The following is a 55,862-nucleotide window of genomic DNA, read 5'->3' as shown; positions in this document are numbered from 1 at the left end:
GTCGAACCACGAGGTCGGCGACGACGCGAGCGAGGAACCGTTCGCCGTCCCCGTCGTCGACGGCCTGACCTACGATCCCGGTGCGCGCGGCGGTACCACCACGATCCTCGTCTCGCCGAACAGTCAGCGCGAAGGCCAGTACGTCAGCCTCGCCGGCACCGTCGACAACTGCGCGGGCGGAGTCACGCCGTGGGGCACGTGGTTGACGTGCGAGGAGACCGACGACCGCGCCGGCGACAACGGCCTCACCGTCGACCACGGCTACGTCTTCGAAGTCGATCCCGCGAGTCAGGAGGCGAACATCGGCACCAGCCCGATACCGCTGACGTTCCTCGGGCGATTCGAACACGAGGCCGTCGCCGTCGATCCCGGAACGAGCGCGATCTACCTCACCGAGGACGCCGACGAACCCAACGGCCTGTTCTACCGGTGGGTGCCGCCGCAAGGCTTCGTCGGGAGGAACGGTGCCCTGCGCGAGCTGGCGTCCGATGGCGGCGATGCAGCCGGTGCGCTCCAGGCGATGCGTTGCTTCCAGGACGGCGCCTTCGTCGCCGACCTGTCGCAGGCGACCGAGCCGGGAACGCGTTACGCCGTGCAGTGGGTAGATGTCCCCGACCGGAACGCGAACGACGAGCCTATCCGCGAGCAGTTCGGGAACGGCGAGGTCACGCGCAGCCGCAAGCTCGAAGGTGCGTGGTGGGGCGACGGCGGCGCGTACTTCGTCGCGAGCTACGCGCGCCACGACGACGGCAGTGTCGCCGAACACGACGGGCAGGTGTGGTTCTACGATCCCGCATCCGAGACCGCCGAGCTGAAGGTTCTCTTCGGGGTCAACCCGGATCCGTCTGTCGACACCGGAAACTACGACGGCCCCGACAACATCACGGTGTCCCCGCACGGCGGACTCGTGCTCGCCGAGGACGGTGACGGAGTCAGCCACCTGATCGGCGTCACCCCCAGCGGCGAACCGTTCTCGCTGGCGCGAAACGAGCTGAACGACAGCGAGTTCTGCGGTCCCGCATTCAGCGCCGACGGGCGGACGCTGTTCGTCAACATTCAGACGCCGGGACTGACCTTGGCGATCAACGGCCCCTGGATCCGCCCGATCGGGTAGCACCTTCGCCGCAACGAGGCCGCGGAGAGGTGGAGCCGCGCACTCGAGTGAGTGCGCGGCTCCATTGTCGTTCGAATCGACGTCAGAGATCGAACTCTGCGGGGTTGATCCCGACCGCATGTGCAGCGCCGCGCACAGCGGCCTTCTCGTGGTCGTCGAAGTGCCCGTCGGCGCCCCCGATGATGATGCCGATCTGGATGACCGCGCGGGCCTGATCCTGCTTCGACTTCAACTTGGCGATCGTGGCGGTGGCTTCGACCTTGCCGAAGTCGAAATCGGACTCGAGCTTGCTGCAGTACCAATCGAACTTCTCGCGGAGCTCGTCCTTCGGGAACACCGACAGAAGGTCGTTGCTCATGATCAGCGCCGCAGTCTTCTGTCGTTCGGAGGGGTCGATGCTGCCGTCGGCGGCCGCAATCAGCGCGCACATCGCCATGCTGGCGTTCGCAAACTCCTTGTTCTTGAACTGATCCGTCTTTGTCTTGAGCTGCGCGCTCAGTTCGGTGGTCTTCGCCTTGAGCTGATCCCAGAACGCCATGGTGGCCCTTCGTGTCGGTGTCCGTGCACCAACCACTCTGCCATCGGATGCGAAAAGTGTGCTTTGTGAGGTCTACTGCATCCTCACTGTTCGCCGAGTCACTGTTCGCCGAGTCGTGGCGGTGTGGTCCGGTATGTCGCGGGTGTGGCGCTGAGACGGATCGGGTTGGCGATCTGTCGCAGCGGCCTCTCGCGCCGTTCGTCGTCGATCTCGACGACCGGTGTGAGCCCGAGCCGTTCGGCCAGCGCGATCGCATCGGCTAGGTCGTTGAGCGGCCCGCAAGGGACCCGCTCCGCGGTCAGCGCATCGAACCACGTGTCGGCGGTCTCGGAGGACAGGGCCTCGTTGATCGTCTTCACGAGCACGTCGCGGTTGGCCACGCGCGCCGCGTTCGTGGCGTACCGCTCGTCGGATGCGAGTTCGTCGAGACCGAGCACGCTGCACAGTGAGGCGAACTGACGGTCGTTGCCCACGGCGAGCACCAGCGGACGGTCGGCGGTGGTGAACAGTTCGTACGGCGCGATGCTGGGGTGCCGGTTGCCCATGGCGGTGGGAACGACTCCCGCAGCCACGTACCCGGAGGACTGGTTCGCCAGGGCCGACAGGAGCGATGACAGGAGGTTGACCTCGACGCGCTGCCCCTGGCCGGTGCGGTCGCGGTGTCGCAGCGCCGCAAGGATGCCCAGTGCCGCATGCATTCCGGTGATGACGTCGACGACCGCGACACCGACCTTGGTGGGGGTGTCGGCGTCGGGGCCCGTGATGCTCATCAGGCCGCCGACCGCTTGGATCAGCAGATCGTAACCGGGTAGGTTGTTGTGCCCGCCGAATCCGGTGATCGAGCAATACACGACATCCGGATTGATCTCGCGCACCTGCTCATAGCCGAGGCCGAGGCGGTCCATGGTGCCCGGCAGGAAATTCTCGACCATGACGTCGGCGCGTTCGACGAGTCGGCGGGCCTCGTCGAGTCCCTCCCGCGAGGACAGATCGAGAGCCACCGATCTCTTGTTCCGATTGACTCCGAGGAAGTACGAGGATTCCTCGCCGACCCACGGCGGGCCCCAGCTGCGGGTGTCGTCCCCGGTACCCGGGCGTTCGACCTTGATCACTTCGGCGCCGAGGTCGGCGAGCATCATCGTGGCGTAAGGGCCGGCGAGGACGCGGCCGAAGTCGGCGATCACCAGGTCGTCCAGGGCGCCACCCGTCTGCGTGGTCACCTGAATGCGGCCTCTCCCGTCAGTGCTTTGCCGATCGTCAGCTGGTGCATCTCGGAGGTGCCCTCGTAGGTCAGCACCGATTCGAGGTTGTTGGCATGCCGGATGACCGGGTATTCGAGGGTGATGCCGTTGGCGCCGAGGATCGTGCGGCACTCACGCGCGATCGCGATGGCCTCACGGACGCTGTTGAGCTTGCCGGTGCTGATCTGCTCGGGGGTGACTTCGCCGCGGTCCTTGATGCGGCCGAGGTTGTAGGCGAGAAGATGTCCCTTGCCCACCTCGAGCGCCATATCGGCGATCTTGGCCTGAGTCAGCTGGAATGAGGCGAGCGGCTTGTCGAACACGATCCGTGACTGTGCGTAGTCGATGGCAGTCTCGAGGCAATCGCGCGCAGCGCCGATCGCGCCGAAGGCGATGCCGAATCGGGCTTCGCCGAGCGCGGTCAGTGGGCCGCGCAGGCCCTTCGCGAGCGGCATCATCGCCGAGGACGGCAGCCGCACTCCGTCGAGGACGAGCTCGGAGGTCACCGAGGCGCGGAGCGACATCTTGGCGTGGATTTCAGGGGCGGAGAAGCCCGGGGTGTCTGTGGGAACGACGAAGCCGCGGATGCCCTTGGGCCCCTCGTCGAGGTCGGTCTGCGCCCACACCACGGCGACGTCGGCGATCGATCCGTTGGTGATCCACATCTTGGTGCCGCTGAGGATCCAGTCGTCGCCGTCACGCTTGGCGTTGGTGCGCATCCCGGCCGGGTTGGAGCCGAAGTCGGGTTCGGTGAGGCCGAAGCAGCCGATCGCCTCGCCGGCGGCCATGCGAGGCAACCATTCCTGCTTCTGTTCCTCGCTGCCCCAATGGTGGATGGAGAACATTGCGAGGGAGCCCTGCACGGAGACGAGGCTGCGGATGCCGGAGTCGACCGCCTCGAGTTCCAGACAGGCCAGACCGTACGCGGTCGCGCTCATTCCGGCGCACCCGTAGCCGTCGAGGTGCATGCCGAGGACGCCCAGGCCGCCCAATTCCTTCGCGAGGTCTCGGGCCGGGAGCTTCGCGTCTTCGAACCACTGCGCGATGTGTGGACGGATGCGGTCGTCCGAGAACTTGCGGACGGTATCGCGGATTGCGATCTCTTCCGGTTCCAGCAGTGAGTCGAGGGCGAAGAGCTGTGTCAGGGACTGGGGGTTCGACATGTGGTTCTCCGGGGTCGTGGCTGGTGGGTTCGAGGTGAGGAAAATCGTTTGTGCAATCGTATGCAAGAACGATTGCGAGAACGTTTGCATCACCTAGGCTAGGGCGAGTCATGTGGGTCGTCAACCCGGCGCCGGCATCGATGCGACAGAGCAGGAGAGCCCGAATGGCCCGATCCGACCGCGCGCCGACTCTCAAGGAGATCGCCGAGCGCGCCGGTGTGCACGTCTCGACGGCATCGCGGGTGCTGCGTCAACCCGAACCCGTCGACGGATGGTCGGACTCCGCCCTACGTGTGCGGGAGGTGGCAGAGGAGTTGGGTTACCGCCCCAACCTGTGGGCAGCGAGCCTGCGCACCCGCAAGACCACGACGCTCGGGGTCGTGATGCCCAGACTCACCGACGGCGTCGTCGCCACGACCTACCAGGGCATCGAGGAAGCGGCCGAGCGTGCCGGGTACTCGGTGCTGCTGTCGAGTCCTCCCGACGACCTCGAGGCGCAACGCCGCGCCATCTCGCTACTTGTCGGTCGGCAGGTCGACGGCCTGCTGCTCAGCAGCCTGCACATCCCCGGCGGCCCGTTCGTCGAGTCGCTCGCACTCGGGCCGCTTCCGCTGTTGTGCGTGACCAGGCACGCCGACGCGGGACTGCCCTTCGTCGTAGGCGACGACTACCGCGGCGGGTGCCTCGCCGCGCAGCACCTTCTGGACCGCGGATACTCGGATATCGCAATCATCGCCGGCCCCGACCACGCGAGCACGGCCCGCGACCGCCGCGCCGGCTTCGTCGACACGCTCGCGCGTGCAGCGCTCCCGCCGCGTCCCGACCGGATGGTGCGGTCGGGCTTCGACGTGGCCGGGGGCGTGACGGCCGCGCGCGCACTGCTGGATCGCCCGGATCGCCCCCGTGCGATCTTCGCGGTCAGCGACACGATCGCGATCGGTGTCCTCGGAGTCGCGCGCGATCTCGGGCTGACCATCCCCGACGACCTCGCACTCGTGGGATACAACGACATTCCCATCGTCGAGCAGCTACCCGTCCCGCTGACGACGGTCCGCTCGCCCGCCCACGAGATCGGGGCGTCCGCGGTGCGCAGCCTGCTCGAACTCGTGCAGGGACGCGCGGTGGAGTCCACGCGGCTCCCGGTCGAGCTCATCGAGCGGAAATCGAGTTGACCCGGCTCCGGGGTGTTCGGCTCAGTGTGTTCGGTCACCGCTGGACAACGACACGGTGACCGAGGACGATCGCGCACGTGGCGAATAGCGATGCGCAGCGTCTCCGAGACCTCACGCTGTTGCGCCGTGTCCGCGACCGTATGGATCGCGAGTACGCGCAGCCGCTCGACGTGGACGCGCTCGCGCGCGGGGTGGGTATGTCGGCGGGGCATCTGAGTCGCCAGTTCAAGAAGGCCTACGGCGAATCGCCCTATTCGTACCTGATGACCCGCCGGATCGAACGTGCGATGACGCTCCTTCGTCGAGGCGACCTCAGCGTCACCGATGTGTGCTTCGAAGTGGGCTGCTCGTCGCTGGGGACATTCAGCACGCGGTTCACCGAGTTGGTCGGTATGCCGCCGAGCGTCTACAAGGACAAGGCCGAATACGGGACGGAAGGTATTCCGGCGTGCGTCGCGAAACAGATCACGAGACCGGTCAGGAATCGAGAAGCGCAGGTGTCCGGCCGTCGCTAGCGTTACGGCCATGGACATCACCATTCATTACACCTTCCTCCCGCACACCGATCCGGAAGCGTCCCTGGCGTTCTACCGCGACACCCTCGGATTCGAGGTCCGCAAGGACGTCGGCTACGAGAACATGCGGTGGATCACCGTCGGACCCCCCAACCATCCCGAAACCTCGATCGTCCTGAACCCGCCTGCGGCGGACCCCACCATCAGCGACGACGAGCGGAACACGATCCTCGAACTGATGGCGAAAGGCAATTACGGTGCGGTCACCCTCGCCACCGACGACCTCGACGGGCTGTTCACGCGTCTCGAGGCCAGCGGCGCGGAGGTCCTTCAGGAACCGATGGATCAGGACTACGGCGTGCGCGACTGCGCCTTCCGCGACCCCGCGGGCAATCTGATTCGGATCAACCAAACCAGTTGAGCTGCAAGGTATTCAAACTTCGAGTGGAGGTCGAGATGGAGCAGGGCGACGGAACAGGTACCGACCGGACGCGACCACCCGGCACGCCGGGGGCGCTCTCACGCTGGTTCCAGCGCACAGCCAACGCACGAACGATGCGGAAGATCCGACGGGGCAAGGGCCGGACGATGGGCATGGACATGCTGATCCTGCACACGATCGGTCGACGGAGCGGACAACGGCGTGAAACACCCCTGATGCGGTTGGCGGACGGCGACGACGCCGTCCTCGTCATCGCGTCGGGCGGTGGCAGTGTGAACCCCGACTGGCACGCCAACCTGATGGCGCACCCGGACGGCGTGTCGGTGGAGCTTCCGGGTCGCGAACCGGTCTCCGCGAGAGCACACGAACTTCGCGGTGCCGAGCGTGAACAGGCCTGGCAGCGTCTGGCGGCCGAACAGCCGCGAATCGCCAAGTATCAGAGCAAGTCCGATCGTGAATACCCGTTGATCCGGCTGACGCTGCAGTAACCGCGTGGCACAGTCGAACAGGTCGATTATCGCGGGCCTCCGGAGCGAGGTTCCGGACAGAGAGAAACGGAGACACCGATGACGCCGTCCGCCAGGGCGAACACCCGGTCGCGTGAACTGAGCGCTGCCGACAGTCACGACAGGATCCTCGTCCACGGGGCGCGGGTGAACAACCTCCGCGATGTCAGCATCGAGATCCCGAAGCGGCGGCTGACGGTGTTCACCGGAGTCTCCGGATCCGGCAAGAGTTCGCTGGTGTTCGGCACGATCGCCGCGGAGTCGCAGCGGCTGATCAACGAGACCTACAGTGCATTCGTGCAGGGGTTCATGCCGAGCATGGCCCGACCCGACGTGGACGTGCTCGACGGGCTGACGACGGCGATCCTCGTCGACCAGGAACGCATGGGCGCGAACCCGCGCTCCACCGTGGGTACCGCAACCGACGCGAACGCCATGCTGCGTATCCTCTTCAGCCGGATGGGTAAGCCGCACATCGGTTCTCCCCAAGCGTTCTCTTTCAATGTCGCCTCGGTCAGCGGTGCCGGCGCGGTGTCGATGGAGCGCGGGGGCCGGACGGTGAAGGAACGCCGCTCCTTCACGATCACCGGCGGGATGTGCCTGCGCTGCGAAGGTCGGGGATCGGTGTCCGATTTCGACCTGACCGCGCTGTACGACGAGACAAAGTCGCTCAACGAAGGGGCGCTGACCATTCCCGGCTACAGCATGGACGGCTGGTACGGACGAATCTACCGCGGTTGCGGTTTCTTCGATCCCGACAAGCCGATCGCCAAGTTCACGAAGAAGCAACTGAACGACCTGCTCTACAAGGAACCGACCAGGATCAAGGTCGAGGGTGTCAACGTGACCTTCGAGGGATTGATCCCGAAGATCCAGAAGTCGTTCCTGTCCAAGGATCGCGAAGCGATGCAGCCGCACATTCGTGCGTTCGTGGATCGCGCGATCACATTCTCGACCTGTCCCGAGTGCGACGGCACGCGCCTCACCGAGGCCGCGCGGTCGTCGAAGATCAAGGGACTGAGCATCGCCGACGTGTGCTCGATGCAGATCAGCGACCTCGCCGAGTGGGTTCGAGATCTCGACGAACCATCGTTGGGGCCTCTGCTCGACAACCTGCGGCAGAACCTCGAGTCTTTCGTCGACATAGGTCTGGGATACCTGTCACTCGAACGCCCGGCCGGCACGCTCTCCGGTGGTGAGGCACAGCGGACCAAGCTGATCCGCCATCTCGGGTCGTCGCTCACCGACGTCACCTACGTCTTCGACGAACCGACGATCGGCCTGCACCCGCACGACATCGCGCGGATGAACGACCTCCTGCTGCAACTACGCGACAAGGGCAACACCGTGCTCGTCGTCGAACACAAGCCCGAGGTCATGGCGATCGCCGACCATGTCGTCGATCTCGGTCCACGTGCAGGTACCGACGGCGGCAAGGTGATGTTCGAGGGCACCTTCGACGGCCTGCGAAAGAGCGACACCCTCACCGGTAAACACCTCGACGACCGTGCCTCGCTGAAATCGTCGGTACGCCGAGCGGCCGGCGCACTCGAAGTGCGCGGCGCCGACACCAACAATCTCCGCAACGTCGACGTCGACATCCCCCTCGGCGTGCTGGTGGTGCTGACCGGTGTCGCGGGGTCGGGGAAGAGCTCGCTCATCGGGGGGTCGGTGGCCGGCCGCGACGGCGTGGTCACCATCGACCAAGGGGCGATCAAGGGATCGCGGCGCAGCAATCCTGCGACGTACACAGGCATGCTCGACCCGATCCGCAAGGCCTTCGCGAAGGCCAACGGAGTCAAGCCGGCGCTGTTCAGCGCGAACTCGGAAGGTGCGTGTCCCAACTGCAACGGCGCGGGCGTCGTCTACTCCGACCTCGCGATGATGGCCGGAGTCGCGACCCCCTGCGAGGTGTGCGACGGAAAGCGTTTCCTGGCCGAGGTGCTCGAGTACAAATTCGGTGGCAGGGACATCAGCGAGATCCTGCGGATGTCTGTGGCCGAAGCCGAGGAGTTCTTCGGATCTGCGGACTCGAAGATTCCGGCGGCGCACAAGATCCTGGATCGCCTGGTGGACGTCGGGCTCGGCTACATCAAGGTCGGGCAGCCGCTGACCACGCTCTCCGGTGGCGAACGGCAGAGGCTGAAGCTCGCCACCCACATGGGAGAAAAGGGTGAGATCTACATCCTCGACGAGCCCACCACCGGCCTCCACCTCGCCGACGTCGAAAACCTGCTCGGCCTGCTCGACCGTCTCGTCGATTCCGGCAAGTCCGTGATCGTCATCGAGCACCATCAGGCGGTCATGGCGCACGCCGACTGGATCATCGATCTCGGTCCCGGTGCGGGCCATGATGGCGGCAGCATCGTCTTCGAGGGGACGCCGTCGGATCTCGTCGCCGCGCGGTCGACACTCACCGGTGAGCATCTCGCGGAATACGTGGGGGCGTGACGGGAGAACGTCCGTGAACGCGATCAGGGCGCATTCTCCGGTTGGAGAATGCGCCCTGATCGACTGTTCCACGAGTCGGGGTGGCGGGATTCGAACCCACGACCTCTTCGTCCCGAACGAAGCGCGCTACCAAGCTGCGCCACACCCCGTGATGAACCTCGGTCAGCTTACAACACGACTCGTATGAAGGTTAAATCGCCTGGTCAGTGACGAGAAGCTCAGGGATGAGATTCCGAAAGTCAGCGACGAGACCCCGCGCTTTCCGCGGCGCTGCCCGCGGACCTCCGAGACTCGTCGCGCGGAGCCGGAACCAAGGTCAGAAGAGTGGCTTCCGGGCGGCAGCAGAAGCGTGCGGGGGCGAACGGGGAGGTACCCATTCCTGCCGACACGTGCAGCTGCATATGGGCACCCCACCGGGACGGGCCCTTCACCCGCGACCGGTCGATGCCGCAATTGGTCACCAGAGCACCGAAGAACGGCAGGCACAGCTGTCCGCCGTGGGTATGGCCGGCGAGTACGAGGTCGTACCCGTCGTCGGCGAAACGGTCGAGTACTCGCGGCTCGGGGGAGTGTGTCAGTCCCAGGCGAAGGTCTGCGGACTTGTCGGCAGCTCCGGCGATGGTCTCGTAGCGATCGCGTTCGAGATGCGGATCGTCGACACCGGCCACCGAGATACGCACGCCGCCGACCTCGATGTCGCGCCGGACGTGCGTCATGTCCTGCCAGCCGCGTTCGTTGAACGCTGCGCGCAGGTCGCCCCAGGGGAGCGGTGGCCCGTACACGCGGTCGTGGTCCTTGTCGAAGTAGGCGAGTGGATTCTTCAGGACAGGCGCGAAGTAGTCGTTGCTGCCGAACACGAAGAGGCCCGGCCGGGCCAGGAGGCCGCTGAGCGCCTGGACGACGGCGGGAACCGACTTCGGGTGCGACAGGTTGTCGCCCGTGTTGATCACCAGATCGGGTTCGAGGCGATCGAGTTCCCTGAGCCAGTTCTGCTTGCGTTTCTGCCCCGGCATCATGTGCAGGTCGCTGATGTGCAGCACGCGGAGGGTCGCTGCACCCGGTGCGAGGACCGGGACGGTGACCTCCCGGAGGGTGAAGGCGTTGCGTTCGATCAGCGTTGCATAACCGAGACCGAGGACGGCAGCTCCTGCGGTACCCGCGGCGACACGTGTGAGGGGAGAAAGGTCAGGCACTTCTCCAGCGTACCGCCGCTGCACGTCTGCGCACGTGCTTCGACGGTCCCGGCGTAGGTTCTGGGGTATGACGGATACAGCTTCCTCAATCAAATCCACATTGCGTGCAGACATGACTGCCGCGATGAAGGCCAAGGACCAACTGCGCTTGGCGACGCTGCGGATGTTGCTCGCCGCGATCCAGACCGAGGAAGTCTCGGGGAAGGAAGCGCGCGAACTCTCCGACGACGAGGTCATCAAGGTTCTGTCGCGGGAATCCAAGAAGCGCGGCGAGGCCGCTGAGGTCTACACCGAGAACGGTCGTGGCGAACTCGCAGCCAAGGAGCATGCCGAGGCTCGCATCATCGATGAGTATCTGCCGACTCCGCTGACCGACGCGGAACTCGTCGACGTGGTCGACACCGCGATCGGCAGGGTCGCCGATGAGCTCGGTGCGCGTCCCGGTCCGAAGAACATGGGCCAGGTCATGAAGGTCGCGACCGCGATCGCCGCGGGCAAGGCGGATGGAAAGCGCCTGTCAGCGGCGGTGCGGTCGCGACTCTGACCGTCCGTCAGTTAGTTGTCCGGATCCGGCGCCGACGGTGTCGTCGTGGCCGCCGGGCTCTCCGACTCGCTCTCGTCGGGCGGCGCCGACTCGGTCTGAGCCGGTTCTTGTCGGCCGGGGACCGGGGCTGGGGCCGACGGCACCGTGGTGTCCGGAACCTCGCTACCGCTCGGCCGTGCGGGCGTTGCGCTCGTCGTCGGTGCCGCACGCACCGATCCGTCACTGATGAAGATCGTCACCGTGGACCCGGGTACCGCCGAGCCGGACGGTGAGCTTCCGGTGACCGTGCCTGCCCTCTCCTCGGCCTTCGTCGTCGATTCCGACACCGAGAATCCCGCGTCCTGCAAGCGCTGCACGGCCCGATCGCGCGACAGGCCCGTGACGTCGGGAACCTGGGCGTTACCTGCGCCGCGGACGTAACGCGGGTCGGTCGGCGGAAGCTCGACGGAACCGAACTTGGTGGCGACCGGAGTCATGGCAGTGAACCAGGTGTGTGCGGGGGCGGTGCCGCCGAACAGGTTGCCGTCGTAGCAGGGGCGGACGGGGTTGGCGCAGATCTGGCCGGGCGTGGGGGAGTCGCCGTAGGTGTAGACGGACCCGGCGTACCGGTTGGTGAAGCCCATGAACGCGGACGACATGTGCGACTCGGTCGTACCGGTCTTGGCTGCCACCGGCAGGTTCCATCCGGTGCTGCCCGCAGCTCCGGAAGCGGTACCTCCGCCTGCGGTGTCCTTGCTCATCGCGTTGGCAAGGGTGTCGGCCAGGCCCGGTTCGACGGCCTGCTCGCACGCCTGCTGCGTGATCGGTACAGGCTTGCCCTCACGATCGAACACGCCGTCGATCGGGGTCGGGGGGCACCACCTGCCGTGTGAGGCGAGGGTGGCAGCCACGTTCGACAACTCGAGGTTGTTGATCCAGGTAGGGCCGAGTGTGTACGAGCCGAGGTGCTGATCTTTCTGCATGTCGGCCATCGACTGCTCGCCGAAGCCCGAGGTGTTGGGCTGTGAGTAGGAACGCATGCCCAGGCGGACGGACATGTCGACGACGGAGTCGACGCCGGTCGCCTCGATCAGTTTCACGAACGCAGTGTTCGGGGACTGCGCGAGTGCATCGGTTACCGACAGCGCAGGCGGGTACGGCGCGGCGTTCTCGACGCAGTAGTAGCCGGCGGGGCAGCCACGCGCACCGCCGTCACCGAGGCCCTGTGCGTTGTAGCGGCCGGGCACGTCGAGGACTGCGCTGGTGCCGAGGCCCTTCTCCATCGCCGCGGCGACGGTGAAGATCTTGAAAATCGATCCCGCGCCGTGACCGGCGAGCGAGTAGGGCTGGGGCTGGACCGTTTCGTAGGCGTCGCCGTCGAGACCGTAGGTGCGGCTCGATCCCATGGCGAGGACACGATGGGAGTCCTGGCCAGGCTCGATCACGTTCATCACTGTTGCGACGTCGTCGACGGTCGGGCTCGTGTATTGATCGAGCGCGGCCTTGGTCGAACTCTGCACTTCGGGATCGAGCGTAGTGCGGATCATGTATCCGCCCTTGTCGATCTGCTCTCGTGACAGACCTGAGTTCGCGAGGTACTGGAGTGCGTACTCGCAGAAGAATCCGCGATCGCCCGCTGCGATGCAGCCGCGAGGCAGGGTGTTCGGCTCGGGGAGGACACCGAGTGGTTCGGCCTTCGCCGCCCGGATCTCTTCGGCCCGCTCGGGGATGTTGTCGATCATCGTGTCGAGCACGATGTTTCGGCGGTTGGTCACGCCCTCTTCGTTCGTGTACGGGTTGAGCGCGGAGCTGGACTGCACCATGCCCGCGAGCATGGCTGATTGCGTGACGTTCAGGTCTTTGGCGTCGATCCCGAAATAGGTCTGGGCGGCGTCCTGGATGCCGAACGAGCCGTTTCCGAACGGCACCAGGTTCAGGTAGCGGGTGAGAATCTCGTCCTTCGACAACTCTTCGTCGAGAGTGAGTGCCATCCGGATTTCGCGGATCTTGCGGGCCGGTGTGGTCTCGATCGCCGCGCGGCGTTCCGCGTCGGTCTTCGCCACGACGTGCAGCAGGTAGTTCTTCACGTACTGCTGGTCGATCGTGGACGCTCCCTGCTCGACCTGTCCGCTACTGGTGTTGGTGAGGAAGGCGCGGATGGTGCCCTGCCAGTCCACGCCTTGGTGTTCGGGGAAGCGCTTGTCCTCGATCGAGACGATCGCGAGCTTCATCTCGTTGGAGATCTGGTCGCTGGGTACCTCGAAGCGCCGCTGGTCGTACAGCCACGCGATCGGGTTGCCGGCGGAGTCGACCATCGTCGTGACGGCGGGAACGATCCCCTCGACGAGTTCGGCGGAACTGTTGTCCACGGTGTCCGCGGCGCGATTCGACACGTACCCGAATCCGCCCGCGGCCGGGAAGAGCATTCCGGCCACGAGGACACCGCCGAGGGCCGTGCAACCGGCAAGTTTCGCCACAGTACTTCGGATCGACACGGGTACACCCTACGTGCCGATCGGAGCAGGCGACGATTCCAGGGAGGCGAAACGCCGTCCGACGTGCAGCTATGCACGGGCGTACCAGAAAAGGTTTCGTTCGCCTTGCGCGCGGGCATCAGTTTACCTAGATTGAGACAGCAGTGTGATGCAGGTAACACCTCGACAGTGAAGACGTACAAGTTTTTTCATGCTAAGTGCAAAATTGTGCGTCCTCGGGAACTCCGTGCACCGGAGTTCGGGAAGCAAAGGGGAACTGAATGCACCTGACCACTCCTATGACCAGGCTCGACGTCGACGAAGAAGAAGCACGCATCGCCTGGGTTTCGAAGGCTCGATGCCGCGAGGTAGACCCCGATCAGTTGTTCGTCCGAGGTGCGGCACAGCGGAAGGCGGCGGTGATCTGCCGACACTGCCCCGTGATGCTGCAGTGCGGCGCGGACGCACTCGACAACCGCGTCGAGTTCGGAGTGTGGGGAGGGATGACCGAACGTCAGCGTCGTGCACTCCTCAAGCAGCACCCGGAGGTCGAGTCCTGGTCGGACTTCTTCGAGGCGCAGCGGCAGCACCAGAACGCGGTATGACCGCGAGTCTGTGAGAGCCGCGAGCCGGTGAGAGAACTGCCTGTGTGACGACGCCGGAGCACGCACGACGGGGAAGGTCGTGCGTGCCGCCCGGAACACTCAGGCCTGACGGGTCAACTGGTCGCCCACCGCCCGCAGCGCTTCGAGGTCCGACACCTCGAAAGGCAACGACGGCACGCCGACGACCGGCACACGTGGATTCGCCGAGGTGAATCCACGCAGGAGGCGGACTTCTCGCTTCGCCGTCACGGCGCGATGCGCGTGGATGCGGAGCACGGCCTCTGCGGCGGGCGCATCCTCACCACCCTGTTCGGCCAGGAGGTCGGCCGAGGTCAACGCATGGTCGGCCGGCACCGACGACAACGTGGGGTGCGTCCGGTTGAGCACGAGACCCGCAAGCGGCATCCTGTCGCCGCTCAGCCGTTCCACGAAGAACGACGCCTCCCGCAGCGCATCCGGTTCCGGGGCCGCGACGACCATGAAGTGCGTTCCGGGTTGCTGCAAGAGCTGATAGGTGCGGTTGGCGCGGTCACGGAACCCGCCGAACATCGAATCCAGCGACTGCACGAATGCGGACGCATCCGACAGCATCTGGCTGCCCACGATCGTCGACACCGCCTTCAACGCCAAGCCCATTGCACCCGTCACGATCCGGCCGAGTCCACGACCCGGGGCAGTGAAGATACGGATCATCCGACCGTCGAGGAAAGCGCCGAGGCGCTGCGGTGCGTCGAGGAAGTCGAGGGCATTCCGTGACGGCGGGGTGTCCACGACGATGAGATCCCACTCGTCGCTCGCGGCGAGCTGGCCGAGTTTCTCCATCGCCATGTACTCCTGCGTACCGGAGAACGACGACGCCACCGTTTGATAGAAGGGGTTGTCGAGGATCTGCTGGGCCTTCTCCGGCGTGGAATGCTCGAGCACCATGTCGTCGAACGTGCGCCGCATGTTCAGCATCATCGCGTGCAGCTCGCCCGTCGCGCCGGGCTCGAGCGGCACCTTCTGCGGCGAATTGTCGAGCTTCTGCACACCGAGCGCCTGGGCCAGCCGCCTCGCCGGGTCGATCGTGAGCACCACGACCTTGCGACCCTGCTCCGCCGCGCGCAATGCGAGCGATGCCGCCGTCGTCGTCTTACCGACACCCCCGGACCCGCAGCACACGATCACACGCGACGTCGGATCGTGGAGGATCTTCGCGACATCGAGCACCGGTGCCGTGCGCACCGTCCGCTCGGTCATCGGACACCCTGCTCGGCGAGAAGCTCAGCGAGCTCGTACAGTCCGCCGAGGTCGACCCCGTCCGCAAGCAGCGGTAGAGACATCCGTGCCACCTTCACGTCGTCGAGTTGGGCGGCGCTGACCTGCTGCGCCTGCAGTATCGAGGCATGCTCGATGGTCTCTGTGAGCAATCCGGCGAAATCGTCGTCCGAGAGCGTCAACCCGACCCGTTCGAACGCGGACCGGATGGATCCGGCGGGGATGCGGCCGTCGGCGACGTCGTCGACGAGTGTGTCCGGCAGATGCTCGGGCTCGGTCCTGTTGACGATCACCGTGCCCATCCGCAGGTCGGCTGCCTCGAGTTCGTCGACCGCGTCGGCCGTCTCCTGTACGGGCAGTGCTTCGAGCAGCGTGACCAGGTGCACGACGGTCTCGTCGGAATGCAGTAACCGCACGACACCTTCGCTCTGCGAGCGGATCGGTCCCGACTTCGCGAGGTCGGCCATCGCCTTCGTCACATCGAGGAAGCTGCCGATCCGGCCGGTGGGTGGAGCGTCGACCACGATCGCGTCGTACAGGCGCTCACCGGACTTGTCGGTGCGCACCACGGTCTCCTTGATCTTTCCGGTGAGGATCACATCGCGGAGTCCCGGAGCGAGTGTCGTCGCGAACTCGATCGCGCCGATCTTGCGCATCGCGCGGCCCGCGAACCCGAGGTTGTAGAACATGTCGAGGTATTCCAGGAACGCCGCCTCGATGTCGATCGCGAGGGCCATGACCACTCCGCCCCCCTCAGCGGTTGCGATCTTGGTCTCCACCGGAGGCAGCGGCGCCACGTCGAACAGCTGCGCGATTCCCTGCCTGCCCTCGGTCTCGACGAGCAGAACCTTCCGGCCCCCCGACGCGAGGGCAAGCGCTATGGCCGCCGCGACGGTGGATTTTCCGGTGCCCCCCTTGCCGGACACGAAGTGCAGTCGCGCCCGCGCGGCCTTGGCCGGCCATGTGCCGGAATGAGATGTCTGTGTCGCCACGGTGTCGAGCCTATAAGTCGTCAAGCGGGAAAGGCGCCGGATAGGGTCAGGTCATGAGTGAATTGACTACGTGGGAGTACGCAACCGTGCCCCTGCTCACGCACGCGACCAAGCAGATTCTCGACACCTGGGGTTCCGACGGGTGGGAACTGGTGACGGTTCTGCAGGGACCCACCGGCGAACAGCACGTCGCGTACCTCAAGCGTCCGAAGAGCTGACCCCATGGCTGAAACCTGGACCGCACGTCTGACCGAACTCGGGATCACCCTGCCGCCGGTCGCCAAGCCGGTCGCCGCATATGTGCCGGCCCTGCGCAGCGGGAACACTGTCTACACCTCGGGCCAGCTTCCCATGGTCGACGGCACCCTGGCGTACGTCGGCAAGGTCGGCTCCGACGTGTCCGCCGAGGACGCGAAGAACGCTGCCCGTATCTCGGCGCTCAACGCCCTGGCCGCAGTCGATGCCCTCGTGGGTATCGACAATGTGGTGCGGATCGTCAAGGTCGTCGGATTCGTGGCCTCGGCCGACGGATTCACCGGACAGCCCGGTGTCGTCAACGGAGCCTCGGAACTGCTGGGCGAGATCTTCGGCGAGGCCGGCGCTCACGCGAGATCCGCCGTCGGTGTCGCCGAACTTCCGCTCGCTGCGTCCGTCGAGGTAGAGCTGATGGTCGAGGTGCGCTGATCATGGCGCTCGTTCATCCTGCCTATGGGCAACTGCGACAGGTAACCGAGAATGCGGCGGTGCTACTCGCCGAGAATCCGTCGGTGATGTCCCTCGAGGGCACCAATACGTGGATCCTGCGCGCACCGGACAGCGACGAGTGCATCGTGATCGACCCGGGTCCGCTCGACGAGGCGCACCTCGCGCGTGTCGCGCAGGTCCCGGTCGCGATGACACTCATCAGTCACCGACACTTCGACCACACCGAAGGCGGTGAGCGTTTCGCGGAGCTCACCGGAAGTCCGGTTCACGCCGTGACACCCGAACACCGGCACGGCGGCGGTACCGAGCTGTCCGGCGGCGACGTCGTCGAAGCCGGGGGACTCCGCGTTCGGGTCCTCGCCACACCGGGGCACACGGCGGATTCGCTGTCGTTCGTTCTGGAGGACGATCGGAGCGTCCTCACCGCCGACACGATCCTCGGGCGGGGAACGACCGTGCTCGACGACACGGACGGCGACCTCGGCGACTATCTGGGTTCGTTGCGGTCGTACATCGAACTCGGCCCGGGGTACACGGTGCTACCCGGACACGGTGCGGAACTGCCCGACCTCGAGACGATCGCTCGGGGATACCTGGCGCACCGGGAGCAACGACTCGACCAGGTTCGCAGTGCGTTGCGCACCCTCGGTGACGAGGCCTCGGCACGGCAGGTGGTCGAACACGTGTATGCCGACGTCGACGAGTCTCTGTGGGGCGCGGCCGAGAAGTCGGTGAACGTCCAGCTGGCATATCTGCGCGGGTAGCCCGCAGGGCAAGAACGAACGAGCGAGGCCGGGACACCCCATGGTGTCCCGGCCTCGCTCGTAAGCGGAGTCTGTCGGAGATGGTCCCTAGCGGGCGCGACGCGCCAGACGCTCGGAGTCCGAGATCAGCACGCTCTTGCCTTCGAGCCGCAGCCAGCCGCGGTGCGCGAAGTCTGCGAGCGCCTTGTTGACCGTCTCGCGGGATGCGCCGACGAGCTGGGCGATCTCTTCCTGTGTCAGGTCGTGGGTGACACGGAGCGCACCCGCTTCCTGGGTGCCGAAACGCTGTGCGAGCTGCAGCAACGCCTTGGCGACACGACCGGGGACGTCGGTGAAGATCAGGTCGGCGAGGCTGTTGTTGGTGCGCCGCAGACGACGGGCGAGCACGCGCAGGAGCTGCTCCGCGATCTCGGGCCGCTGGTCGATCCACGCCTTGAGCGCTTCACGGTCCATGCTCACAGCACGCACCTCGGTGACGGTGGTGGCGGTGGAGGTGCGCGGGCCCGGGTCGAAGATGGACAGCTCACCGAACATGTCGGAGGGGCCCATGATCGTCAGCAGGTTCTCGCGACCGTCCGGCGAGCGCCGCCCGAGCTTGATCTTGCCGGAGACGATGATGTACAGGCGATCGCCCGGTTCGCCCTCGTTGAAGATGACGTGGCCGCGCGGGAAATCGACCGGTTGCAGCTCCTTGATCAGCGCCGCAACCGCAGAGGGCTCGACTCCTTGGAAGATGCCTGCTCTGGCCAGGACCTCGTCCACGTGCGCTCCTTTTGGGATGATTCTTGTTGTTCTTCAACTGGCGGGTGTGCACGTCCAAGGCATCCCGGCAAGGGTCACCATTCCGGCGTACGGACGCCAAGTCTACTGTGCCTGCCGCATGTGTGAGTGACCGACACCACGGAACCTTTCCGTATATGTCGGGTCCCGCCCTCGAATGCTACCGGCCGGTACCTGCGTCAGCTCGCGCGGCTCGCGTCCAGGAGATCCGGAGTGTCGACGGAATCGGAGGTGTCGCTGCGCCTCCGACGGCGGTTGAACCGGGCCAATGCGCCGGGGAATCCTTCGCGGGCGAGTGCGTGGACGTCGTCGTGGTCCGCCTGGTCGAGGAACTCTTCGACCTCCTGCTGGCGAACGGACAATCGACTCAATCGCGATTCGACCCTTTCCATGGCGAGTGCAAACAGCATGAGCAGCACCGGGAGAAGTACGACAGCAAGAGCTTGCATGACGGGAAGTAAACACGGGCAAGATCTCAGAACAGACACGGGCCCCGGATTGAGTCGGACCCCTTACGTACAGTGGTCCAGGTGCAACCGACCCCGTCCGAGAGCCTCGATTCGAGTCCTGTTCGCGCCGCAGATCGAAGCCCGCGCAGGTCACGTCGGACTCGGGGCCCCGAGTCCCACCTCGGTCTGGTCCGGCGCGCACGGCGGATGAACCGACGCCTCGCGGAGGCCTTCCCGCATGTCTACTGTGAGCTCGATTTCACCACTCCGCTCGAGCTCGCGGTCGCGACGATCCTGTCCGCACAGTGCACTGATGTACGCGTCAACCAGGTCACGCCGGCTCTCTTCGCGCGTTACCCGGACGCTCGCTCGTACGCGGAAGCCGACCGCACCGAACTCGAGGAGTACATCCGCTCCACCGGCTTCTACCGCAACAAGGCGAATTCGCTGATCGGCCTGGGCCAGGCATTGCTCGAGCGTTTCGACGGCGAGGTTCCGCGCCGCATGAAAGACCTCGTGACGCTCCCGGGCATCGGCCGGAAAACGGCGAATGTGGTCCTCGGTAACGCCTTCGATGTGCCGGGAATCACTGTCGATACCCACTTCGGGCGGCTCGTGAACCGGTGGAAATGGACCGACGAAACCGACCCCGTGAAGGTCGAGCATCTGGTCGGCGAGCTCATCGAGCGTAAGGAATGGACCCTGCTGTCCCATCGGGTGATCTTTCACGGGCGTCGGGTCTGCCATGCACGTAAGCCGGCGTGTGGAGTGTGCGTGCTCGCGAAGGACTGCCCGTCCTACGGGATCGGGCCCACCGACCCGCAGATCGCCGCGGGGCTCGTGAAGGGACCGGAGACCGAGCATCTGCTCGAGCTCGCCGGGCGGTGAGGGTGGTGCGTCCTTCGAGCGCAGGCCGTTGGAGCCTGGCGGCACTGGTCGTCGTGATCGCGCTGATCGTGGCCATCTGGCCCCGCGACAGCGACACCCCCGACCCTGGTCCCACCGACGGTCCGGGCACCTCCGCAGCACCCGTCGACCGTCGTCCCCAGGACGACGCGCAGGCGCTCGCCCCACTGCGCGCCGCAGCGGACCTACTGCCGTGCCCGGCGCCGACCGGTGCACCTCCGCAGGGACCACTCGCCGGATCGGTCTTCGAGTGCGTGGGAGACGGCAGTGCCGTCGACCTCGCCGCCGGGCTCGCCGGCCGACCCGCCGTCATCAACCTCTGGGCATGGTGGTGCGCTCCGTGTGCCGAAGAACTTCCGGTGCTCGAGGAGTACGCGCAGCGTGTGGGCGACGCAGTGTCGGTGGTGACCGTGCACACCGATCCCAACGAGGCGAACGCGCTGGACCGGCTCATTCAGTACGACGTCCGGCTGCCCGGCGTGCAGGATGGTTCGGGACGCGTGCAAGCAGCGGTGGCTGCCCCGGCGGTACTGCCTGTCACGGTGCTCGTGCGCGCCGACGGTTCGGTCGCCGAGGTGTTGCCCCAACCGTTCCGCAGCGCCGACGAGGTGGCCGAGGTTGTCGAGACACATCTGGGGGTTGTCGCATGATGCCGTACTGGCTGCGGCGTGTCGCCACGGTCGAGCCCACCGATCCACACGGACTCAATCCCGTCCTGACCCGAGAAGCTCCGCACGGGACGGTCACGCGCCAGGCGTCGGTGCTCGTCCTGTTCGGAGGATCGCCCGAGCCCGACCCTCTTGCCCGCGGTGGTCTGCCGGCCGACGCAGAGGTACTGCTCACCCAGCGCGCCGCAACCATGCGCCAGCACAGCGGGCAGGTCGCATTTCCCGGTGGCGCCGCCGACCCCGAGGACGACGGCCCCATCGCGACAGCCCTGCGTGAGGCGCAGGAGGAGACCGGACTCGACCCGCACGGGGTCCGACCGCTGGCGGTGCTTCCCGAACTGTTCATTCCGCCGTCGGGGTTCGACGTGACCCCCGTCGTTGCGTACTGGGAGAAGCCCAGCCCGGTAGGGGTGGTCGACCCCGCCGAAGCGGCTCGCGTCGTGCGTGTACCCCTGCGCGATCTGCTCGAGCCCGACAACAGATTCCAGGTCTCCCACCGGATGGGGTATCGCGGCCCGGCATTCCAGGTCGACAGCATGCTCGTGTGGGGTTTCACCGCGGGCGTTCTCGCGGGACTGTTCGCAGTGTCGGGGTGGGAGATCGAGTGGGACCACAGCGACGTCCGTGATCTGGAAGTGGTGCAAGCCGAACTCGAATCGGGGGTGATCGACGCATGACCGGATCGGGTTGGCTCGACCTCGTCCTCGTCCTCGTCGTGATCATCGCGGCGTCGTCCGGCCTGCGACAGGGGGCGGTGGCGTCGGCGCTGGCATTCCTCGGGGTGCTGTTGGGTGCCGTGGCCGGCATCCTCATCGCACCGCACGTTCTCGTCCATGTCGACGAGGGACGGCTGCGGATACTGGCGGGGATCGTGTTGATCATCGTGCTGGTGGTGGTCGGGGAGGTCGCGGGCATGGTGCTCGGCCGGGCCGCTCGCAGCAGCATGCACAGCCCCAGCGCCCGCGCGGTCGACAGCGTGATCGGCGCGGGACTCCAATCTGTGGCGGTACTCATCGCCGCGTGGTTGCTGGCCATCCCGTTGACGTCCGCGGCGCAACCGCAGATATCCGCGGCGGTGCGCGGATCGAAGGTGCTCGGTACGGTCGACAATCTCGCGACCGACTGGATGCGGGCGATCCCCAACGAGTTCTCGGCACTTCTCGACACCTCGGGGCTACCCGAGGTGATCGGGCCGTTCGGTCGCACACCGATCGCCGAGGTCGCCGTTCCCGACGGCACACTGCTCGACGGGCCGATCCCTGCGCAGTTGCATTCGAGCGTGCTGCGCATCAACGGTGTCGCGCCGAGCTGCCAGAAGGCGCTCGAAGGGTCGGGCTTCGTGGTGTCGCCCGAGCGGGTCATGACGAATGCACACGTCGTCGCCGGCACCGCGGCCGTGACCGTCGAGAGCAACGGGCGTGCACTCGACGCGGAGGTCGTGCTGTTCGACCCGGCGGTCGACGTGGCGATTCTCTCGGTCCCGGGCCTGACTGCGCCGCCGCTCGCGTTCTCCGCGACCCCGGCGGAGTCGGGTGACGACGCCATCGTCCTCGGGTATCCGGGTGGCGGACCGTACACCGCCAGTGCGGCCCGAATCCGCGAAACCCTGGATCTGCAGGGACCGGACATCTATCGCAGCGGCACCGTCGAGCGGGAGGTCTACACACTGCGCGGGCTGATCCAGCAGGGTAACTCCGGTGGACCGCTCGTCGATCCGCAGGGGCAGATCCTGGGCATGGTGTTCGGTGCGGCCGTCGACGATACCGACACCGGTTTCGCGCTCACCGCATCCGAGGTGAGCCGTCAGCTCGCGATGGCCGACTCGATGGTCTCCGCCGTCGAAACCGGGGCGTGCATCGTCTGATGCTCTCTAGAGTGTGCGGGTGAAGTCCAGAAGTGCTGCCGTCACGTCGTCGGGCTTCTCCTGGTGTGCGTAGTGACCTGCTCCGTCGATGAACTTGATGACTCGGCCGGGTGCGTGGCGCACACAGCGACGCAGGGTCGCGGCCATCACGTACGGATCGAGCGCACCGTGCATCTGCAGGACAGGAAGGGTCAGGGTGACGTCCATGGCCTTCATGAACCGGCGGCCGTCGGGTCGCCACTGACTTCGGAACGCCCACCGCTGATATTCGAGGCTGCAGTGCGCGACTCCGGATATTCGGACCGCTGAGCGCAAGCGGTCGATGACTTCCCGGAACTCCGCACTGTGCTGCCAGTCGCTCCCCGAACGGATCCGCACGAGGCGTTCGATCTCGGCGCCGTCGTCGCGTACGAGGAGCCGTTCGGGTCGCCACGGCAGCTGATAGGCGAGGAAGGTGGGCAGCAGCGCCTTGCGCTGAGCGCGGTCGCGAAGGGCAGCATCGCGGAGCGAAATCGGGTGCGGGGAGTCCACGACCGCGATCGCGCGGACGAGTTGAGGGTGCAGAACTGCGGTGGCCCAGCACACGAGACCCCCGTCGGCGTGGCCGACGAGAACCGCCTCGGTGTATCCCAGCGCCCGGATGAGTCCGGCGACGTCGGCCGCGAGGGTCCAGCCGTCGTAACCGCGGGGTGGCTTGTCGGTGTCGCCGTAGCCACGCAGATCGATTGCGACCGCACGATATCCGGCGTCGGCGACCGCGGTGAGCTGATGGCGCCACGACCACCACAGGTCGCCGAAACCATGAATGAATACCACCAACGGCGCGCCGGGCGCGGTGCCGTGGGCTTCGACCGCGTGCAGTCGGATGCCGTTTGCGTGGATGTCGCGATGGGTCCACGGTCCGTCGTAACGGACCGTGGACGGATCCGGTGGCGTCAATGTGGTGATTGCGTCAACGAGCCGCGTGTTGCGGGCGATGCACATCGGCATCGTCGCCGGAATGCGGCAGAACCGTCTTCGCCTGCTTGAGCGAGTCGATGGTCTTGTTGGGTGCCCGTAGCTTACGAACCCGCAGGTAACCGATGAGCGCGAATATGGCGGTCACGACCACCATCAGCAGGAAGACGATCAGGAACGCCAGCCAGCGGGCAACCCACACGTCGAGCAGTTCGGCGAGGAAGAAGAAGAAGAAGAACGAGCTGAAGATCAGTACAGCGAGGGCGAGGATGAAGAACAGACTGCCCTGCAGGCCCTTCTTGACCTCGCCGGTGACTTCGGCCTTCGCGAGTTCGACCTCGGCACGGAACAGCGTGGACACCTGCGCGGTCGCGTCACGGACGAGTTCGCCGATACTCGCGTCCCGCGGGGTCGGGGTGTGTACCTCCGTCAGCGGAATGCCCGAGATGCTGCTCGGCGCCCCGTCTCCCGGCCGGTTCCCGTTCGTGACGCTCACTAGTCGACCCCTTCAGGTTGGTTCGTTCGTGCTTGCGGTGGGCTCGCCCACGCCGTAACAGTAGCGCCGATCCAGACGTGGGGGCGACGAGTGACATAGCGCGGCGGCGGCATTTGTGAATTCTTCCGGTACTTCGAACTGATGACACCACGGCGCCCTCCCGGAACGAATTCGGGGAGGGCGCCGCGTCGAACGCGTTACTTGTTGCCGCGTCGAGCGGGGTTACTTCTTGCGGATCGCGTCGAAGACCGCGGGGTCCACCAGCGTCGAGGTGTCGCCGAGTTCACGACCCTCGGCGACGTCGCGGAGCAGGCGTCGCATGATCTTGCCGGAACGGGTCTTGGGCAACTCGGGAACGATCGTGATCTGCCGCGGCTTCGCGATCGGGGAGATCTCGACGGCCACGTGATCGCGCAGTTCCTTGATGAGTTGGTCGCCGGTGTTCTCGACGTGCTCGAGCAGGATCACGTACGCGACGATGCCCTGACCGGTCGTGTCGTCGGCCGCGCCGACGACGGCGGATTCCGCGACAGCAGGATGGCTGACCAGAGCGGATTCGACTTCGGAGGTGGAGATGCGGTGCCCGGAGACGTTCATGACGTCGTCGACGCGGCCGAGGACCCACAGGGCGCCGTCCTCGTCGTACTTGGCGCCGTCGCCTGCGAAATACCAGCCCTGCTCCTCGTAACGGGACCAGTAGGTCTCGCGGTAGCGCAGCGGGTCGCCCCAGATTCCGCGGAGCATCGCCGGCCACGGCTGGTCGAGCACCAGATAGCCGTTACCGCCGGCGCCGAGGGGCGTGGCTTCGTCGTCGACGATCTTCGCGGAGATGCCGGGCAGCGGTGCCATCGCGGAGCCCGGCTTGGTGGCGGTGATGCCGGGCAACGGGGAGATCATGATCGCACCCGTCTCGGTCTGCCACCAGGTATCGACGATCGGGGTCTTGCCTGCGCCGATGACCGCGCGGTACCAACGCCATGCTTCGGGGTTGATCGGTTCGCCGACCGAGCCGAGCAGCCGGATCGACGACAGGTCGTGGGCGTCGGGGATCTCGCGGCCCCACTTCATGAACGTGCGGATCAGGGTGGGAGCGGTGTAGTAGATCGAGACGCCGTACTTCTCGATGATCTCGAAGTGGCGGTGCTCGTTCGGGGAGTTGGGGGTGCCTTCGTAGACGACCTGGGTGGCGCCGTTCGAGAGCGGTCCGTACACGATGTAGGAGTGTCCGGTGACCCAGCCGATGTCGGCGGTGCACCAGTAGACGTCCTTGCCCGGCTTGTGGTCGAACACGTAGTGGTGGGTGTAGGACGCCTGGGTGAGGTAACCGCCGGAGGTGTGGACGATGCCCTTGGGTTTTCCGGTGGTGCCGGAGGTGTAGAGGATGAACAGGGGATGCTCGGCGTCGAACGCCTCGGGCGTGTGTTCGGGGGAGGCCTTCTCGACGGTCTCGTGCCACCAGAGGTCGCGGCCGTCGGTCCACTCGACGTCGATGCCGGTGCGCTGGACCACGAGCACGTTCTGGATCGACGCGGCTCCGTTGACGGCTTCGTCGGCGGCGGTCTTGAGTGGAGCGGCCTGGCCGCGGCGCCACTGCCCGTCGACCGTGACGAGAAGTTTGGCTTCGGCGTCGTCGATGCGTGAGCGCAGTGCGGTGGCGGAGAACCCGGCGAAGACGACGGAGTGCGTCAGGCCGAGGCGGGCGCAGGCGAGCATCGTGATGATCGCCTCGGGGATCATCGGCATGTAGATCGCGACGCGGTCGCCGGCGACCAGACCGAGGTCGGTGAAGGTGTTCGCGGCCTTCGAGACCTCGGCGAGCAGGTCGTTGTAGGTCAGCGACCGGCTGTCGCCGGGCTCGCCCTCGAATGCGATGGCGACCCGATCGCCGTTACCGGCCTCGACGTGCCGGTCGACGCAGTTGTAGGCGACGTTGAGGGAGCCTCCGACGAACCATTTCGCGACGGGAGCATCGGACCAGTCGAGCACCTGTGTCCAGGGTGTGGCCCAGTCGAGGCGCTGGGCCTGGGTGTCCCAGAACGCGAGCCGGTCGGCGTCGGCGGCGGCCTGCAACTCGGGACCTGCGTTGGCGGTGGCGGCGAACTCGGCGCTCGGCGGGAACGCCTGCTGATCGTGGTCCTGGGCTGCGCTCGTCATGGTGCGGTGGCCTCTTTCCGGGTCGTGGCAAAACAGTTCGGACCCCAGTGAGCGTAGTCACCTGTGACGCGGATCGCACCGTTGCACGATGCTGCAACCTGCTCACATGCGCTGATCGGTCGTTGTCGCGCGACGGGCGGTCGGCAACGGCGACGAGTGGCCCCTGGGCGAGCCCATCGATGGGCCGTGGTGATGTTCGCAGCTCACGCCGGTACCGTTCGGGCCGTGACCGATCCGCTTCAGCCCATTCTCGATCTCCCCGGCGTGCGCGACGCGGCAGACCGCGCGCGTGATGCCCTCGCCGAAGTCCACCGTCATCGCACGAACCGTCGCGGCTGGCCGAACACCGCGGCGGAGGCCTCGGTGCGGGCTGCGCGAGCATCGGCGGCGATCGACGGTGGATCCACGGAGCTTCCGCCCCCGGGGGAGACAGGCGATCCGGTGCTCGCGGGTGCGTTGCGGGTCGCGCAGTCCCTCGACGGTGACGCGCTCGCAAATCAAGTGTCGACGTGGCGCCGCGCGCCTCTACAGGCGCTGGCCCGCCTCCACCTGCTCGCCGCAGCCGATGTGGTGGACGATCGGGAGCAGCTGGGCCGGCCTCGGTCGGAGCCGGGGGTGGCGGAACGTCTCGACGGTCTCGCTCAGCTGGTCACGGGAGGAACCTCTGTGCCTGCGCCGGTGCTCGCGGCCGTGGTGCACGGCGAGCTCTGTTCGCTGAGCCCCTTCGGTGTGGCCGACGGCGTCGTGGCGCGTGCAGCGTCGCGGCTGGTGTGTGTGGCTTCCGGGCTCGACACCCACAACCTCGGAGTGCCCGAAGTGACGTGGATGCGGCGAGCGCAGGCTTACCGCGACGGACTCGCAGGCTTCGGTCAGGGCACCGACGTGGGTGTCGGTGGCTGGGTGATCTTCTGCTGCGGTGCGCTCGAGGCAGGTGCTCGCGAGGCGACGTCGATCGCCGAGGCATTCGGCGGTAATTGAGGGCTACCGCGCGACCTTGGAATTAATTGCAGTGCAGTATCTTTCGGCTGCACAGTCAAAAGCGGGTGGTACGCCGATCATGATCGGTGCGCCACCCGCTAGCACGGAACTTCCGGGTTACCATGCGTGCTGGTGTGGGTTGTGTGTCAACGGCCTCGGCGATGATCCGGGTGTCGGCGGTTCGCTCCCCGCAACGGGTGCGGGGGTCTTGCCTTCGAGGACTCGGAACTCGCAGGCCCACAACGCTTCTGCCCTTATAGTGGCATCGGCTCCGCGTGGGTACTCGGTGTCCGTGCTGGGAAACGCGGGCGGGAGATCGAATCTTCTCTTCCGATTCGCTCTTGGCCTCCCGTGCTTCCGTAACTCATTTGTACCCCGTACTTTCGGCGTCGGCAAGCCCCTGGCTCGGAAAGATTCAGTCAGGGAGTGGCGTGAGGCGAAGGTGTTGCCCAGGGCCGTGCCGGCGCCCGGCGAGGTAGACTGCGGCGCCGGTGATCAACGCCGCCGCGGCTCCCGCGACGGCCAGCCTGAGGAGCCCTTTCGCCGACGGCCGGACGCGCCGCGACAACGGCACCGGTCGGGTGAAAGTCAATATGGGCCAGCCATTTTCATTCGCGACACGGCGTAACACCCGGTCGGGATTGACCGCGCGCGGCTTGCCGACGACCTGCAGCATCGGCACGTCCGTCGCCGAATCCGAGTACGCATAACAACGCGCCAGCTCGTAGCCGTGGCGCACTGCGAGTTCGCGAATCGCGGTGCTCTTCGCCTCGCCGAAGCAGTAGAACTCGAGTTCCCCGGCGTACCGCCCGTCGACGATCCTCATCCGACTTGCGGCGCTGTACGAGGCACCGAGTGCCTGGGCGATGGGCGTGACGACCTCCTCGCCCGACGCCGACACGATCACCACGTCGTGGCCGCGGGCGTGGTGGTCCGCGATCAGGTCCTCGGCTTCCGCGTACACCAACGGCGTGACTATCTCGTCGAGGGTTTCGTCCACGATCGAGCGGATCTGTTCGACGTCCCAGCCCTTGCACATCTGCGCGATGTGCTCCCGCATTCGGTCGACGCGTTCCTGGTCGACGGTGGACAGCACGAAGAGCAGCTGTGCGTAACTGCTTGCCAGCACCGCGCGGTGGCTGAGCAGGCCGTGCTCGAAGAACGGACGGGTGAATGCGAGGACGCTCGACTTGGCGATCACGGTCTTGTCGAGGTCGAAGAAGGCGGCGATCCGACCGGACTCGGCGGGATCCGCGGTCGCGTCTGTCACGTGCTCCACCATAGGGCCCGCAGTGCCACTTGCGGAGCCCGGATGAGCGCCACGCCACGCGGATGCTTGAACTTGCAAACACCGAGTATGGAAGGTGTAGTATCGCGACAGTCTGGATATCCAGGCAGTGTTCAGCCCGACCCCCCGGGGCTGAACTCCGACGGCCCTCGCCTCCTCCCCCCCCTGGCGAGGGTCGTCCCTTTTGTTCGGACCAGTTGTCCTACCTGCGCCGATGACGTCCCGGCTGCCGCGCGCGAGTCGCACGGAGTTCCCGCCGCACAGAGTTGTCCACAGGTGCCTGATCCATCCACAGATTCGGCGATACCGGCGAATCGGCCTTCCGCGGCGGCCGCGGAGCCCGCACGCTGTGCGGCATGAACGACGTCCTCGCGCTGATCGGCGACGCGACCCTCCTGGCAAGCCTGCGCCGTGTGGCAGCGGCAGCAGACCGGCAGCTTGCCGAACCGACCGTCCTGCCGCGGCGCCGCGCCTGGCTGGATGCGGGCCTCGTCGTGGTCGACCGCGACGAAGCGCTCGCCTGCGCCGCTGCGCTGCCCCGCAGATCAGGGGTCGTGTTGGTCTGCCCGGACGAACCCGGCCTGGACGAGTGGCAGGCTGCGGCCACGGTGGGCGCCGAACACGTACTGGGTCTTCCCGATGACGAAGTGGAACTGCTCGCCGTCCTCGGTGCGGCGGCCGAACCCGAAGCGGGTGGAGGCACGGTGCTCGCGGTGGTCGGTGGCTGCGGCGGTGCAGGCGCCTCGACCTTCTCTGCCGCACTCGCGTGGGCGGCTGCCGCCCGCGGTGCACCCGGCGTCCTTCTCGTCGACGCCGACCCTTTCGGCGCGGGACTGGACACCCTCACGGGGCTCGAAGAACGCGCCGGCATCCGATGGTCGGGCCTCACGGTCGACTCGGGCAGTGTCTCTGCCCGGGCGTTGCGCGACGCCGTACCCGAATGGCTGTCCGGAGTGGGGGTGCTCGCCGGTGACCGCGGCGCCGAGCGTGTCGGCGCGGCCCCGCTCACCGCGGTCCTCGAAGCAGCGCGCCGTGCGGGCGTGGCCGTGGTCTGCGACGTCGCCCGCACTTTCGACGAGGTCGCCGAGGCCGCGATTGCTGCTGCCGACACCACCGTGCTCGTCACCCAGGCACGAGTGAGTGGCGCGTTGGCTGCAGCCCGGACGGCGGACTGGATCACGGGTCGCGCCGCTACAGCGGGAGTCGTGGTGCGGGGGCCCGCACCCGGCGGTTTGCGCGCAGCCGACGTCGCCGCAGTGGTGGGACTGCCGCTGCTGGCCGCGATGCGTCCTCAGCCCGGGCTCGCAGAGGCCCTCGAAAGGGGCGGTCTGCGACTACGGCAGCGGTCGCCGCTCGTCGTTGCTGCCCTGGAGGTCTTCGACTCCTCCGTTCACGCGGGGCCGAGGGGTGCCGCATGAACGATGTCCTCGACGCCGAACTGCTCGACCGGGTACGCGATCGGCTCGCGGCCGAACCGGGAGATCTGTCACCCGCACGGGTCGCGACCGCGCTGCGCGCCGAGGCGGGCGGTGTGCTCGGCGACACCGATCTCCTCGTCGCCCTGCGCCATCTCCAGACCGAGCTCACGGGAGCCGGCCCACTCGAAGCCTTGCTCGCCGACCCTACAGTGACCGATGTGCTGGTCACCGCCCCCGACCGGGTGTGGGTCGACTGTGGTGGCGGTCTGATACTCACGCCGGTGACCTTTCCGGACGAGGCCGCCGTCCGGCGGCTCGCGCAGCGTCTCGCACTGTTCGCCGGGCGCCGACTCGACGATGCGCAGATGTGGGTCGACGGTCGCCTCCCAGGACACGGCGAATTCGGCGTCCGCCTGCACGCAGTACTCGCCCCCGTCGCACAGGGTGGAACGTGCCTGTCGCTGCGCGTGCTGAGACCGGCGACGCAGGGGCTCGACGCGTTGGTCGAGCGCGGAGCGGTGCGTCCCGATGCCCACAGACTGCTCCGCAGGATCGTGTCGGCGCGTCTGGCCTTCCTCGTCGTCGGCGGAACCGGTGCGGGCAAGACGACGCTCTTGGCGGCGCTCCTCGGCGCGGTCGATCCCGCAGAACGAATCGTGTGCGTCGAGGACGCCGCAGAACTCGTGCCTGATCACCGACACGTGGTGCGCCTCGTCGCGCGAGCACCGAACGTCGAAGGCGTCGGGGAGGTCACCGTGCGCGATCTCGTGCGTCAGGCATTGCGGATGCGACCGGACCGGATCGTCGTCGGTGAGGTGCGGGGCGCCGAGGTGGTCGATCTCCTGACAGCGTTGAACACAGGTCATGACGGCGGCGCGGGCACCGTGCACGCGAACTCCCCCGACGAAGTGCCCGCCCGACTCGAAGCGCTCGCAGCCCTCGGCGGACTCGATCGCGCAGCCCTGCACAGTCAGCTCGCGGCCGCCGTCCAGGTGATCCTGCACGTCCACCGTGCTCCCGACGGCACCAGGAGGCTCGTCGAGATCGGAGTGGTCGAACGCGACCCGATCGCCGGAGTTCTGGTGGTGCCCGCGTGGACATTTGCCGGCGATGCCGCGCCCGGCTCGGAAAGGCTCGAACGGGTCCTGCGGTCGAGGGAGGGGTCGTGACCGTATCCGCCCTGTGCCTGGCGGGCGCCGTCCTCGCTGCCCCCGGTGCCGACGCGCGCAGGCGACTCGAACGACGCGAAGTCGCATCACCGGCGACGTTGCGCCGACCGAATCGAGTGCTCTGCGCGGTGGTCGTCGCGTCGGCCGGCGCGATCCTCATCGGAGTGGGCGCAGCCGTCGCCGTGGCGGTCGCAGCGGCCACGATCGTGTATCGGCTGCGTCGGCGACAACGGGCTGCGCGTCTCGACACCGACCGTCGGACCCTGCTCTCCGGCCTCGACATGGTGATCGCGGAACTGCACGTCGGTGCGCATCCCGCCGATGCATGCGACACGGCCGCGCGCGAAACCACCGGGCCGACCTCGGCCTCTCTGCGGGTCGCGGCGGCGCGGGCGCGGCTGGGTGGGTCCGCGTCCGACGGATTGCGCGGTGCAGCGAGCGAATTCGAGGCCGAGGGGATCGGCGAGAGTCTCGTCCGGGTTGCCGACGCCTGGTCGGTCTCCGACCGTCACGGACTGGCGCTCGCGGAACTGTTGTCGGCGGCCCGGTCCGATCTCGCGGCCCGTATGCGTATCCGGACGCGAACCGACGCCGGTCTCGCCGGCGCCCGCGCCACGGCGACGGTTCTCGCCGCGCTTCCAGTGCTCGGAGTGGCCCTGGGGCAGCTCATGGGAGCGGCGCCGCTGACGACGCTCCTCGGCGGCGGGCTCGGTGCTGTGCTGCTGGTGCTCGGCACGGTGCTCGTGTGCGCCGGATTGCTGTGGACCGATCGCATCGCCGACAGGGTCGGCCGGTGACCGGGTCGATGTTGCTGCCGTCGTTGTGTCTTGCCGCCGCGCTGGTTGCGGTGCCGGACGCAGGAACACGGCGGTTGCAGTACTTGTACGGATCACCCGTCCCCACAACGAGTATCGCGACCGGAAACGCGCAGGATCCGTATGCGATCGCCGCCGCGTTCGATCTCTTCGCGGCGTGCCTGCGGGCCGGGATGCCGGCAGCATCCGCGGCGGGGGTGGTCGCGGAGTCTGCGCCGCCCGCGCTCGCCGCGGCACTTCGGCGAGGAGCCGACCGCTTGAAGCTCGGTGCCGATCCCGCCGACGCGTGGTCTGCGGACGGCGACGCACTGCTCGAAGACTTCGCTCGCGCCGCCCGGAGATCGGCGAAATCCGGTGCGCCACTGTCCGACATCGTGGCCGAACTCGCTGTGCGGCATCGTATGGAGGCCGAAGACAAAGCCGCCGGCGACATCGAACGCGCAGGTGTGCTCGTGAGCGGTCCGCTCGGTTTGTGTTTCCTGCCGGCGTTCGTGTGCCTGGGCATCGTGCCGGTGGTGATCGGCCTGGCCCGGGGTGTCCTGGGGTCAGGGCTGTTGTGACGTCGACGCGGACCGTCCGCATCGACAGAGAGGGGAAACTCGTGTTCACCGAATCCACAGAAGAAGATGGGTCGTTCGTCCGCCGGGTCGTGAAGGTGGCAGGTGACGACGACGGCATGTCGACGGCGGAGTATGCCATCGGCACCATTGCCGCGGCAGCCTTCGGGGCCGTGTTGTACACGGTCGTGACCGGAGACGGAATCGTGTCGGCGCTGACCGGCATCGTCGAACGAGCTCTCAACACCTCGGTGTGACGGTGTGGGCTCGTGCTCGTCGTGTTGCTGCGCGGGACGAGGGCGGCGTGACAGTCGAAGCGGCGCTCGCGATCGCCTCGCTCATCACAGTTATGACGTTGTGTCTCGGTGCCGTGCTGTGTATTTCGCAGCAGGTGCAGTGTCAGGACGCGGCGCGTGAGGCGGCGCGGCTCGCAGCGCGTGGCGACGAGGCCCGGGCGGTCGAGGTGGCCGCCCGGGTGGCCCCTTCCGGTGCGCACATCGAGGTGGGTACGGAGGACGATCTCGTCGTCGCGACCGTGAGCGTCGATGCGCCGCTACTCCCGATGATCACCCTGATTGCCGACGCCGTCGCGGTCCGCGAACCGGGGGAGGTGTCGTGATTCGGATGGACCTGCGCGACGAGCGCGGCAGCGCGAGCATCCTGGGGTGCTGCATCATGGCCGCGCTCATCACGATCACCGCCACCGTTCTGCACGTCGGAGCGGTCGTGGTGGTCCGTCACCGCCTGCAGGCCGCGGCCGACCTGGCGGCGTTGGCCGTCGCATCGTCACTCGACGGTGGATCCGTCGAGGCCTGCGCGGTGGCGCAGACCGTGGCCGACCGCATGGACGTGGGCGTGCGGAGTTGCCGGATACACGGGTGGGACGCGGTGGTGGAGACATACGCTCCGGTGTCGCCGCTGTTCGGAGACAGGGACGCATCGGCGATCGCCCGCGCGGGACCTGCGCTCGGCGACGAACCGGCCGCTCACGCGGGCGGTGGAGGTTGAGAGCCCAGTGCGTCGAGTACAGCGGTCAACAGTGCTGTCGCACCGGCCTTGTCGAGCGGATCATTGCCGTTACCGCACTTGGGGGAATGCACGCACGACGGGCAGCCGTCGATGCATTCGCATGCCTGCACTGCATCGCGGGTAGCGGTGAGCCACTGGGTGATCCGTGAGAATCCACGTTCGGCGAAACCGGCCCCGCCCGGATGCCCGTCGTAGACGAACACGGTGGGCAGTCCGGTGTCGGCGTGCAGGTCGGTCGACACGCCACCGATATCGCCGCGATCGCACGTCGCGACGAGGGGAAGCAATCCGATGGCGGCGTGCTCGGCGGCGTGCAGAGCGCCCGGAACCCGCTCGGGCGTCAACCCGATCCGGTCGAGCAGTCCCGGTGTCACGGTGTACAGCACCGCGCGAGTGGGCAGGGTCTGCGCCGGCATATCCAACTCGATCCGGTCGAGCACCTCCCCGGAGGGGAGACGCCGGAGATAGGCAACCACCTGCCCGGTCACCTGGACGGCCGCCATCTGCACGGTGACAGGCCCGTACGTCCGGGTCTCCTCCACAGCGACAACTCGAATGTCGGTGACTTCGCGCACCGACGTCGACCACTCCGGATCCTCGGCGTGCACGAGTGCGACGCCGTCGTCGAGGTGCAGTTCGTCGACGACGAAGGTCTCGCCCTGGTGGAGATGCACCGCACCGGGGTGGACGGTCGCGGGTGCACGCCCCGCTTCGACGGTGCCGAGCATCCGGCCTGTGTCGGCCTCGACGATCGCGACCTGATTGCCGATGCCGCCGCGGATGTCGACTTCGGCGTGCGGGTGGGTGTCCGGTGTGACGAACCACCCGTGCGGGCGCCGACGGATCAGACCCTGCTTCGCCAGGTCGGTGAGCAGGTCGTGCGCGTCGAACCCGTCGACCTCCGTGTGCGAGAGCGGCAACTCCGATGCGGCGCACAACAGTTGCGGCCCGAGTACGTACGGATTCGCCGGGTCGGTCACGGTCGCCTCGACCGGCCTGTCGAGCAGTGCCTGCGGGTGGTGCACGAGATAGGTGTCGAGTGGATCGTCGCGCGCGACGAGAACGACGAGCGAACCTTGACCACGCCGTCCGGCCCGACCACCCTGCTGCCAGAAGGACGCAACCGTCCCAGGGAACCCGGCGACGACCACGGCGTCGAGACCTGCGATGTCGACCCCGAGTTCGAGCGCGTTCGTGCTCGCGACACCGAGCAACCGGCCGTCGGACAGGGCTGCCTCGAGATCGCGACGATCCTCCGCGAGATACCCGGCGCGATAGGTCGCGACACGGTCCACGAGGTCGGGCGCCGATTCGGCGAGCAGACGCCGTGTGCCCATCGCGGTGAGTTCCGCGCCGTGACGTGAACGGACGAATGCCAGCGTGCGAGCGCCTTCGACGACGAGGTCGGCGAGCAGCCGAGCGGCCTCGGTACCGGCAGCCCGGCGCACGGGCGCACCGTGCTCGCCGGTGACTTCCCGCAGCAGCGGTGGTTCCCACAACGCGACGGTGCGCGGACCGTGGGGCGAGCCGTCCTCGGTCACCTCCGCGCACGGCGCTCCGATCAACCGCGAGGCGGCGGTTCCCGGATCGGCGGTGGTGGCGGAGGCCAGGATGAAGACCGGGTCGGCGCCGTAGTGGTTCGCGAGGCGTCGCAATCGGCGGATGATCAGCGCGACGTGCGACCCGAAGACGCCCCGGTACGAGTGGCACTCGTCGATGACGACGTAACGCAGCCGACGCAACAGCCGCGCCCAGCGTGCGTGGCCGGGCAGGATTGCCAGGTGCAGCATGTCGGGGTTGGTGAAGATCCACCGAGAATGGCTACGCGCCCATCGGCGCAGTTCCGTGGAGGTGTCGCCGTCGTACGCGCATGGATGGACGGTCGACAGGCCGGGCGTCGCCCCGGTCAGTTCTGTCACCGCGCGCAATTGGTCGGCGCCGAGCGCCTTCGTGGGGGAGAGATACAGCGCTGTGGCCTGCGGGTCGGACGCGAGCGCCGTGAGTACCGGAAGCTGGTAGGCGACGGATTTGCCCGACGCGGTACCGGTGGACACCACTACGTTGTTGCCCGCGACCGCGAGATCCGCGGCGTGGATCTGATGACACCAGGGCTCCGACACCCCTTGTTCGCGGAGAGCGTCGACCACGGAGCCGGCGGCCCAGCCCGGCCAGCGGGCGTGTCGCGCTTTCCGTGCGGGCAGCGCGGCGGTGTGGGTGAGGGGGTGTTCGTTCGATGGCGTGCCGGCGAGCAAACGGTCGAGTAGCGCCTGTCCGTAGCCCGGGGCAGTGGCTCCACCGGGTTGAATAGGTATTGATCTGGTCACACGTCGGCTCCGCTGGATCGAATTCGGCACGGGCGGAGGCGGGCGCGGCGTAGCATCGGCCGCAGACCTCTACCCGCAGGTAATGCTACCGAGCGGCCTACAAGATCAGAATTTTGGCGCGATTGTGCCATACCTACTGTTGTGACCGCCCAGAACATGATTGACTGGCACGCGGTCGCAGCTTCTGTGTTCGTAGACTTGAGAAAGTGCACGCTCGCAGGATCGTGGTTGCGAGCGGTGTGCTTTAGCTCTTCCAACGGGGGATTCGAAAGGTACAGCGGTCGGAATCGGGACCTGGCGGCCGCTGTCCCCAGCGGCTCGTCGAATCCGGTGTTAGAAAGAGAAGGAAAAGCATGGCACAGGGCACTGTGAAGTGGTTCAACGCGGAGAAGGGCTTCGGCTTCATCGCTCCGGAGGACGGCTCTGCCGACGTGTTCGTTCACTACTCCGAGATCCAGGGTTCCGGTTTCCGCACCCTCGAGGAGAACCAGCGCGTCGAGTTCGAGGTCGGACAGGGCACCAAGGGCCCGCAGGCCACCGGTGTGCGCGCTGTCTGATCCGACGCGCTCCATCGAGCACCTCTGAGGGCGATCGCCCTCACCCCCATCGTCCCCTGTCGCCACCGGCGATGGGGGACGATGGCTTTTCGGGGCAAGACAACCGGAAATGGCCACAGACAGGGAGGAAGCAGTGAGTCAACTGTCCTTCTTCGGCGCCGATACCGCGCCGCCGGCACTGTCCGATCTGAGTGGGTTGCTTGCGGCGCAGGGACAGGTCGTGTCGCACACCGCTCACTCGGCGCAGATTTCGGTGACGGTAGATGCGTCATGGCGCGCGTCCGCGATCGCCGACCGGATCGTCGCGACGGGTCTGACCGCAGAGATCGGCTCGGCGCCGGACGGGTCTCCGCGGGTGCATACCGCCGACGTTCCCGATCTCGTTCCACTCGCCACCGCGTGGTCGCGCGGCGGAACCAAGAACGTCCCGGCCGGATGGGTCCCGAACGCCGGTGCGCTGAGGACATGGTTCCTGGCAGCGGGCCGGATGGAGGCCGAAGGCGAGCGGTATGTGCTCGGGCTCGATCCGGATGCGCCCGGTACCTACGTCGCACTCTCCGAGGCTTTGATGCTGGCCGGAATCGCCCCCACCTTGATCAGTCCGCACGGCGCCCCACCTGGGCTGAGAGTGTCGGGACCGCGCCGCATCGCGCGGCTCGAGGAGAGCATCGGAGCTCCCCCCGACCACTCTGAAGCCCGCGCGATCTGGCCACGTCACGAGCACGGAGAGCACCACATGTGACGAGCGAACGACCGAGTATGTGCGACCCTGTGTGTGACCGAGTCGGGGAGACGGGTCGGTATACATGTCTTCGAGAGACGGACATGTCGGCAAAAGGGAAGGTTCAGGCGTCACGGTGGCAGCACGGGACAAAGGCACGTCGGACAACGCGTCGGGTACGCGCCGACTCGTCATCGTAGAATCTCCGACCAAAGCGAAGAAGATCGCTCCCTACCTGGGGCGCAACTATGTCGTCGAAGCCTCCGTCGGCCACATCCGCGACCTTCCACGCGGTGCAGCGGACGTCCCTGCCAAGTACAAGGGCGAGTCGTGGGCGCGGCTCGGCGTCGACGTCGATCACGACTTCGAGCCGTTGTACGTCGTCAGCCCCGAGAAGAAGTCGAAGGTCACCGAGCTCAAGTCGCTCCTGAAGGACGCCGACGAGCTCTACCTCGCCACCGACCCCGACCGCGAGGGCGAAGCCATCGCGTGGCACCTCCTCGAGACACTCAAGCCGAAGGTTCCGGTCCGCCGGATGGTCTTCCACGAGATCACCGAACCCGCGATCCGCGCAGCGGCAGAGAACACCCGCGAGCTCGACAACGACCTGGTCGACGCGCAGGAAACCCGACGCATCCTCGATCGCCTGTACGGCTACGAGGTCAGCCCGGTGCTGTGGAAGAAAGTCATGCCGCGACTGTCGGCGGGCCGCGTCCAGTCGGTCGCGACCCGTGTCATCGTGCGGCGCGAACGTGAGCGCATGGCATTCAAGTCCGCCGAGTACTGGGACATCGCCGCGACCATGGACGCCGGTGCCGACGCGAGTCCCCGCTCGTTCGGCGCGCGCCTCGTCAACGTCGACGGTTCCCGCGTCGCTGCAGGTCGCGACTTCGGTCCCGACGGCGCTCTGAAGACCGACGGTGTCGTCGTGCTCGACGAGGCATACGCCCGCCGACTCGCCGACGCGCTGTCCGGTGTCGCGCTGACAGTGTCGTCGGCGGAGAGCAAGCCGTATACGCGCAAGCCTTACGCACCGTTCATGACCTCCACGCTCCAGCAGGAGGCCGGCCGCAAGCTCCGGTTCTCGTCCGAACGCACGATGCGCATCGCGCAGCGGTTGTACGAGAACGGCTACATCACCTACATGCGTACCGACTCGACGACACTGTCCGAGTCGGCGATCGCCGCGGCCCGCTCGCAGGCCACACAGCTGTACGGCGCCGAATACGTGCACGCGACGCCCCGTCAGTACACCCGCAAGGTCAAGAACGCGCAGGAAGCGCACGAGGCGATCCGGCCCGCCGGCGACGTCTTCGCGACTCCGGGCGAACTGCACGCGCGCCTCGACACCGACGAGTTCAAGCTGTACGAGCTGATCTGGCAGCGCACGGTCGCGTCGCAGATGGCCGACGCTCGTGGCACCACTCTCACGCTCCGCATCGCCGGCACCGCCGGGACCGGCGAAGTGTGCACCTTCTCGTCGTCGGGTCGCACGATCACGTTCGCCGGCTTCCTCAAGGCCTACGTCGAAAGTGTCGACGAAGAGGCCGGCGGTCAGTCGGACGATGCGGAGTCGCGTCTGCCGAACCTCAGCGAGGGCGCAGCGGTCACCGCAACGAAACTCGATCCGGATGGGCACTCGACCAATCCGCCCGCCCGGTTCACCGAAGCGAGCCTGATCAAGACCCTCGAAGAGTTGGGTATCGGGCGTCCGTCCACCTACGCGTCGATCATCAAGACGATCCTCGACCGCGGCTATGTCTACAAGCGTGGCAGTGCGCTGGTGCCGTCGTGGGTGGCGTTCTCGGTGATCGGCCTGCTCGAGGCTCATTTCGCGCAGCTGGTCGACTACGACTTCACCGCGGGTATGGAGGACGATCTCGACGAGATCGCCGCCGGTCAGGAGCAGCGCAGCGCGTGGCTGTCCCGGTTCTACTTCGGTGGTGAGCACGGCGACGAGGACTCGGTCGCACGCAAGGGCGGCCTGAAGAAGCTGGTCGGGCAGAACCTCGAGGACATCGATGCCCGCGAGATCAATTCGATCCGGTTGTTCGACGATGCGGAGGGTCGCGAGATCCACGTGCGGGTGGGCCGATTCGGTCCGTACCTCGAGCGGATGGTCGTAGACCCCGACAACCCGGACGGCGACCTCATCTCGCAGCGCGCGAACCTGCCCGAGGATCTACCGCCGGACGAGCTGACCCTCGAGTACGCGGAGAAGCTCTTCTCGACCCCGCAGGAGGGCCGGGTTCTCGGCGTCGATCCGGCGACCGGACACGAGATCGTCGCTCGCGAGGGTCGCTTCGGTCCGTACGTCACCGAGTTGCTGCCCGAGCCGAAGCCCGAGCCGGAGCCGGAACCCGATGTCACCCCCGTCCCGGTCGAAGAGCTGACGAGCGGCGGCGCAACGAAGACCGCGACCAAGACGGCCGCAAAGAAGGCGGCCAAGAAGGCGCCGGCGAAGAAGGCAGCGAAGAAGGCCACCGGCCCGAAGCCGCGCACGGCGTCGCTCCTCAAGACGATGGAGTTGTCATCCGTCACGCTCGACGACGCCCTGCGGTTACTGTCACTTCCGCGTGTCGTCGGTGTCGATCCGGAGTCCGGCGACGAAATCACCGCGCAGAACGGTCGCTACGGTCCGTATCTGAAGAAGGGCACCGATTCGCGTTCGCTGGCGACCGAGGAACAGATGTTCACGGTCACCCTCGAGGAAGCCCTGAAGATCTACTCCGAACCGAAGCGTCGCGGACGTCAGGCTGCTGCTGTACCTCCGCTACGAGAACTCGGCGTCGATCCGGTCAGTGAGAAGCCGATGGTCATCAAGGACGGCCGTTTCGGTCCGTACGTCACCGACGGCGAGACCAACGCGAGCCTGCGCAAGGGTGACGAGGTCGGCACGATCACCGACGAACGCGCATCCGAGCTGTTGGCGGATCGCCGTGCCCGGGGGCCGGCGAAGAAGACCACCAAGAAGGCGGCGAAGAAGGCTCCCGCCAAGAAGACCGCAGCGAAGAAGACCGCGGCGAAGAAGGCAGTAGCCAAGAAGACAGGGGCGAAGAAGGCTCCCGCCAAGAAGACCGCCACCGAGGAGACGACCGACTGATCCGCCAGGACCTAGGTTGTCGGTGCCGATCGCTACGCTGAGCCCCATGCCCGGAGTCTTCGATCGTCTCGTCGGTCAACACGATGTCGAGACCGACCTCGTCGGTGCGGCCGTGGCCGCACGAACCGGCGCCTCCGGTTCTGCGATGACCCACTCCTGGCTGTTCACGGGTCCGCCCGGATCAGGTCGCTCCATTGCGGCCCTGTGCTTCGCAGCGGCACTGCAGTGCACCGACGACGCAAGCCCCGGGTGCGGTCGCTGCCACGCGTGCACCACGACGATGGCCGGCACCCACGGCGATGTCCGACGCGTCGTTCCCGAAGGCCTGACGATCAGCGTCAAGGCGATGCGCGAGATCGTGCAGGTCGCAGCCCGGCGGCCGAGTACCGGGCGTTGGCAGGTCGTCGTCATCGAAGACGCCGACCGTCTTACGGAAGGTGCCGCGAACGCGCTGCTCAAGGTCGTCGAGGAGCCGCCGCGGCGCACGGTGTTCCTGCTGTGCGCGCCGTCGGTCGATCCTGAGGACATCTCGGTGACCCTGCGGTCGCGGTGCCGACACGTCGGGCTGATCACCCCGAGCGTCGTCTCGATCGCCCAGGTCCTTCGCGACGTCGACGGTATCGCTGCGGATGCCGCGCAGTGGGCCGCGTCGGTCAGCGGTGGCCACGTGGGTCGTGCTCGACGTCTCGCCACAGATCCGGCTGCGCGCGACAACCGCAAACGTGCGCTCGACGTCGCCGGCGCTGTACTGCGACCCGCCACCACCTATACAGCCGCAGAAGAACTCGGCAAGAGTGCGGAGACCGAGGCGAAGGAGATCAGCGCAGACCGGGACGAACGGGAAACCGAAGAACTCAAGACCGCGCTCGGTGCCGGCGGAACCGGCAAGGGCGCGGCCGGTGCGCTGCGAGGTTCGGCGGGAGTACTCAAGGAACTCGAACGCACCCAGAAATCGCGCAAGACCCGCACCGAGCGCGACATCATGGACCGCGCCCTCATCGACCTGGCCGGGTTGTATCGGGACGCGCTCGCTCATTCGATGGGTGCGGCTGCGACGCCCAACCACCCCGACATGGCAGACCGCGCCCGCGACCTCGCATCCCGAACGAGGCCCGAAGGGCTCCTCGACTGCATCGAAGCGATCCTCGACTGTCGTGAGGCGCTCGCACAGAACGTCAAGCCACGCTTCGCGCTGGCCGCGATGGCCGCCCGTCTGAGCGCGCCGTTCCGGTGATCACCCTGCCGGTTTGCATCGGGCAGGGGGGTTTCGGCTAGACTTCGGACGCCGCAAGGCGCGCTGCCTTAGCTCAGTCGGTAGAGCATTTCACTCGTAATGAAAAGGTCGCGAGTTCGATTCTCGCAGGCAGCTCCAACGGGGAAGCCCCCTCACCTGGACCAACAGGTTGAGGGGGCTTCTTCGTGTTTGGTGAAAAGGTTCTAGACCATCGATTCCGGTCGCAGATCGGTCGCACGCCGCGCAGCACGCTCACTCCGAAGCTCGGCAGCGGCCGCGTCCAACACCCCACCGAGAGCGTCGGCAGCGGCATGGGCAGCCTCGGGGGAGAGGTGGCCGTAGAGGTCCGCCGTGATCGACACCTGCGAATGCCGGAGCGTCTTCGACACCAGGGGCAGGGGCACCCCGTTCTGCAACATCAACGAGGCAGCGAGGTGCCGGAGGTCGTGGAGCCTGACGAGAGGTAGGCCGGCAGTCTCGGACAGGGCATGGAACCGCTTGAGGACGTACTCGGGCCGGAGCATCGCACCGTTCTCCCGGGCGAACACAAGATCGTTGTCCTCATACGCTTCGCCCCACATGGCCCGTTCTGCCCCCTGGTTGGCCCGCTGACGCTCGAACACGGCGACCATGCGGGTTGATAGCCCCACCCACCCGGCGGAGGCTTTCGTCTTGGGGGCGCCGATGACGAGCTTTCCTTTTACGTCGGTGACGCTGCGACGGACGCGGAGGATGCGGTTGTCGAGGTCGACGTCTTCCCACTGCAACGCGAGGACTTCACCTCGGCGGAGGCCGGTGCCGATGAGGACTTCGAAGAGGGGGGCGAGCCGGTCGCCGTGGATGTGGTCGAGGAACTGGGCGGCTTGCGCTGCGGTCCAGGGTTGCCGTTCGGGCGCCCGGTAGGCGGGAGGCTGGACGTGTTGCGCTGCGTTGTGGGTGAGCCGCTTGTGGCGTACGGCGTCGGAGAGGGCGGAGCGCAGGACGGCGAGGACGGACTTGATGGTGGAGGGGCCGCGTCCTTCTTCGATGAGGGTGTCGACGAGGCGGACGACGTGTTCGTGGCGGAGTTGTTCGAGCTTGATGGTGCCGATGTGCGGGTTGATGCGTTTGTGGACGAACTCGCTGTAGCCGAACAGGGTCCGGGGTTTGAGTGTGTGACGTTTCTCACCGAGCCATTTGATGAGGTACTGGGCGACGGTTTCGCGGTCGTCGGTCTTGACGGAGCTGTCGACCCGTTCGTGGACTTTCTTCAGTTCGGCTTGGGCTTCGCGTTTGGTGGCGAACCCTCCTCGGCGCATGGTTTTGCGTTTGCCGTCGAGGCTGGGGAGGTCGACTGCGAATGACCAGGTGCCGTGTTTGTCGTCGGCGAGTTGGGGGCAGTTGGTGCCGAGGGGCCGGCGGTTGTGGTCGACGCAGTGGCAGCGGCGGTAGATGCGGCCCTTCATGGCTGGTCTCCCTCATGGAATAGGTCGGGTTGGTCGTTGTTGTCTGCGAATGCTCCGCTGGCTGGTGGGGCGACGCCGGCGTTGCGCATGGCGGTTCGGTGGCGCTGGAGGGCTTTGACGGAGAAGTCGAGGATGTCTTCTGACATGGAGACTCGATGTTGTTGGATGTTTTCTTTCTCGGGGGTCCATCCCCGCATCCCGTCGTGGATCGTTTCGTCCTTGGCTTTTCGCAGTTCCTGGCGGCTGTGTTCGACGCGTTGGAGTAGTTCGTCGTGGTGGATGAGGAGTGCGGTCGCTTGGTTGTGGGTGTCGCTTGCGTCTACTCCTGTGAATCGCTTGGCGGCTGTCCATGAATCGACCGTGATTTCCGGCACATATTCCACGGGTTCGTCGGGGATTCCGGGGTAGATGAGGGTGATGGGCGGCACGTCGAGGGCGTACGCGATGGCGATTAGCTCACTGATGTCGACGCTTGTTTTGCGCCCGCCTTCGAGGTTGACGAGCGCGTTGCGGGTGTAGGTGTAGCCGAGTGCGTCGACGCGGCGGGCTAGCTCTGCGGCTGTGACCTTGGGGTTTGCTGCTTCGCGGGTGGCTCGCACTGTTTCTCCGATGCGTTTGGCGGTCGCTGCTTGCCATGTCTCGGACTGTGTCATGAGGACACACTCTACCCTTTCAAGTGCTTCCTGTAGACGTGCTGTGCTACTGTGTGTTCCAGCAACACAGTTGTACTCGGAGATTCAGTCTAAGAAACACAGGAGGCTTCGGTGTCGAAGTTTGTTCAGGAACTCCGCGAGGCAGGGCCTACGTGCTCGCTCGCTGAGGCGATTAAGGCGCTCGGTATCAGCCGCGGACACGGGTATGCGCTGGCAAGGGCCGGCGAGTTTCCGGTGAAGGTTCTGCGTCTGGGCAGCACGTACCGGGTTGTGACGGCGGACCTGCTTCGGGTCCTTGGACTGGATGAGGTGGCCTGATGCGTGACCTCGATGCAACCGAATCGAACAACAACCTCCAGGGGGAGAGCATGACCACCATCAATCCGTCCCGAGTTCTGATCGACCAGTACCTCGCGATGATCGGATGCAACGGCATCGAGGCTGGTGACGATGCACTCACCGCGAAGGTTCAGGCCGATTTCGACGCATGGAACGAGGAAAACGGCATTCGTCCTGACGACATGTTGGAATCCTCCGCTTCGCGGGTGGGCCTCACGATCAATGAGTACGCCAGCGTCCTAGACACCCTTACGTCCATGGGTGACGCAGAAGACGTGGTTAGCGCCGACACCATGGTCACAAGCTGGACAGTCGCGGCCGAGCTCGCATATGGACTGGCGAGCGGCAGTGTGCAGTCGGTTCTGATTTCGGCCCATGCCACCACGACCAGGGTTATCTGATGGCCGGGTGGTTCGCGTCGGGTTCGGTGCGTGAGGTTGAGGTCGTGGAGCGTGAGGACCGCATTGAGCTGCGGTTCGGTCCTGCATCGATCCATATGTCGCCGGCGGAGGCTCGGCGTTTCCACAAGCAGTTGACGGCAATCGTAGAGAAGGGCAAGTCATGAACAACAACACCCGCATTGAGGTCGCGGCAGGACAGTTCACCGTGGAGGAGTTCGCGCCTGGTGAGCTGCTGATCGAGAGTCGCCCGATCTTCTTCACGGACGACGGTTGCGGCTACACAGTGTCGGTTCCGTACTACGTGCGGAGCGAGGATGCCGGGGTTCTGGAGATCAACCTGATTGGTCCTACTCAGGATCGGGCGTGGGGAATCATCGAGATTGAGCGGCAGGCGAAGGCCCTGGAATCGGTTCAGGCCTTCTACGACGTGTTGCGTTGGCAGTTCGCGTTCTTCGTGGATGAGTATTTCGCGAAGCTGGGTTGATGCTTTGGGGGACGCGACCGTGGCTACCGGCCGCGTCCCCTGAGGGCAACCGTAGCAGGAGGTCGATGAATCTCGCATAACCCCAGGCATTTCTGGTCCTGGGTTCATCTGGAGGTGCGCATGCCCCCCTTAACGACGGAAGCGCCGGCCCTGCTACGGCCGACGCTCCCCGAGACTTCAGTTGTCCCAACTGCTGAAGACGATTCTATCCGACCGCATCGGGCGGTACAACCTGCCGGGTTCGCGGACGGCACGCCAGCGCAAGCCTTCCTGTGCGCGGCGCTCTTCTCTACGCCTGCGGATGTTGCGGCGGTTCTTCGGTTCGTTGACGACCTCGACTTTGAGAAGCCTGGTCAACGCCTGATTGTGGAGGCCATTCGCGCCCTCTCGCTGGCCGGTGAGCCGACTGACGCCGTGTGCGTGGGTGATTGGCTGGCCCGGAACGGCAAGCTCACTCAGGACGCGAAGTACGAACTGACGTGCGCGATAACGGCTGGGGCGAACTCGGATGCGTTGCGCCACTATGCGACTGCTGTGGTAGCCGACTCGTTCCGGGAGGCGTACGCCAGTCTCGGTGAGGCCCTGCTCGAATCCGCTGGCGTGATGCCGGAACACGACCTTCTGCCGCAGCTGGTGGAGGGCGGGACTCGCCTGCGCAATCACTCTCGCCGTTTGGATGCACTCCGCGGCCATGACAACAACTGAATACGGAGACCCCCGACATGTTTGAATCTTCCCAGTTTGACCAGTTCCTCGCTGAGACCGGCGCCTTCACAGGCGACTGGCTGAATGTGCAGGAGTTCCCCGCCATGCAGTGGACCGTCCCTGGCATCATCCCCGAGGGGTTCGGGCTGCTGGTCGGCGCACCGAAGATGGGCAAATCTTGGTTTGCGCTGGATGTCGCGCTGCGCAAGTCTGCTGGTGGGCGTGTGCTCGGCGCTATCGACTGCGAGCCGGAGCCGGTGTTGTACCTCGCCCTGGAGGACGGTGAGCGACGGTTGCAGGGCCGCAGCCGACACCTCCTCGGCGAGAACGGGCGCATCCCGTCCGGGCTGACGTTCATTACGAAGGTCAACCCGATCGACCTGGTATCGACGATCGAGGCATTCCTCGAGTGCTACTCGGATCGCTCCCCGCTGGTCATCATCGACACACTCGGCAAGGTGATGCCAGCCGCTAAGCCCGGGGAAAGTGCATACGAGCGCGACTATCGGTTCGGCGGGAAGCTCAAGGAAATCTCCGATCGCTATGTGGGTTCGACGATCAAGGTGGTCCACCACACCCGCAAGGCTGCTGCGGAGGACTTCGTAGAGGCCACGTCAGGGTCGAACGGGTTGGCGGGTTCTGCTGACTTCGTCCTGGTCCTGAATCGCAGGCGCACGGAGACGGACGCGGTGCTGTCGGTGACTGGGCGTGACGTGGTGGAAGCGGAGTACGCAATGACCACGGATAACGGCCGCTGGTCTTTGAAGGGCGCGAGCCTGGAGGAGGCTGCTGCCGCCGCGGTGGAGGTCAAGTCGACATCGGGTGTGGGTGATCGTTCGGCGGATGTCATCGCGTTCGTGTCCCGGCATCCGAATGGTGTCGCACCGAAGGCGGTGTCGGAAGCGCTGGACTTGCCCGACGCTCGACGGTATCTAGCTCGTCTCGCTGAGGCGGATCGGCTCCGCAAGATCGGACGCGGCTTGTACGGCCCTGTCCCAACTGTCCCAATGTCCCATTCGGACGCACGGACGAACGTGTGGCTCGGTTCGGGTGAACCTCTCGAACTCTGATCGATGACGGTCGGGGGTTCGTGCTTGTCGCGAATCCCCGACTGCCCCTCTACATGTGTGTCCCAACTGTCCCGTTGTCCCAATCGGATGAAGTGTTTCTCGGCATTGGGACACATGGGACACATGGGACACCCCCTCTCAGGAGTGTTCTTCATGAAGATTCGAATCCCTCACCTCGACGTTTCCACGACGTGGTTCTCCGAGCCATGCACGCGCTGCGGTGTCGACGCAACCTGGCATGTCAAAGTCCAGTCGCCTCGCTTCTCCACGTCCGCTTTTTTCTGTGGAGAACACGTCCCGAACGCAGCCCTCGAAAAGTATCTCGAGAGCCTCGCCAGCGCGTAGTTGAACGCATCGCCTAGGGCGGGTCGGAAAAGTCCGGCCCGCCCCTCCCTACCCATAACTAATTTTCGTTCGTCAGCGTTCGATCTAGACCCCATTACGCATGCCTCTAGGAGAAGCAATGCCCCGAATTCTTACAATCACCACCACCACCGAAGCTGCCGCACTCAAAGTTTCCGATCGACTCCAGTGCGTCCATTGCGTTCTTCAACGCCAAATCCTCCGGTCCAACCACGGCTTCGTTCTCACCGTGGCGCACGAGCGAGGATGCCGAATGGTGGGTATAAAACCCGTCAAGCGCCGGTGACTGGACATAGCATGGTATTCTTAATGAGTCCCCGAAGTGTGCCAAAAATCAGAACCACAGCCCTGTCGAGTCCGGCGGGGCTTTCCCATTCCCAAAGGGGGACGCAATGAATACCGGCCGCATGTACGAGACAATCGCGGAGTGCGCCGAACGCTGCAAGGTGAACGAAAAGACCATTCGCCGCGCAATCGCAGACGGCAAGCTCACCGCCTACCGACTCGGACCACGCACCACCCGCCTCGACGTGCACGAAGTCGACGCAGCATTCGCCACCACATAGCTTCTCTGGCGGCTGTCGGGGTCGCGCCAGAGAAACCGGCACGCTCGGGTTGAGCGAGTTACACCTCCTCGCTCCCCGGGCGTTGTCGCGTAAGGAGCACCATGGATTTTGACGCCTCCGGCAACAACTTGGATGACATGCTTTCCAGGTCCGACGATGTTCGATCCTGGCTGCACGAACTCGCAGAACTCGGAGCCGACGACTGGGCTATCCGTTCCAGGTGGAAAACAGGCTTCAATGCCACTCACGTGGAAGCGCAAACCGACCACGGTCCGTCCGGGAATTGGGAAGCAACCATTTACGCCTCGGGCCACTACGCGCGTTGGCGCGAACACGGAACCCGATACAACGCACCTGAGCGTGTGATGTCGGACTACCTGCGTTCGATCGATCCGGACGCGGACATAAACAACCCGTAGCCAGGGGAAACGGAAAATTCAATATGGCCGAACCGTTCAATGCCGGCAGTGCATACGCCACAATCCGGCCGCGCCTTGACCCGCAGTGGAAGCAAAAGATCAGCGCGGAGATTTCGAAACCGCAGAACGATCCCAACGCCAAGGTCACCGTCACTCCGCAGCTCGGTGCGCTCACCGACTTCAAGAACGACCTGAAGGCGAAGATGGCGGCGACGAACGCCACCGTCAAGATCGCCCCGGTCCTCGGTTCCCTGACCGAGTTCAAACGGGATCTTCGGGCATCCACGGCGAACTTGCAGGTGAAGGTCAACGTCACCCCGAACATGACGGAGTTCCGGCGTGAACTGCGCAGGGCCTCCACGGTCGGCACCGGCGGTGTTCGTCTCCCCGTGGACCTGGACCTGACGCGGGCACGGGCACAGCTCGCCGCGTTCCGCGCCGCCACCCCCGACCTTCGGATGAACCTCGACCTTGACACTGGCGGGGCGACCGCCGGCATGGCCTCGATGATCGCCCAGGCACTCGCCCTGCGCACCGCCCTCAACGGGATCGACATCGGTGGTTCCGGTGGTGGCGGACTCGGTGGTCTCGGTGGTGGAGGTGGTGCAGCTTCCGCCGCTGGTGGTCTCGGGTCGATGCTGCCGATGCTCGGTTCGATCGCTGCTCTCGCCCCGGTGGCGTTGGGTGCGGTCGGTCAACTCGGCATCGGCATGCTCGGCCTTGGTGCCGCTGCCGGCCCTGCACTCGCCACGATCGCTCTCGGTTTCGAGGGCATCAAGACCGCCGCGGAATCCATCAAGCCCCAGTTCGATGCACTGAAAACGCAGGTCAGCGACGTTTTCGCTCGGGAGATGCAGCCGGCGTTCGAGTCGATCGGCTCCCTCATGGAGTCCCTCGGCCCCGAAATGGAGGGCATCGCCTCCGGCATGTCGGGTCTGTTCACCGGGGTCACCGATGCGCTCACCGGTCCCGGCTGGGATTCGCTGCAAGAGTTGTTCGGAAGCATCCCGCAGTTCCTGTCCGCGATGGGGCCGGGCCTCAACGACTTGGTTGTGGGATTCACCGACCTGGGTCTCGCTGCCGCCCCCGCAATGCAGGCGATGGGCGCCGGACTCGGCGACATCCTCGGCGAATTCGGTCAGGCACTCACCGGACTCATGGAATCGGGTGACCTCACCGCCCTGTTCGAGGGCTTCGGTCAGGCACTCACCGGATTCGGGCAGCTCCTCGGACCGCTCATCACGATGCTCGGGCAGCTCGGTGCCGAACTCGGCGGCTCCCTCGGCGGCCTGTTCGCGCAGCTCGGCGAGGTTCTCACTCAGCTCACCCCCGCGTTCCGGGAGATCGTCGGTGTGGTGGGTCCGGTGCTCGTCGACACCTTCGCGGCTCTCGTCCCGGCGATCGGTCCGCTCGGGCAGGCGTTCGCGTCGCTGGTGTCGGCGGTGGCCCCGGTGCTGCCGCTCATCGCCCAGTTGGTCGGCAATGTCGTGTCCGCTCTCGCGCCGGCACTGACGGTGTTGTTCAACGCGCTCGCCCCGGTAATTCAGTCCATGGTCGAGCAGCTTCAGCCCGTGATCCAGGCATTGGCGCCGATCCTCGCCCAGGTGGCGATGACGATCGCAGAGGGTCTTGCGGCGGCGTTCCAGGCGATCGCCCCGTCCCTGCCGTTGCTGGCGGAATCCTTCGGCCAGATCGTGCTGGCGATCGCCCCGTTCCTGCCGCAGCTTGCACAGATCATCGGCGAACTGCTGCCGCCGCTGATGGCCCTGTTCAACGACCTGATCACCACGATCCTGCCGCCCGTGACCGAGGGGTTCCGGTGGCTGGCGGAGAACGTTCTGCCCCTGGTGGTCGGGGCCATCACCAACCTTGCGCAGGTGTTCGGCGAGAAGATCCAGTTCGTCCGCGACGTGTTCGCCGATGCGAAGACGTTCCTCGGCGGGGCCGTCGATGGCATCGTCGGGTTCTTCACCGGCATGGGCGACAGCATCGCGGGCGTCTGGGATGGTGTGGTCGACAACGTGCGAACCGCGGTCCGTGCCATCGGTGACCTGTTGCAGCGAGTGCCGACGAAGATCGGGCCGATCACTGTCCCTGGTGGACAGGGTGCCCGTGACCTGGGTGCGAAGCTCAGCGATTGGGCGCAGTCCAACGCCGATGGTGGTTTCATCACCGGCCCCGGAACCGGCACCTCCGATTCGATCCTGTCGTGGCTGTCGAATGGTGAGTTCGTCATCCGGGCCGCAGCGGTCAAGCAGTGGCGACCCTTGCTCGAAGCGATCAACAACGGCGACCTCCCCAAGTTCGCCACGGGCGGCTACGTCGGCGAGGCAGGAGAACGCGCCCTCGCGTTCGCCCAGTCCAAGAACGGTTTGCCGTACGTCTACGGTGGCGCCTCGGGTTCCTCCTGGGACTGTTCCGGCTTCATGTCGGGCATCCACAACGCCCTCACCGGTCAGTCTGTTCGCTACGTCACCGGCTCGGACTTCGCGTCCCTCGGCTACGTTCCCGGTTTCGATCCGAACGGGTTCAGCATCGGCACCGATGGTGGTGTCGGCACGGGTGGGCACATGGCCGGCACCCTGTTCGGCACCAACGTCGAGAGCGACGGAAGCAACGGTGTGCAGTTCGGTGGAGGCGCCGACGGTGCGCTCGGATTCCCCGCCGTGTGGCACCTGCCCCGGCACCTGTGGAACCCGCCGCAGATGGACGACCCGAACTCGGAATCGTTGCAGGGCCTGGACTATGGCGACGATCCCGCGCAGGGCCTCGACTACGGTGGCTCCACTCCTCCCGTCACAGTGACGAATCCCCCCGCCAAAAGGGGCAGCACTCCCACCGCTCCCCGCAAGTCGACGCCCTCCACCACCACGGCACCGCCCCCAGTCGTGGGGTCCAGCCCCACAACTGCACCGTCCAAGCCGGCGCACGACCCGGCGGCGATCTACCAGAACGCAACCAGTTCGTTCATCGACAAGGCCAAGAACGCCGGTCAGCAGTTCATCGACGGGTGGATTCCCACCGAGCTGACCAACCCTCAGGGCCTCGTCGGGGGTCTGCTCAACGCCGGCCGCGAAATCTCCGCCTGGTACGCGCAGAACCACGGCACCCCGGACATCGTGAACGACCCCGTCGGCTCCCTCGGGCAGATCGCAGGCGGCTTCATCGGTGGCGGCACACCCCCGCTTCCGATGCCCGACCTGAGTCCCGCAGGCGTGCAGAACACCGTCAATTCGATCCGGCAGATAGCACCCGCCGATGCCGCCAAGTCGCAGCCCGGAGACACCTACCACTTCCACGTCACAAACATCGACGAAGCCTTCCGCCGCTACCAGGTGGAGCAGGCCAAAAAGGCCGCCGGCTTCATGTCCCGTTAGGAGACCCCGTGCAGAACTTCCAGCTCAAACCCCAGGACTACCGCACCGCCCTCGCCGCGATGCTGCACTGGGAAGCCGGCGACCAGACCGCCGCCGCGCTGATGATGGGCGAATCCGCCGAACAGGATCGCACCGTCGAGTTCACTCTCGCGCTGCTCGATGCGCACTGCCAGATCATGAAGGCCGCCTACCGCGATCTCAACGCCCGCGAAGTGCTTCAGCGGTGGGCGCTCGACCTCGCCGCCCAGGAGAACGGAGACCAGGAATGACCGACCTCAACGACAACGCAATCGCCGACACCCCCACCACGACCGGAACCGAAGACTGGTGGGCATACCTTGAACGCCTGGCAGACCGAAACCGGCAACGCGCGGAATCCGCCGCTGTGATCGAAGAGATGATCCTCGCAGACCGCGCCCGCCGCAAGTACTGAAAACAGTTACACCACAACAGAATAGAGATAAGAGATGACCTCGATCCGCGAACGCCTCACCGCTCTCCGCAACCTCGCCCGCGAAGGCGCACCCGTCGATGCCGCCGAGTTGGTCGACCTCCAGAACAAGGTTGCCGCCGAAGCGCAGATCGCCGCCCTTGCTGCTGAAGGCGAAGCCGCCCGCGCCGCCGAGAAGGCCGAACGGGAACGCCTCGCACGACGCGCCCAGGCCGCCACCGAAGCCCGCGACATGGTTGCCGGCAGCCGCGACCGCATCGTCAAAACCTACGGCAAGCTCGCCGCACTACTCGCAGAACTCGACGAAGCCTGCGACGACTACCAAGCCGACATCAATTCCGCGGTCAACACCCTGAGCAACGCCGGGTACGCCACCTGGAATCAGACTGCGTACGCCCCGCAGCCGGTCGACCATCCCGATTTCGACGAGCACATGCACAGCATCATCGCCAGCGGCGGCCATGCGGTGCAGATCGACGACACCCGCCACAGCCCGGTAAACGCCGGCCGCATCGCCCTCTGGGCCGCCGCGAACCACGCACCCGGGGTGTCCGCCGGCCTCGGAGCATGGAAGCGCAACAAGGACACCTACCCGCTCACTGCGCCGATGCCTGAGATCGCCGAGTGAATCGACTTCTCGATCGGCTGTGGCGCTGGGTGGACACCCTCGTCGCAGCCATCACCACCTCCTACGACTGGGTGCAGTCGACGGTGACCGAGCGCCTACGCGCAACACTCCGCGTGGGCCTCGGTCAACCCCTCACCGACGAGCAATACCGCCGCACCCTCAACACCGCAGTCGGCCAATATCAGCGCTGGCTCCGCCGTCTCGTCCGCACCCTCAACACCCGCACCCCCAACACCGTCCGCGAAGCGTTCGCCACCCTCCGCGCCGACCTCGACATCACCTTCCCCCGCACGGTCGAACAGGAACTCGCCAACCTGATCACCGCCACCCACACCCGCATCGTCGACAACCACCTCGAAGTGCGTCGACTCATCCGCCGGGTCCTCGCCACCAACCCGCAAACCCCGGCAGAGCGACAGGCCGCGGTCGACCGCATCCTCCGCCAAGCCGAACGCGAAGGCTACGACCTGCACACCGTCGACTCCCGTGGTCGCCGTATCCCGCTCAACGTGTGGGCACGGCGTGCAGTGGACGGTCACGCCGCGAACGTCGCTCTCAGCGCCTATCAGAGGGCAATGCAAGCCTCTGGGCTTGATCTCGTCCGTGTCTCGTCGCATGACGGCACCTGTCCGAAGTGCGCACCGTGGCAGGGCCGCGTCCTGTCCCTCAACGGCACCACGGACGGCTACCCGACGCTCGCACAAGCCCGCGCCGGCGGTCTCTTTCACATCTCCTGCCGCCACGGCCTCACCCCCACAACTCAATAACGCACCTTTCAGGAGGTTGCATGTCCGACCTCGAACCCCAGCAGCCGCAGCGCCCCGCCTGGCAGCGCCCACCCTTCGAGCCCCAGCACACCAAAAGCCTCAAACACGGGCTGTGGTCACGCTCCGATCGGTTCATCTCCGTCCGTGTCGCCGAACTCGTCAACGAAGCCCGCGACGTATGCGACTACCTCTGCGACCCCAGCTACGAGGCAGCTCTCGTCGACTGGGCACAAACCGAAGCCCGCATCGAACAGGGCGAACGGTGGCTTGCCGAAAACGGTGGCGACATCGGACCCAACGGCGGCATCAAACCCGCAGCGAACTACCTCATCCGCCTCCGCGCCCACGCCACCAAAGTGCGTGAACGCCTCGGACTCGACCCCGTAGCCCGCGCCACCATCACCCGCGACCTCGCACAGGCACGCCGCGACACCCACCAAACCAAGGACATCATCACCGTCCTCACCGAAGCCGCAGAGGGAGACCACCTGTGACCGCATCCCTCGCCACGGTCGTCAACGACCCAGTGCGCTTCGCCGAGACAGTCCTCAAAGCGAACCTGTTCGACTACCAGAAGTCGGTGGCGCGATCCGACGCACGGCTCCGAGTCCTCTGCGCAGGACGACAGTCCGGCAAAAGCGAGATCCTCGCCATCCTCGCCATCCACACCGCCGTCACCAAACGCAACGCCACCGTCTACATCATCAGCGGCGGCGAGAAAATGGCCGAGAAGCTCCTCGCGAAGATCACCAAGATGGTTCGCAAGGCCGGACTCGAAGCCGGCATCGTCGGCGACCTGAAGAACATCCTCAGCTTCACCAACGGCAGCACGATCGAAGCCGTCCCCACCTCCGAAGCCCGCATCCGAGGCGAAACCGTCGACCTGTTGATCCTCGACGAATCCGGCATCATCAGCGACGGCATCTGGGACGCAGCATGGGGCACCACCATCGCCGCCCAGCCCGCAGGGCGCACCCTCGCCGCCGGCACCCCCTGGGGCGGACGCGATCACTGGTACCGCAGCAACTTCGAACGCGGCCTCAAACACCCCGATGACTCGGTCGAGTCCTTCACCTGGACCAGCTACGACAGTCCTCTCGCCGACCGGGCAGCCCTCGAAGACCGCAAACGCGCACTACCCAGCGACAAGTTCCGCAGGGAGTACCTCGCCGAATGGGCCGACGAAACCGGAGCGTTCCTCACCACCGAAGAACTCAACAACGCCACCGTCGACTACACCTACACCACCGACACCACGCCCTGGCCCTACACCACCCAGCCCCGAGGCGGACACGTCTACGCCGGCATCGACTGGGGAATGAACGACTACAACGTCCTCGCCTGCGTCGGCACCCTCGACGACCACGGTGGTCTCAACACCCACCGCGAACACGATCCGGTGTACTTCGTCGCCCACCTCGAAGGGCACCAGCAGATGCAGTACCAGGACTTCGTCGACCGCATCTGGAAAGTCGGAACCCACTACAACCTCCGCCACGTCATGTCCGAAACCAACGGCGTCGGCGGACCCGCAACACAGATGCTCCACGCCACCAAAAAGAAGCGCCTCGACACCCTCCAAGGCCGCCCCCAAATCCACCAAGTCCACACCAGCGCACAATCCAAGACCACCAACTTTGGTCAACTGAAGGTGCTCCTACAGCGCCGGCAACTCATCCTCCCCAACCACGGTGAACTCTTGAAGCAGCTCAACAACCTCCAGTACACCGAACTCCAACACGGCAACCTGAAAATCGAAGTCCCCGCCAACATCGGCCACGACGACCACGCCGACGCCCTCAGCCTCGCCATCGGAGCCATCACCAAACGCAACCGCCGCATCCACCGCGACACACACAGCAATGCCATCCGCCGCTACTGGCACGGTCAACAACTCCACCAGCTCGACGACGGCACACAAATCCCCCACGAACCCATGCTCCTCGACTGAACAGCCACATTGCCGACGCCAACAACCTGACCGACCAGGGGTACGCACTTTCCCGTACCCCAGAACCTCGCCAACTCCCCACAGAACCCCGCAACCGTCACCCCGGGGGTTGCAGATCAACCGTGGTGTTCACGACCATGGTTGAACCGTTGCCTTCGAAGCAACACACCAGTCGTGTCGATGAACGACACACCTCAACCCTTCTCCCCCAACCCCAGGAAAAGAACAACAGGACAGAGTCGCGTGAGGGGTGGTTGGTTGCCCGTCTGGCTTTGTACTGCGGTTTGTAGCAATGCCGCGCGTGCGAGAGCAGTGCTCACGATCGTTGGTGCCGGCGGTGTCGGTCGCGGTTCGGTCGCAGACTGCGTGCGACCGGTTGGGATGCGACCGGACTCAGTAGACCCGAAACCGGCTTTGACCAGCACATACGCGAATGGGGACTACTGCGAGATACCCCGCTAATAGCACTCGTAATGAAAAGGTCGAGAGTTCGATTCTCTCAGGCAGCTCCGTGACGAAGGCCCCGTCCCACAGGGACGGGGCCTTCGTCGTTGCCGGGACATCTCCGGATATGCGTGGATCATGGGAACCATGCTGATGGAACTGTTCTCCCTCATCCTGATCCTCGGCGCGCTGGCGGTGGTGCTTCCGATGGCGATCCGCGTCTTCCGCAACCGCGACGATCGCTGAGCAGGATCCGTATCCGGAGGCGCCGGCATCTTTACGACAAGCCCCGGCGTCTCTCGACAAGCTGCAGTGCAACGGCTCATGCTCGATACATGAGCGAGTCGTTGAAGGAACGGGTGCGCGACAAGATCCTCCGGCAGCGCATCGAAGACGGTGGCAGGCCCATCGGGGACGCAGAAGGAGACGACCCCAGGGCCATGGACCTGAATCACGATCTGATGCTGCTCGACGGCGCCGAGGAAGACGACGCCGTCGTACAGGCCCTTGCGGAGAAATATTGGGTGCCCTGATAGCAGGAATACCTCGTTGACCTGGCGATTTGGTGTTCCGGTTGATCCTCGCGTAACTTATTTCAGGTCAGAGCGACACGGACACCGACCCGGACCGCAAGGTCAGGGACAACGAGGTTGGACGCAGGCGCCTGAATGTCACTG

At 66.0% G+C, this 55,862-nt stretch carries 58 protein-coding genes and 2 tRNA genes (1 of these 60 running past the window's edge); 43 read left to right on the top strand and 17 right to left on the bottom strand.

All coding sequences use genetic code 11. The annotated features are described in order from the left end of the window. Window positions 1-1,114: the 3' portion of an alkaline phosphatase PhoX gene (locus tag Q7514_RS27550; RefSeq protein ID WP_330136443.1), read on the top strand. 314 nt of this gene lie to the left of the window's left edge; only the last 1,114 of its 1,428 coding nucleotides appear in the window; its start codon lies off the left edge, out of view; its stop codon occupies window positions 1,112-1,114. Window positions 1,115-1,196: 82 nt separating this feature from the next. Here Q7514_RS27550 and Q7514_RS27545 read toward each other — a convergent pair whose 3' ends face one another. From Q7514_RS27545 to Q7514_RS27535, 3 genes are all read right to left on the bottom strand, one after another. Beyond that, window positions 1,197-1,652, bottom strand: coding sequence for a tellurite resistance TerB family protein (locus tag Q7514_RS27545; RefSeq protein WP_132474895.1), 456 nt, complete (start codon window positions 1,650-1,652; stop codon window positions 1,197-1,199). A gap of 98 nt (window positions 1,653-1,750) precedes the next feature. Next, window positions 1,751-2,872 carry a CaiB/BaiF CoA transferase family protein gene (locus Q7514_RS27540; RefSeq protein ID WP_330136442.1) on the bottom strand — a complete coding sequence of 374 codons (1,122 nt, stop codon included), beginning with the start codon at window positions 2,870-2,872 and terminating at the stop codon, window positions 1,751-1,753. Then, window positions 2,869-4,056 (bottom strand): acyl-CoA dehydrogenase family protein, encoded by a 1,188-nt coding sequence (locus Q7514_RS27535; protein WP_330136441.1) that lies wholly within the window; start codon window positions 4,054-4,056, stop codon window positions 2,869-2,871. Before Q7514_RS27535 ends, Q7514_RS27540 begins: the two co-directional genes overlap by 4 nt. A 164-nt stretch (window positions 4,057-4,220) precedes the next feature. Here Q7514_RS27535 and Q7514_RS27530 point away from each other — a divergent pair, with 164 nt between their 5' ends. From Q7514_RS27530 to Q7514_RS27510, 5 genes are all read left to right on the top strand, one after another. Continuing rightward, entirely contained in the window at window positions 4,221-5,228 is a 1,008-nt protein-coding gene (locus Q7514_RS27530) for a LacI family DNA-binding transcriptional regulator (protein WP_330136440.1), read from the top strand. A 140-nt stretch (window positions 5,229-5,368) separates the two neighbouring features. Next, window positions 5,369-5,743, top strand: coding sequence for a helix-turn-helix transcriptional regulator (locus Q7514_RS27525; RefSeq protein WP_330136556.1), 375 nt, complete (start codon window positions 5,369-5,371; stop codon window positions 5,741-5,743). Between the two features lie 10 nt (window positions 5,744-5,753). Then, on the top strand, window positions 5,754-6,164 hold the full coding sequence (locus tag Q7514_RS27520) for a VOC family protein (protein ID WP_330136439.1): 411 nt from the start codon (window positions 5,754-5,756) through the stop codon (window positions 6,162-6,164). A gap of 35 nt (window positions 6,165-6,199) precedes the next feature. Beyond that, the gene (locus Q7514_RS27515; RefSeq protein WP_330136555.1) at window positions 6,200-6,673 is read left to right on the top strand and encodes a nitroreductase family deazaflavin-dependent oxidoreductase; all 474 of its coding nucleotides are present in this window, start codon (window positions 6,200-6,202) and stop codon (window positions 6,671-6,673) included. A gap of 78 nt (window positions 6,674-6,751) precedes the next feature. Then, window positions 6,752-9,142, top strand: a complete 2,391-nt coding sequence (locus tag Q7514_RS27510) for an excinuclease ABC subunit UvrA (protein ID WP_330136438.1) — start codon at window positions 6,752-6,754, stop codon at window positions 9,140-9,142. 75 nt (window positions 9,143-9,217) lie between these two features. On the opposite strand, the gene Q7514_RS27505 is transcribed toward Q7514_RS27510, so the two are convergent. Both Q7514_RS27505 and Q7514_RS27500 read right to left on the bottom strand, forming a co-directional pair. Beyond that, a tRNA-Pro gene (locus tag Q7514_RS27505) sits at window positions 9,218-9,291 on the bottom strand. 90 nt (window positions 9,292-9,381) lie between these two features. Beyond that, on the bottom strand, window positions 9,382-10,335 hold the full coding sequence (locus tag Q7514_RS27500) for a metallophosphoesterase (protein WP_330136437.1): 954 nt from the start codon (window positions 10,333-10,335) through the stop codon (window positions 9,382-9,384). A gap of 67 nt (window positions 10,336-10,402) precedes the next feature. Here Q7514_RS27500 and Q7514_RS27495 point away from each other — a divergent pair, with 67 nt between their 5' ends. Further along, complete coding sequence (locus Q7514_RS27495; protein ID WP_330136436.1) at window positions 10,403-10,879, top strand: GatB/YqeY domain-containing protein; 477 nt, start codon at window positions 10,403-10,405, stop codon at window positions 10,877-10,879. A gap of 11 nt (window positions 10,880-10,890) precedes the next feature. Here the strand turns inward: Q7514_RS27495 and Q7514_RS27490 are convergent, their stop codons facing one another. After that, window positions 10,891-13,335 (bottom strand): penicillin-binding protein, encoded by a 2,445-nt coding sequence (locus Q7514_RS27490; RefSeq protein ID WP_330136554.1) that lies wholly within the window; start codon window positions 13,333-13,335, stop codon window positions 10,891-10,893. Window positions 13,336-13,613: 278 nt separating this feature from the next. On the opposite strand from Q7514_RS27490, the gene Q7514_RS27485 reads away from it, so the two are divergent. Next, window positions 13,614-13,937, top strand: coding sequence for a WhiB family transcriptional regulator (locus Q7514_RS27485; protein ID WP_054713697.1), 324 nt, complete (start codon window positions 13,614-13,616; stop codon window positions 13,935-13,937). 99 nt (window positions 13,938-14,036) lie between these two features. Here Q7514_RS27485 and Q7514_RS27480 read toward each other — a convergent pair whose 3' ends face one another. After that, window positions 14,037-15,176: an ArsA family ATPase gene (locus Q7514_RS27480; protein WP_330136435.1), complete on the bottom strand. Its 1,140-nt coding sequence runs from the start codon at window positions 15,174-15,176 to the stop codon at window positions 14,037-14,039. Then, complete coding sequence (locus Q7514_RS27475) at window positions 15,173-16,186, bottom strand: ArsA-related P-loop ATPase (protein WP_330136434.1); 1,014 nt, start codon at window positions 16,184-16,186, stop codon at window positions 15,173-15,175. The genes Q7514_RS27480 and Q7514_RS27475 overlap by 4 nt, the downstream gene beginning before the upstream one ends. A gap of 53 nt (window positions 16,187-16,239) precedes the next feature. On the opposite strand from Q7514_RS27475, the gene Q7514_RS27470 reads away from it, so the two are divergent. The 3 genes from Q7514_RS27470 to Q7514_RS27460 are packed head-to-tail and all read left to right on the top strand — an operon-like array spanning window position 16,240 to window position 17,655. Further along, window positions 16,240-16,404 (top strand): hypothetical protein, encoded by a 165-nt coding sequence (locus Q7514_RS27470; RefSeq protein WP_132474880.1) that lies wholly within the window; start codon window positions 16,240-16,242, stop codon window positions 16,402-16,404. A gap of 4 nt (window positions 16,405-16,408) precedes the next feature. Next, complete coding sequence (locus tag Q7514_RS27465) at window positions 16,409-16,870, top strand: RidA family protein (protein WP_330136433.1); 462 nt, start codon at window positions 16,409-16,411, stop codon at window positions 16,868-16,870. A 2-nt stretch (window positions 16,871-16,872) separates the two neighbouring features. After that, entirely contained in the window at window positions 16,873-17,655 is a 783-nt protein-coding gene (locus tag Q7514_RS27460; protein ID WP_330136432.1) for an MBL fold metallo-hydrolase, read from the top strand. An 87-nt stretch (window positions 17,656-17,742) separates the two neighbouring features. Here Q7514_RS27460 and Q7514_RS27455 read toward each other — a convergent pair whose 3' ends face one another. Together Q7514_RS27455 and Q7514_RS27450 are read right to left on the bottom strand one after the other, a co-directional pair. After that, window positions 17,743-18,417 (bottom strand): Crp/Fnr family transcriptional regulator, encoded by a 675-nt coding sequence (locus Q7514_RS27455; protein WP_132474876.1) that lies wholly within the window; start codon window positions 18,415-18,417, stop codon window positions 17,743-17,745. 197 nt (window positions 18,418-18,614) lie between these two features. Then, complete coding sequence (locus Q7514_RS27450) at window positions 18,615-18,884, bottom strand: hypothetical protein (RefSeq protein ID WP_330136431.1); 270 nt, start codon at window positions 18,882-18,884, stop codon at window positions 18,615-18,617. Between the two features lie 81 nt (window positions 18,885-18,965). Here Q7514_RS27450 and nth point away from each other — a divergent pair, with 81 nt between their 5' ends. Genes nth through Q7514_RS27430 form a run of 4 tightly spaced genes read left to right on the top strand, consistent with a single transcriptional unit; the run spans window position 18,966 to window position 22,322 of the window. Then, on the top strand, window positions 18,966-19,772 hold the full coding sequence (gene nth, locus Q7514_RS27445) for an endonuclease III (RefSeq protein ID WP_408016198.1): 807 nt from the start codon (window positions 18,966-18,968) through the stop codon (window positions 19,770-19,772). A gap of 5 nt (window positions 19,773-19,777) precedes the next feature. After that, complete coding sequence (locus Q7514_RS27440) at window positions 19,778-20,440, top strand: TlpA family protein disulfide reductase (RefSeq protein WP_330136430.1); 663 nt, start codon at window positions 19,778-19,780, stop codon at window positions 20,438-20,440. Next, window positions 20,437-21,135, top strand: a complete 699-nt coding sequence (locus Q7514_RS27435) for an NUDIX hydrolase (RefSeq protein ID WP_330136429.1) — start codon at window positions 20,437-20,439, stop codon at window positions 21,133-21,135. The genes Q7514_RS27440 and Q7514_RS27435 overlap by 4 nt, the downstream gene beginning before the upstream one ends. Then, window positions 21,132-22,322, top strand: coding sequence for a MarP family serine protease (locus Q7514_RS27430; protein WP_330136428.1), 1,191 nt, complete (start codon window positions 21,132-21,134; stop codon window positions 22,320-22,322). The genes Q7514_RS27435 and Q7514_RS27430 overlap by 4 nt, the downstream gene beginning before the upstream one ends. A gap of 6 nt (window positions 22,323-22,328) precedes the next feature. Here Q7514_RS27430 and Q7514_RS27425 read toward each other — a convergent pair whose 3' ends face one another. The 3 genes from Q7514_RS27425 to acs all read right to left on the bottom strand — a co-directional run bounded on the left by Q7514_RS27425 (window position 22,329) and on the right by acs (window position 25,929). Then, entirely contained in the window at window positions 22,329-23,261 is a 933-nt protein-coding gene (locus tag Q7514_RS27425; protein WP_330136427.1) for an alpha/beta fold hydrolase, read from the bottom strand. A 13-nt stretch (window positions 23,262-23,274) separates the two neighbouring features. Further along, window positions 23,275-23,775: a phage holin family protein gene (locus Q7514_RS27420; protein WP_330136426.1), complete on the bottom strand. Its 501-nt coding sequence runs from the start codon at window positions 23,773-23,775 to the stop codon at window positions 23,275-23,277. 222 nt (window positions 23,776-23,997) lie between these two features. After that, window positions 23,998-25,929, bottom strand: coding sequence for an acetate--CoA ligase (gene acs / locus Q7514_RS27415; protein ID WP_330136425.1), 1,932 nt, complete (start codon window positions 25,927-25,929; stop codon window positions 23,998-24,000). Window positions 25,930-26,154: 225 nt separating this feature from the next. Here acs and Q7514_RS27410 point away from each other — a divergent pair, with 225 nt between their 5' ends. Continuing rightward, window positions 26,155-26,907 carry a Fic family protein gene (locus Q7514_RS27410; RefSeq protein ID WP_330136424.1) on the top strand — a complete coding sequence of 251 codons (753 nt, stop codon included), beginning with the start codon at window positions 26,155-26,157 and terminating at the stop codon, window positions 26,905-26,907. A 415-nt stretch (window positions 26,908-27,322) separates the two neighbouring features. Here Q7514_RS27410 and Q7514_RS27405 read toward each other — a convergent pair whose 3' ends face one another. After that, window positions 27,323-28,189 carry an HAD family hydrolase gene (locus Q7514_RS27405; protein ID WP_408016202.1) on the bottom strand — a complete coding sequence of 289 codons (867 nt, stop codon included), beginning with the start codon at window positions 28,187-28,189 and terminating at the stop codon, window positions 27,323-27,325. A 362-nt stretch (window positions 28,190-28,551) separates the two neighbouring features. On the opposite strand from Q7514_RS27405, the gene ssd reads away from it, so the two are divergent. The 7 genes from ssd to Q7514_RS27370 all read left to right on the top strand — a co-directional run bounded on the left by ssd (window position 28,552) and on the right by Q7514_RS27370 (window position 33,162). Further along, entirely contained in the window at window positions 28,552-29,613 is a 1,062-nt protein-coding gene (gene ssd, locus Q7514_RS27400) for a septum site-determining protein Ssd (RefSeq protein ID WP_330136422.1), read from the top strand. Beyond that, window positions 29,610-30,782: a TadA family conjugal transfer-associated ATPase gene (locus tag Q7514_RS27395; RefSeq protein WP_330136421.1), complete on the top strand. Its 1,173-nt coding sequence runs from the start codon at window positions 29,610-29,612 to the stop codon at window positions 30,780-30,782. The genes ssd and Q7514_RS27395 overlap by 4 nt, the downstream gene beginning before the upstream one ends. Further along, window positions 30,779-31,579, top strand: a complete 801-nt coding sequence (locus Q7514_RS27390) for a type II secretion system F family protein (protein WP_330136420.1) — start codon at window positions 30,779-30,781, stop codon at window positions 31,577-31,579. Before Q7514_RS27395 ends, Q7514_RS27390 begins: the two co-directional genes overlap by 4 nt. 8 nt (window positions 31,580-31,587) lie before the next feature. Beyond that, window positions 31,588-32,157 carry a type II secretion system F family protein gene (locus Q7514_RS27385; protein ID WP_408016201.1) on the top strand — a complete coding sequence of 190 codons (570 nt, stop codon included), beginning with the start codon at window positions 31,588-31,590 and terminating at the stop codon, window positions 32,155-32,157. An 89-nt stretch (window positions 32,158-32,246) separates the two neighbouring features. Next, a complete protein-coding gene (locus Q7514_RS27380) occupies window positions 32,247-32,411 on the top strand; it encodes a DUF4244 domain-containing protein (RefSeq protein WP_330136553.1) in 165 nt (54 codons plus the stop codon). A 47-nt stretch (window positions 32,412-32,458) separates the two neighbouring features. After that, window positions 32,459-32,773 carry a TadE family type IV pilus minor pilin gene (locus Q7514_RS27375; RefSeq protein WP_330136418.1) on the top strand — a complete coding sequence of 105 codons (315 nt, stop codon included), beginning with the start codon at window positions 32,459-32,461 and terminating at the stop codon, window positions 32,771-32,773. A gap of 5 nt (window positions 32,774-32,778) precedes the next feature. After that, window positions 32,779-33,162 (top strand): Rv3654c family TadE-like protein, encoded by a 384-nt coding sequence (locus Q7514_RS27370; protein ID WP_330136552.1) that lies wholly within the window; start codon window positions 32,779-32,781, stop codon window positions 33,160-33,162. Here Q7514_RS27370 and Q7514_RS27365 read toward each other — a convergent pair. Beyond that, window positions 33,141-35,507 carry a DEAD/DEAH box helicase gene (locus tag Q7514_RS27365; RefSeq protein ID WP_330136417.1) on the bottom strand — a complete coding sequence of 789 codons (2,367 nt, stop codon included), beginning with the start codon at window positions 35,505-35,507 and terminating at the stop codon, window positions 33,141-33,143. The genes Q7514_RS27370 and Q7514_RS27365 overlap by 22 nt on opposite strands. 353 nt (window positions 35,508-35,860) lie before the next feature. On the opposite strand from Q7514_RS27365, the gene Q7514_RS27360 reads away from it, so the two are divergent. From Q7514_RS27360 to Q7514_RS27340, 5 genes are all read left to right on the top strand, one after another. Beyond that, a complete protein-coding gene (locus Q7514_RS27360; protein ID WP_005248460.1) occupies window positions 35,861-36,064 on the top strand; it encodes a cold-shock protein in 204 nt (67 codons plus the stop codon). A gap of 133 nt (window positions 36,065-36,197) precedes the next feature. Further along, window positions 36,198-36,806 (top strand): hypothetical protein, encoded by a 609-nt coding sequence (locus tag Q7514_RS27355; RefSeq protein WP_330136416.1) that lies wholly within the window; start codon window positions 36,198-36,200, stop codon window positions 36,804-36,806. A gap of 115 nt (window positions 36,807-36,921) precedes the next feature. Next, window positions 36,922-39,888 carry a type I DNA topoisomerase gene (gene topA, locus Q7514_RS27350; RefSeq protein ID WP_330136415.1) on the top strand — a complete coding sequence of 989 codons (2,967 nt, stop codon included), beginning with the start codon at window positions 36,922-36,924 and terminating at the stop codon, window positions 39,886-39,888. Window positions 39,889-39,934: 46 nt separating this feature from the next. Then, complete coding sequence (locus Q7514_RS27345; RefSeq protein WP_330136414.1) at window positions 39,935-41,122, top strand: DNA polymerase III subunit delta'; 1,188 nt, start codon at window positions 39,935-39,937, stop codon at window positions 41,120-41,122. 62 nt (window positions 41,123-41,184) lie between these two features. Then, window positions 41,185-41,260, top strand: a tRNA-Thr gene (locus Q7514_RS27340). A 65-nt stretch (window positions 41,261-41,325) separates the two neighbouring features. Here Q7514_RS27340 and Q7514_RS27335 read toward each other — a convergent pair. Both Q7514_RS27335 and Q7514_RS27330 read right to left on the bottom strand, forming a co-directional pair. Beyond that, the gene (locus Q7514_RS27335; protein WP_330136413.1) at window positions 41,326-42,567 is read right to left on the bottom strand and encodes a tyrosine-type recombinase/integrase; all 1,242 of its coding nucleotides are present in this window, start codon (window positions 42,565-42,567) and stop codon (window positions 41,326-41,328) included. Continuing rightward, window positions 42,564-43,220 (bottom strand): helix-turn-helix domain-containing protein, encoded by a 657-nt coding sequence (locus Q7514_RS27330; RefSeq protein ID WP_330136412.1) that lies wholly within the window; start codon window positions 43,218-43,220, stop codon window positions 42,564-42,566. Before Q7514_RS27330 ends, Q7514_RS27335 begins: the two co-directional genes overlap by 4 nt. Window positions 43,221-43,331: 111 nt before the next feature. Here Q7514_RS27330 and Q7514_RS27325 point away from each other — a divergent pair, with 111 nt between their 5' ends. From Q7514_RS27325 to Q7514_RS27255, 15 genes are all read left to right on the top strand, one after another. Beyond that, on the top strand, window positions 43,332-43,538 hold the full coding sequence (locus Q7514_RS27325) for a DNA-binding protein (protein WP_304433699.1): 207 nt from the start codon (window positions 43,332-43,334) through the stop codon (window positions 43,536-43,538). Next, window positions 43,538-43,960: a hypothetical protein gene (locus Q7514_RS27320; RefSeq protein ID WP_330136411.1), complete on the top strand. Its 423-nt coding sequence runs from the start codon at window positions 43,538-43,540 to the stop codon at window positions 43,958-43,960. Before Q7514_RS27325 ends, Q7514_RS27320 begins: the two co-directional genes overlap by 1 nt. 160 nt (window positions 43,961-44,120) lie before the next feature. Beyond that, window positions 44,121-44,444, top strand: a complete 324-nt coding sequence (locus tag Q7514_RS27315) for a hypothetical protein (protein WP_330136410.1) — start codon at window positions 44,121-44,123, stop codon at window positions 44,442-44,444. A gap of 120 nt (window positions 44,445-44,564) precedes the next feature. Continuing rightward, complete coding sequence (locus Q7514_RS27310; RefSeq protein ID WP_330136409.1) at window positions 44,565-45,149, top strand: DnaB-like helicase N-terminal domain-containing protein; 585 nt, start codon at window positions 44,565-44,567, stop codon at window positions 45,147-45,149. A 17-nt stretch (window positions 45,150-45,166) separates the two neighbouring features. Next, complete coding sequence (locus Q7514_RS27305; RefSeq protein ID WP_330136408.1) at window positions 45,167-46,219, top strand: AAA family ATPase; 1,053 nt, start codon at window positions 45,167-45,169, stop codon at window positions 46,217-46,219. A gap of 755 nt (window positions 46,220-46,974) precedes the next feature. Next, on the top strand, window positions 46,975-47,148 hold the full coding sequence (locus Q7514_RS27300; protein WP_006940083.1) for a helix-turn-helix transcriptional regulator: 174 nt from the start codon (window positions 46,975-46,977) through the stop codon (window positions 47,146-47,148). Window positions 47,149-47,249: 101 nt separating this feature from the next. Next, window positions 47,250-47,567 (top strand): hypothetical protein, encoded by a 318-nt coding sequence (locus Q7514_RS27295; RefSeq protein ID WP_330136407.1) that lies wholly within the window; start codon window positions 47,250-47,252, stop codon window positions 47,565-47,567. A 23-nt stretch (window positions 47,568-47,590) separates the two neighbouring features. Then, window positions 47,591-50,944, top strand: coding sequence for a hypothetical protein (locus Q7514_RS27290; RefSeq protein ID WP_330136406.1), 3,354 nt, complete (start codon window positions 47,591-47,593; stop codon window positions 50,942-50,944). 8 nt (window positions 50,945-50,952) lie between these two features. Further along, on the top strand, window positions 50,953-51,213 hold the full coding sequence (locus Q7514_RS27285; protein ID WP_330136405.1) for a hypothetical protein: 261 nt from the start codon (window positions 50,953-50,955) through the stop codon (window positions 51,211-51,213). After that, a complete protein-coding gene (locus tag Q7514_RS27280; RefSeq protein WP_330136404.1) occupies window positions 51,210-51,377 on the top strand; it encodes a hypothetical protein in 168 nt (55 codons plus the stop codon). Before Q7514_RS27285 ends, Q7514_RS27280 begins: the two co-directional genes overlap by 4 nt. Window positions 51,378-51,411: 34 nt before the next feature. Next, window positions 51,412-52,023: a hypothetical protein gene (locus Q7514_RS27275; RefSeq protein ID WP_330136403.1), complete on the top strand. Its 612-nt coding sequence runs from the start codon at window positions 51,412-51,414 to the stop codon at window positions 52,021-52,023. Beyond that, the gene (locus Q7514_RS27270; protein ID WP_330136402.1) at window positions 52,020-52,790 is read left to right on the top strand and encodes a phage minor capsid protein; all 771 of its coding nucleotides are present in this window, start codon (window positions 52,020-52,022) and stop codon (window positions 52,788-52,790) included. The genes Q7514_RS27275 and Q7514_RS27270 overlap by 4 nt, the downstream gene beginning before the upstream one ends. Window positions 52,791-52,810: 20 nt before the next feature. Beyond that, window positions 52,811-53,284, top strand: a complete 474-nt coding sequence (locus tag Q7514_RS27265) for a hypothetical protein (RefSeq protein WP_006940090.1) — start codon at window positions 52,811-52,813, stop codon at window positions 53,282-53,284. Further along, complete coding sequence (locus Q7514_RS27260) at window positions 53,281-54,741, top strand: terminase large subunit domain-containing protein (protein WP_330136401.1); 1,461 nt, start codon at window positions 53,281-53,283, stop codon at window positions 54,739-54,741. Before Q7514_RS27265 ends, Q7514_RS27260 begins: the two co-directional genes overlap by 4 nt. Window positions 54,742-55,520: 779 nt before the next feature. Beyond that, window positions 55,521-55,718: a hypothetical protein gene (locus Q7514_RS27255; protein ID WP_054719110.1), complete on the top strand. Its 198-nt coding sequence runs from the start codon at window positions 55,521-55,523 to the stop codon at window positions 55,716-55,718. Window positions 55,719-55,862 lie beyond the last annotated feature (144 nt).

This window comes from Rhodococcus artemisiae (genome assembly GCF_036327795.1).
Lineage (GTDB): Bacteria > Actinomycetota > Actinomycetes > Mycobacteriales > Mycobacteriaceae > Rhodococcus > Rhodococcus artemisiae.
Note: the sequence above shows the minus strand (reverse complement) of the source record. Positions and strands in the feature narration are given on the sequence as shown.

What these genes read in the sequence shown, in the direction of transcription:
- Q7514_RS27545 (WP_132474895.1), bottom strand. Translation starts at nt 1,652, where the DNA reads ATGGCGTTCTGGGATCAGCTCAAGGCGAAGACCACCGAACTGAGCGCG.
- Q7514_RS27535 (WP_330136441.1), bottom strand. Translation starts at nt 4,056, where the DNA reads ATGTCGAACCCCCAGTCCCTGACACAGCTCTTCGCCCTCGACTCACTG.
- Q7514_RS27530 (WP_330136440.1), top strand. Translation starts at nt 4,221, where the DNA reads ATGGCCCGATCCGACCGCGCGCCGACTCTCAAGGAGATCGCCGAGCGC.
- Q7514_RS27525 (WP_330136556.1), top strand. Translation starts at nt 5,369, where the DNA reads ATGGATCGCGAGTACGCGCAGCCGCTCGACGTGGACGCGCTCGCGCGC.
- Q7514_RS27520 (WP_330136439.1), top strand. Translation starts at nt 5,754, where the DNA reads ATGGACATCACCATTCATTACACCTTCCTCCCGCACACCGATCCGGAA.
- Q7514_RS27515 (WP_330136555.1), top strand. Translation starts at nt 6,200, where the DNA reads ATGGAGCAGGGCGACGGAACAGGTACCGACCGGACGCGACCACCCGGC.
- Q7514_RS27510 (WP_330136438.1), top strand. Translation starts at nt 6,752, where the DNA reads ATGACGCCGTCCGCCAGGGCGAACACCCGGTCGCGTGAACTGAGCGCT.
- Q7514_RS27495 (WP_330136436.1), top strand. Translation starts at nt 10,403, where the DNA reads ATGACGGATACAGCTTCCTCAATCAAATCCACATTGCGTGCAGACATG.
- Q7514_RS27485 (WP_054713697.1), top strand. Translation starts at nt 13,614, where the DNA reads ATGCACCTGACCACTCCTATGACCAGGCTCGACGTCGACGAAGAAGAA.
- Q7514_RS27480 (WP_330136435.1), bottom strand. Translation starts at nt 15,176, where the DNA reads ATGACCGAGCGGACGGTGCGCACGGCACCGGTGCTCGATGTCGCGAAG.
- Q7514_RS27470 (WP_132474880.1), top strand. Translation starts at nt 16,240, where the DNA reads ATGAGTGAATTGACTACGTGGGAGTACGCAACCGTGCCCCTGCTCACG.
- Q7514_RS27465 (WP_330136433.1), top strand. Translation starts at nt 16,409, where the DNA reads ATGGCTGAAACCTGGACCGCACGTCTGACCGAACTCGGGATCACCCTG.
- Q7514_RS27460 (WP_330136432.1), top strand. Translation starts at nt 16,873, where the DNA reads ATGGCGCTCGTTCATCCTGCCTATGGGCAACTGCGACAGGTAACCGAG.
- Q7514_RS27450 (WP_330136431.1), bottom strand. Translation starts at nt 18,884, where the DNA reads ATGCAAGCTCTTGCTGTCGTACTTCTCCCGGTGCTGCTCATGCTGTTT.
- Q7514_RS27435 (WP_330136429.1), top strand. Translation starts at nt 20,437, where the DNA reads ATGATGCCGTACTGGCTGCGGCGTGTCGCCACGGTCGAGCCCACCGAT.
- Q7514_RS27430 (WP_330136428.1), top strand. Translation starts at nt 21,132, where the DNA reads ATGACCGGATCGGGTTGGCTCGACCTCGTCCTCGTCCTCGTCGTGATC.
- acs (WP_330136425.1), bottom strand. Translation starts at nt 25,929, where the DNA reads ATGACGAGCGCAGCCCAGGACCACGATCAGCAGGCGTTCCCGCCGAGC.
- Q7514_RS27405 (WP_408016202.1), bottom strand. Translation starts at nt 28,189, where the DNA reads ATGGTGGAGCACGTGACAGACGCGACCGCGGATCCCGCCGAGTCCGGT.
- ssd (WP_330136422.1), top strand. Translation starts at nt 28,552, where the DNA reads ATGAACGACGTCCTCGCGCTGATCGGCGACGCGACCCTCCTGGCAAGC.
- Q7514_RS27395 (WP_330136421.1), top strand. Translation starts at nt 29,610, where the DNA reads ATGAACGATGTCCTCGACGCCGAACTGCTCGACCGGGTACGCGATCGG.
- Q7514_RS27385 (WP_408016201.1), top strand. Translation starts at nt 31,588, where the DNA reads ATGTTGCTGCCGTCGTTGTGTCTTGCCGCCGCGCTGGTTGCGGTGCCG.
- Q7514_RS27370 (WP_330136552.1), top strand. Translation starts at nt 32,779, where the DNA reads ATGGACCTGCGCGACGAGCGCGGCAGCGCGAGCATCCTGGGGTGCTGC.
- Q7514_RS27360 (WP_005248460.1), top strand. Translation starts at nt 35,861, where the DNA reads ATGGCACAGGGCACTGTGAAGTGGTTCAACGCGGAGAAGGGCTTCGGC.
- Q7514_RS27345 (WP_330136414.1), top strand. Translation starts at nt 39,935, where the DNA reads ATGCCCGGAGTCTTCGATCGTCTCGTCGGTCAACACGATGTCGAGACC.
- Q7514_RS27335 (WP_330136413.1), bottom strand. Translation starts at nt 42,567, where the DNA reads ATGAAGGGCCGCATCTACCGCCGCTGCCACTGCGTCGACCACAACCGC.
- Q7514_RS27330 (WP_330136412.1), bottom strand. Translation starts at nt 43,220, where the DNA reads ATGACACAGTCCGAGACATGGCAAGCAGCGACCGCCAAACGCATCGGA.
- Q7514_RS27320 (WP_330136411.1), top strand. Translation starts at nt 43,538, where the DNA reads ATGCGTGACCTCGATGCAACCGAATCGAACAACAACCTCCAGGGGGAG.
- Q7514_RS27315 (WP_330136410.1), top strand. Translation starts at nt 44,121, where the DNA reads ATGAACAACAACACCCGCATTGAGGTCGCGGCAGGACAGTTCACCGTG.
- Q7514_RS27310 (WP_330136409.1), top strand. Translation starts at nt 44,565, where the DNA reads ATGCCCCCCTTAACGACGGAAGCGCCGGCCCTGCTACGGCCGACGCTC.
- Q7514_RS27305 (WP_330136408.1), top strand. Translation starts at nt 45,167, where the DNA reads ATGTTTGAATCTTCCCAGTTTGACCAGTTCCTCGCTGAGACCGGCGCC.
- Q7514_RS27300 (WP_006940083.1), top strand. Translation starts at nt 46,975, where the DNA reads ATGAATACCGGCCGCATGTACGAGACAATCGCGGAGTGCGCCGAACGC.
- Q7514_RS27295 (WP_330136407.1), top strand. Translation starts at nt 47,250, where the DNA reads ATGGATTTTGACGCCTCCGGCAACAACTTGGATGACATGCTTTCCAGG.
- Q7514_RS27290 (WP_330136406.1), top strand. Translation starts at nt 47,591, where the DNA reads ATGGCCGAACCGTTCAATGCCGGCAGTGCATACGCCACAATCCGGCCG.
- Q7514_RS27280 (WP_330136404.1), top strand. Translation starts at nt 51,210, where the DNA reads ATGACCGACCTCAACGACAACGCAATCGCCGACACCCCCACCACGACC.
- Q7514_RS27275 (WP_330136403.1), top strand. Translation starts at nt 51,412, where the DNA reads ATGACCTCGATCCGCGAACGCCTCACCGCTCTCCGCAACCTCGCCCGC.
- Q7514_RS27265 (WP_006940090.1), top strand. Translation starts at nt 52,811, where the DNA reads ATGTCCGACCTCGAACCCCAGCAGCCGCAGCGCCCCGCCTGGCAGCGC.
- Q7514_RS27255 (WP_054719110.1), top strand. Translation starts at nt 55,521, where the DNA reads ATGAGCGAGTCGTTGAAGGAACGGGTGCGCGACAAGATCCTCCGGCAG.